This window comes from Paenarthrobacter nicotinovorans (assembly GCF_007670255.1).
Classification (GTDB): Bacteria; Actinomycetota; Actinomycetes; order Actinomycetales; family Micrococcaceae; genus Arthrobacter; species Arthrobacter nicotinovorans_B.
The window spans coordinates 1-53,347 of the sequence record NZ_SZVS01000017.1 but is presented as its reverse complement, the minus strand read 5'-3'; the positions used below and the strand labels follow the sequence as shown (position 1 = coordinate 53,347).

Below are 53,347 nucleotides of genomic sequence, written 5' to 3'. Positions count from 1 at the left end.
ATCCATCGGGCGGAACGGCCTGCACCCATCCTGCCAGCCAGTCCCAGACCAGCCACGATCAAGACTCACAGTTGGGTATGGGGGCTACTTTTGCGCCGGGAGCACCAGGCCGCCCGACTTGTCCGTGGACAAGGCGAGGGACGAGATGTACTGCGGTTCGCCGTCGGGCCCGTCCTGGGCCGAGCGCAGCATGTCGGGACGTTCGAACTCGATGCCCGTCACGTGGCACAGCAGCTTCGCGTCGCTGGGGTTTCCGTCGGCGTCGAACATCGGAAGGTCAATGCCATCGTCCGTGCGGCGCAGGTAGTAGCGGCCACGGGTAGCAACCGCCAGGATGGGCGGCAGCACCAGTGCCAGACCCACGGCGAAGATGGGCGAATACGGCTGGACCGAGGCACCGAACGCCCCGAAGAACACTGCGATGGAGACACCGGCCGAGACCAGCATCGACACGAAGCCCACGGGGTTCACGGCGTAGAGCATGCCGCGGCGGAACTCGGGAACCTTGGGCGAGATCTTCAGCAGGTATTTGTTGATCGCGATGTCCGAAGCCACAGTGACAACCCATGCCATGGCGCAGTTGGCGTAGAAGCCAAGGATGGTGTTGAGGAAGTCGAACATGTTCGACTCCATGAGGATCAGCGCGATCACCAGGTTGACCACCACGAACACCATCCGCCCCGGGTAGCTCTTGGTGATACGCGTAAAGGAGTTCGTCCAGGCCAGCGAACCGGAGTAGGCGTTGGTGACGTTGATCTTGATCTGCGAGATGACCACCAGCACCACGGCCAGGGTCATGGCCAGCCAGGCCGGCATCATCTCTTCATAGACGCCCAGGAACTGGTGGACGGGTTCATTGGCGTGGACTGCGGCTGCGGGATCGAGCTTGGCGATGAGGTAGATGGCGATGAACAGGCCAATGATCTGCTTGATGGCACCGAAGATGACCCAGCCCGGGCCGGCGAGGATCACAGCGCGCCACCAGGCGCCCTTGTTCTCAGCGGTCTTGGGCGGCATGAAGCGGAGGTAGTCGATCTGTTCGGCGATCTGGGCCATGAGGGAGAGGCAGACACCGGCCGCCAGCATCACCGAGGCCAGGTTCGGGCCACCGTCACCGGCAGCACCGGTGAACGCGAAGAACGCATCGATGCTTTCAGGGTGGGACAACAGCAGGTAGCCCACCGGAACAACCATCAGCAGCAGCCACAAAGGAGTGGTCCACACCTGCAGGGTGGCCAGGGTCTTCATGCCGTAGATCACCAGGGGAATGATGATGATGGTGGACACGGCGTACCCGATCCACTGCGGGATGCCCAGTCCCAGTTGCAGGCCCTGGGCCATGATGGAACCTTCAAGGGCGAAGAAGATGAACGTGAACGTGGCAAAGATGATGTTGGTGACCACCGAGCCGTAGTAGCCGAAGCCCGAGCCGCGGGTGATGAGGTCCAGGTCGATGTTGTAGCGGGCAGCGTAGTAGGCCAGCGGGAAACCGGTTGCGAAGATGATTACGGCGGCCACGATGATGCCGAAGATCGCATTCACCGTTCCATAGGAGATCCCGATGTTCGCACCGATGGAGAAGTCGGCCAGGTAGGCGATGCCACCCAGGGCACTCGTCGCCACCACGCCGGCACTCCACTTGCGGTAGGAACGCGGGGCGAACCGGAGCGTGTAGTCCTCCAGGCTCTCCTTCGCTGCACTCAATGCGTCGGCGTTGCCTTGCGGCGATGTGCCGGTGGCGCCGGTTCCGACGGCGGTGCTTGCCGCCGTCGTCGGCTCCAGTATTGCGGTACTCGTCTTGTCGTCGCTCATGCGTCGGTCGCTTTCGTCCGGGGAGTGTGCTTCGTCCACGACGCTAGTCACGCAGCGCGTCAATTCAGTCACGGCCATGTTTCGCAGCTGTAACTTCTGCATCACCCGTCCCGTGCCGTCGGCGCCAAAAAGCCGGATCACCCTTTGTACGCACCCCACAAAACGGCCGCTCACCTGCGCCGATACCGTCGAGGACATGACCCATACGCCCCGTGAACTTGCCCGCTACGCCATCCTCGAAACCGCCCGCGAACAGGTCTTGGAACGCGGTGAAGGCCTGACGGAAAGCCAGCTTGTAGAGATTCTGCAGCTGCCGGATGACGCCATCCCAGCAGCCCTCGATCTTGCCCACGAAGTCCGGTTGAAACATTGCGGCGAGGACGTTGAGGTGGAAGGCATCATCTCCATCAAGACCGGCGGCTGTCCCGAAGACTGCCACTTCTGCAGCCAATCCGGGCTGTTCGACTCCCCCGTCCGAGGCGTGTGGCTCGATATCCCGGAACTGGTCAAAGCAGCCAAGGAAACAGCGGCAACGGGTGCCACCGAATTCTGTATTGTCGCCGCCGTCCGTGGCCCGGACATCAAGCTGATGAACCAGATCAAGTTCGCGATCGAGCGCATCAACGAGGAAGTAGACATCAATATCGCCTGCTCCTTGGGCATGCTCACCCAGCGCCAGGTGGACCAGTTGGCGGAGTGGGGCGTCCACCGGTACAACCACAACCTGGAGACGGCCCGCAGCTACTTCCCTGAGGTGGTCACGACCCACAGTTACGAGGAACGGCTGGAAACCTGCGCCATGGTCAAGGCCGCCGGCATGGAACTGTGCTGTGGTGCCTTGATCGGCATGGGGGAATCCTTGGAACAGCGGGCCGAACTGGCTGCCCAACTAGCGGCCCTGGAGCCGCACGAAGTTCCCCTTAACTTCCTCAACCCCCGTCCGGGAACCCCCTTGGAGAACCAGGGGATCATGGACGGCAAGGACGCCCTTCGCGCCATCGCGGCGTTCCGACTGGCGATGCCACGGACCGTCCTGCGCTACGCCGGCGGCCGCGAGCTGACCCTCGGCGACCTGGGTACCCGCGAGGGCCTGCTCGGCGGAATCAACGCAGTGATCGTCGGCAATTACCTCACCACTTTGGGCCGCCCAGCAAACGCCGACCTCAACCTCCTGGTGGAGCTGAACATGCCCATCAAGGAACTCCAGAAGACGCTGTGAAAGCCGCCTATTGCGGCCACTGCGGAGGTGAGGGTCCGACGTCGGACGCTCATCAAAGCTGCCGCCAGCAGTTGGTGATGGAGCCGCCGCGCTATTGCCCGGCGTGTCGGAGGCGCATGAAGGTCCAAGTCACGCCGCTGGGGTGGACGGCCGAGTGTTCACGCCACTCCCTCACGAGTTTTTGTACAGATAATGCCCCTAAAAGCGCTCCATAAGGCCATTATCTGTACAAATCTCCCTGGGTAGGGTGGTCTTATGGGCGAGAGCCGGGATCTGCTGACGCCGGAACAGCGCAGCCGCAACATGGCCAGAATCCGGGGCAAGAACACCAAGCCGGAGCTGCTGGTCCGCAGGCTGCTGCACGCCAAGGGTTACAGGTACCGTCTGCACGGGCAGTCCGGCACGACGAAGCTCCCCGGCCGTCCCGATCTGGTGTTCGCCGGCCGTCGCAAGGTCATTTTCGTCAACGGCTGCTTCTGGCACTTCCATGACTGCAAGGTCGGCCGGCATGCTCCTGCAGCGAACGCGGCATTCTGGGAGGCCAAGCGCACCAGGACCCGGGAACGGGACGCTCAACAGCGGGCAGAACTTTGCGCTTCCGGCTGGGAGGTCCTGACGGTCTGGGAATGCGAAATGAAGGACGTGTCCATTCTCGAAAACCGGTTGACGGCTTTCCTCGAATCCCCGGCCAGTTACGGCTTGGAAGTAGTGGAGGGGGCCGACTCAACGGGGTGATCGGAGCCCGCACTGTGCGAGCCCTGTTCCCACAGCGAGTAGGCCGCCGTCCCGCCGATACCCAGCAGGACGGTCATGCAAAAGACGATGATCACCATCAGCCCAGGTGACGGGCGGGCACCACTGTCCATGCTGTTTCCCTCTCCTTGATTCGCGGCTGGAGAATCTCCAGATCCGGGATTTCTTCTGTTCCCAGCTACTTTCCGGTCCGGGAATCAAGACTGCCTCTGAGTCCGCTCAAGATTGCATCAAGCTTTGGATTAATGGCACTGAGGCAGTTCCACGGGTCCTACTGTTGAATCGTGAATCTATTGTTCCGAGGCGGGAGGGATTTGGTGTCTGAGTATGACGAGTGCACAGACGCCCTGGTGGATCTCACCGTCCTCGCTGGACTCCAGGCCGAGCTCGGCGGAGACCCGGCCATCATCGACGCCTTCGTCCGCAACTACATATCGTTGCTGCCTTGGCGGGTATCACGTCTGCATCGGGCCCTGGACAACATGGACATCGACGACGCAATGGATGCCGTCCTCAGCCTGAAAACGTCCAGCCACATGGTGGGCGCCGTCTGCATGGAACGTTTGGCGACGGAGCTGGAAATCAGCATCCGCCTGCTGCCGAACGCTGACCATCTGCTTGAGCTCAGGCCGCAGGTGGCCGAAATTGACCAGTGCGTTTTCGGGACGACCCGCGAGCTGGAATCCCCGATTTGGTAAATTTCTTCACCTTAATGAAGAAAACCATTGACTCGCTAAAGATCTTCACTATAGTTGTGTGAGTCAGCTCACCCAACGAAGGACGCGGCAATGACCACCGAGACTCCTGCCCCAGCGGCCACCAGCGAATTGCTGGCAACCGTCGGGAACAAGGTGCGCACCATGCGCAAGGCAAAGGGCCTGACCCTGGCCCAACTCTCGGACATCACCGGCCTGAGCCAAGCGATCGTCAGCCAGATCGAACGCGGCATGGCAAACCCTTCCTTCACCACGTTGGCGCAGCTGGCCCACGGTCTGGACACCCCCGTAGGGAGGTTCTTTATTGGCCAGGACGAGTCCAGGTCACCCGTGGTCAGAAGGTCCGAACGGCGTAACTTGAAAAACGTCACCCGGGAATCGGTGGGTGAGGCGGTCCACGAACTGCTCACCCCAAACCGGGACGGAAGCATCGAAGCGCAGTGGATCAGTACGCCCCCAGGGCACGACACCAGCGCGACCCCTTTTACCCACAGCGGTGAAGAGTTCTGCTACATCATCTCCGGCCGTAAGGACGTCTATTTGGACGGCGTCTGCTACAGCCTTGAAGAGGGCGACTCAATCACCTACTCCTCAGAGATCCCACACTGGTACAAGAACAGCTACGAAGAGGTATGCGTAGCCATCTGGGTCAACGCACCACACGCGTGGTAACGCAGCCGCCCTCAGGCGGCCTGGGCGTTTTCCCTTAACTGTCCGGACACGATCATCGTGGCCGCCGACACTCCTTGCCACTTTCGCATCCGACGCCTCCTTCAACGGGCGTTCCTGCGTCATACCCTTTCACGCCCTCCGGGGCGTAAGCGTAAGGAAAATCCCATGCTGGACATCCAAACGGACAATGCCGTCCCCTCATCAAAAGCCACCACGCCTGACCGCAGCAGGTTCAGCCCCGAAGTCCGCAAGGGCCTCCTGGGCCTGGGCCTCGGCAACGCCCTGGAATGGTACGACTGGATGGTCTTCGGCCTCCTGTCAGCCTTCATTGGGCCGAACTTCTTCCCCTACACCGACCCCCTGTCCGCGACGCTGAACGCCTTGGCTGTGTTCGCCGTCGGATTCGCTTTCCGCCCGCTCGGTGGCATCCTTCTTGGAACGCTGGCAGACCGCATTGGCCGGCGCCGGGTGATGCTACTGTCCATAATGCTGATGGCCGGAACCACCCTGGTCATTGCGATCACTCCGAGCTATGCCACCATCGGCCCCGCCGCCGGCATCATCCTGCTGGCCTGCCGTGTCCTCCAGGGGATCTCCACCGGTATCGAAGCTCCCCTCTCCACCTCCCACGCCGTTGAACTGGCGCCCGAAGGCCGCGAAGGCTACGTAGCGGGCATCATGTCCTTCTACGTCAACATCGGCATCCTCATGGCGTCCCTGGTCAGCTTCCTCTGCAGCCTGGTCATCGGCGGCGCCGCCATGGGCGAATGGGGCTGGCGCGTTCCTTTCATCATTGGCGCGCTGTTCGGCCTCGTGGTCCTCTACCTGCGGCGCTCCCTCCCGGAGACCCTCAAAGAAGAGGAAATGGCCACGAACACACCCCGCGCAGTGTGGAAGGGCGTCGGCAAGCACTGGCTCTCCGTCCTTGCGATCGTGTTCGTCGTGGGCGCGGCGCAAGCTTACAACTATGCGTGGAACGTAGGACTCCCCAGCGCAGCCCGGAGCGGGTTCAAGGAAGACCCCACCGCCGTCTTCGCCCTCACCACGGTCCTCGGCATCATCCTGGTAGTCGGCAGCTGGGTTATCGGCAAGCTCGCAGATGGCAAGGCAATGTCCCGGTGGTTCCTCGTGACCCGCATTCTTGCCATTCCGTCCGTCTTCCTCATGCTGCTCTACGTACAGCCCGGCATCGGCGGCTTCGCAGCGGTCCTCCTGGGCGGCTCGATCGTCCTGGTGCTCAACATGACCCTCTACAACGTAGTCAGCTCCTCCCTGATGCCAAAGAACATCCGTGGTACCGGCGTCGCCCTCGGTTACGGCATCGGCGTGGCTGTCTTTGGCGGCACCGCCTCCTACCTTCTGGTCTGGTTCCAATCCCTGAACCTCACCTGGATCTTCCCGGTCTACGTGGCCGTCCTGTCCATCCTCAGCATCGTTTTCTACCTCGCCGCACGACGCTCCAACGGCATCTTCGTCGGCAAGTAAGGACTTCACCATGAACTCGCTTGAACTCAGCACCACGACGGCGGACCTCACCGCCCCTGTTATCTCCCGTTCCGATGTGCTGGTGGTTGGCGGTGGCCCCGCAGGTGTGGCCGCTGCCGTCACCGCAGCCCGCTCCGGCGCGAAAGTCACGCTGCTGGAACGCTACTCGTCCCTGGGCGGCCTGGCCTCCGGCGGCATGGTCCTGGTGCTCGATGACATGATCAACGGCCAGGAAATCACCGTCACCGGCATTGTCTCCGAGTACGTCGAACGCCTCCAGAAGCTGGGCCTGGCCATCGTTCCGCCCGCCGATGACCGCAAGACCTCCGAGGAACTGTGGAACAAGTGGGGACGCTACGGCACCTTCGATTTCCACTCCCACACCAACCCCAAGCCCATCTGCTACGCCGCAGCGTTCGACCCCGATGGCTGGAAGCGTGTGTCCAACGACCTCGTCCGCGAGGCCGGGGTGGACCTCCGCCTGCACTCGTGGTTCTCACGTCCGATCGTGGACAACGGGGTAATCAAGGGCGTCATCTGCGAAACCAAGTCCGGCCCGCAGGCCTTCCTGGCCAACGTCGTCATCGACACCACCGGCGATATCGACGTCGCTTCGCGTGCCGGCGCCAGCTACGCAAAGGACAACTACCTCACCACCCTCGTCTTCCGCCTCGGCAACGTGGACACCAACGCAGCCGAAGCCTTCGAGCAGGCCAACCCCAAGGAAGCCCGAGCCATCAACCGTAAGATCAAGCGCATCCTCGGCGGCGCTTGGGAACTTTGGTGGCTCAAGACGCCCATTGAAGGCGTCGTGTGGTGCAACGCCCCGCACATGACCGGCTTCGACGGCGTGGACCCGGCAGACATGACCGCGGCCGAGTTCGCCGCCCGCGACCGGATCTCCGAGGCCGTGGATTACGTCCGGGCCAACCTCCCCGGCTTCGAAAACGCGTACATGCTGGATGTCGCCTCCCAGATGGGCGTCCGCCAGACCCGCCTCCTGCAGGGCGAGTACATCATGACCAAGGACGACGTCACCCAGCGCCGCCACTTTGCCGACACCGTGGCCCGCGGCCGCGACTACTACTACCCGTACCGCTCGCTGCTGCCCCAGGAAGTGGACCAGCTCCTGGTGGCCGGCCGCCACTACTCCGCCACCCCAGAAGCCCAGAAGATGTCGCGCGAAATTCCGCCCTGCATGGCCATGGGCCAAGCCGTCGGTGTGGCAGCGGCCCTCGCCGTCGAGAGCAACATCCTGGTCCGCGATGTCGCGGCAGCGGATATCCAGGCGGGCATGCGCCGGCAAGGTGCCGACCCGGGTGACATCCCGTCGTCGAACGCCACCATCGATGCGGATGCTGTGGTGCCGGCATGAGCCTCATGACTGCAGAAAATACGGAAAGCACGACGGCGGCCCGCGCCGCCGCGGCTCCGGAACCAACAGCCCTCCCGCTGGAGGGCATCAAGATCGTCGACTTCACCCAGGTGTTCATGGGTCCGTCCTGCACCCAACTCCTGGGCGACTACGGCGCGGACATCATCAAGGTGGAACGTCCTGGCGCCGGCGACATCTCCCGCAATTCCTTCCCGGACCAGGACGGCCAGGACAACCCGATCTTCCTCTCCATCAACCGCAACAAGCGCAGCGTCTCCGTTGACACCCGAACCGAGGAAGGCCGCGAAGTCCTCCACCGGCTCATGGCCGACGCCGACGTCGTGGTCAGCAACTTCCGCTCCGGCGTCATGGAACGCATGGGCTTCGGCTATGAGGAGCTGCGCGCAAAGAACCCTGGCATCATCTGGGCTTCCGGCACAGGCTTCGGCCCTGAAGGACCCTACTCCCACAAAGGCGGACAGGACGCAATCGCGCAGGCCTACTCCGGCGTGATGTGGCGGCGCGAGTCCGAGGACACCAAGCCTGCCATCTACCCCACCACCCTGTGCGACTACATCACCGGCATGCACCTCATGCAGGGCATCCTGCTGGCCCTGCGCACCCGCGAATCCTCCGGCCTCGGCCAGAAGGTGGAAGTGACCATGTACGACTCCATGCTGCACCTGCAGATGCAGGAGGCCTGCATGCAGCTTAACCGCGGCTACGAGGTCAACTGGGGAGCCATGCCCCTCAGCGGCGTCTTCGAAACGACCGACGGCGCCGTGTGCATGGTGGGCGGCTTCACGCCCGATCCCCTGGCCCGGATTTCCGATGCACTGGACCTCGATGAGGACCTCACCGAACGGCCGGGCTTCGCAACCCTGGAGCAGCAGTTCAAGAACAAGCCTGCCCTCCAGGCCATCTTCCGTGAACACTTTGCCACCAACACCACCGAATACTGGACGGCAAAACTGGAAGAACAAGGGGTGCTCAATGCTCCCGTCCACACCCTGGAGCAGGCCCTCGCAGACGCCCAGACTGAAGCCAACGGCATGATCGTCGAGGCCGAACATCCTTCCGTGGGCACCGTGAAGATGTTGAACGCACCCATCCGGCTCTCCGCCACTCCCCCGTCCATCCGTCGGGTGGCACCGCGCCTGGGAGAACACAACGTGGAGGTACTGCTGGAAAACGGCTTCGACAAGGAAACCATCGTACGCCTGCAGCAGCTGGGAGTCCTCCGATGAGCATCATCGTGGAAGAAAGGGTGGACGAGGTCGCCCTGGACATCACCGACGGCGTCGCAACGGTGACAATCGACCGCCAGCACGTCCTGAACGCCGTGGACGGCGCCACGCACGCACGGCTCAATGAGATCTGGGCACAGCTGGAGAGCGATTCGTCTGTGCGGGCCGTGGTGGTCACCGGTTCCGGTTCCCGTGCCTTCTGCGTCGGCGCCGACATGTCCGCCGACGCCGTGGACAAGACTGGACTGGAATACTGGGCGGGCCTGGACCCCAACGGCTTCGGCGGCCTCAGCCTCCGCACCACCCTGGATGTTCCGGTGATTGCCCGCGTCAACGGCTATGCCTTGGGCGGCGGTATGGAAATCGTCCTCGGCGCCGACATCGTGGTCGCCGCATCGACAGCGAAGTTTGGTTTGACCGAACCCCGTGTCGGGCGCTTGGCGCTCGACGGCGGCATCCACCAACTGGTGCGACGGATCCCGTACACGCAGGCCATGGGCATGTTATTGACCGGGCGAAAAGCCGATGCCGCGGAGATGCAGTCCATGGGCTTGGTCAACGAGGTGGTTCCCGCCGATGAACTCGATGCCGCGGTACAACGCTGGGTGGACAAGATCCTGGCCTGCGCCCCCACGTCCGTCCGGGCCGTCAAACAAATGGTCACGCAGACATCGCATTTGACGGCCAAGGAGGCGCGCGGTCTTCGCTTGCCCGCCCTCATGGCCGCGCTCGACAGCGAAGACTCCGCTGAAGGGGTCCGGGCGTTCCAGGAGAAGCGCCAACCCGTGTGGCCTGGCCGCTGACCCCGTCAGCCTCCGCCCTTTAGCAATTCCAGCACTTCAGCACTTCAGCACCGAAAGGAACCAACCATGCCGCAATCTTCTGCGCCCAAAAACGCTTCCCGGAACAGTTTGCCGGCCGGCGTCTGGGGCGTCGTGGCCACGCCGTTCCAAGGCAGCACCCTTGACGTGGACCTGGACAGCTTGGCCGAACTCGTTGAGCACTACCAAGCCATTGGAGCCACCGGCCTCACGGTGCTTGGCGTGTTCGGCGAAGCAGCCGCGCTCACTCCGCAGGAACGCCGGGACGTCCTGGAAACCGTGGTCGAGTCCACTGCCCTCCCCTTGGTAGTGGGTGCGACCGCGCTGGCCACACGGCCAGCCATCGAAGAGGTCATGGCAGCGCAGGCGGTTGCCGGACCACGCCTGGCGGCGGTCATGGTGCAGGCCAACTCCGCCCGGGCAGAAGCGGTGATCGCCCACCTTGACGCCATCCACCGGGCAACCGGCGCCAAGGTGGTCCTTCAGGATTACCCGCTGGCCAGCGGCGTCTCCATCTCCACGGCAGCCTTGGCTTCAGTGGTGAATGCCTGTGCATACGTCATAGCCGTCAAAGCCGAGGCCCCGCCCACCAGCGTCGCCATCGCGGAGTTGAGTGCCGCCGTCGGGGTTTCCATCTTCGGCGGGCTGGGCGGCCTGGGCCTCCTGGACGAACTCATGGCAGGCGCCTCCGGCGCAATGACCGGCTTCTCCTACCCCGAAGCCCTCATAGCGTGCGTCCGGGCGTGGCAGGACAGCGGATACGAAGCCGCCGAACGCGAACTTCAGCCCTACCTGCCGCTCATCAACTTCGAACAGCAAGCCAAGGTAGCCCTCGCCATCCGCAAGGAATGCCTCCGCGAGCGCGGACTCATCAAGGACTCCGGGGTCCGGGCACCGGCTGCACTGTTCCCCGAAGCCCTGCGGGGCTCAATGGCAGTCCACTTGAAGGAAGCGGCGTCTGCATTGGATGCCCGTGCAACGGCAGGGAGTTTCTGATGGACCTCGGAATTGCAGGAAAGACAGCACTCGTAGCCGCATCCACTGGCGGACTGGGACTGGCCGTGGCGCGGGCGCTCGCTGCCGAAGGCGTTCGGGTGGCGGTGGTCGGGCGACGCCGGGACCGTGCCAAGGAGATTGTTGCCGAACTTCAGGCAGCCTACGGGACGGGAACGTTGGGCATCGGATCGTTGGGAAGCAGCGGCTTTGACGCGGTCGCGATCGAAGCGGACCTCGGCACACCGGAGGGCATCGAATCCGCCGTGGACCAAACCGTAGCCAACCTCGGGCCGATCGACATCCTGGTCCTCAACGGGCCCGGACCCAAGCCGGGCGCGGCCGCAACCCTGACCTCGGAGGATATGGCCGCTGCGTTCGACCTCCTGGTCAAGCCACACCATGCCCTCGTTTCGCGGGTGCTGCCCGGCATGCGGGAACGCCGCTGGGGCCGCATCCTCGCGATCGGCTCCAGCGGAGTAACTGCTCCCCTGCCCAACCTGGCCGTTTCCAACACCGGACGCGCTGCCTTGGCCGGCTACCTCAAGACCCTCGCTGCCGAGGTCGCGTTGGACGAGGTCACCGTGAACCTGCTCCTACCTGGTCGTATTGCCACCGACCGCGTGACACAGCTGGACCAAGCCGCTGCCAAGCGCCGCGGCACCACCCTGGAGGACATCCAGCTCGAATCCCGCAAGACCATTCCCGCCCGCCGGTATGGAGAACCCGCCGAGTTCGGCGCCGCCGCCGCCTTTCTATGCAGCGCGCCGGCGTCGTACATCACCGGAGTCGCACTCAGGTGCGACGGCGGCCTGATCCGAAGCCTCTAACCCATTAAGGACCACCATGACTTCCACAGCTTTTGACACCACAGTCACCACCATCACCGCTCAGCACCTCATCAATGGCCAGTGGCTCGGATCAGCGGATACGGAACGGATGAACCCGGCACGGCCCGATGAACCCGCAGCCCTGTCCCCCAGCGGCACAACGGAGGACGTGGATGCCGCCATTACGGCCGCCGCCGCTGCACAACCACACTGGGCTGCGCTCCCTGCTCCGTCGCGCGGTGCCATCCTCATTGCCGCCGGCAACCTGTTGATCGAACGTCAGGCGTCCATCGCCGAGGACCTGGTCCGCGAAGAGGGCAAGACCCTGGCAGAAGCCAAGGGTGAAGTGAAGCGCGCCTCGGATGTCCTTCGATTCTTCGGGTCCCTCGGCTGGGCGGCAACGGGCGAAGTCCTGCCAAGCGGCCTCCCGGATACCACCATCACCACTCGCCGCGAACCCTTGGGCGTGGTCGGCCTCATCACCCCGTGGAACTTCCCTATCGCCATCCCCGCGTGGAAGACCGCACCGGCCCTGATCAGCGGAAACACTGTGGTCATCAAGCCGGCAGAGCTGACTCCGCTGTCCGCAACGCACCTGGCCCGTGCCCTGCAGGACGCCGGCCTGCCCGCCGGGGTGTTCAACGTGGTCCATGGCAAGGGCCGCGTTGTGGGTGACGCACTGTCCCGCGATGCACGCATCGCCGGGCTCTCCTTCACCGGCTCCACCAACGTGGGCCTGGGTTTGCAGGAGATCCTGAACGCCCGGCGGGCCCGGGTGCAGCTGGAAATGGGCGGCAAGAACGGCGTGCTGGTGCTGGACGACGCCGATCCCCGCAAGGCCGCGCAAGTAGTGGCCGCCGGAGCGTTCGGGCTGACTGGGCAGGCCTGCACGGCAACCTCCCGGGTGTACGTGACCCCGGGGATCCGTGCGGCGTTCCTTGACTCGTTGGTGGCCGAAGCGGCCGCATACAGCACCGGCGACGGGCTCACCGAAGGCACCCGGATGGGCGCCGTGGTGAGCAGGCAGCAATTCGAGCAGGACCAGGCAGCGGTGCGTACCGCCGTCGAACGCGGCGCCACCCTCCTGCACGGAAACTACGACGGCGACCCGACCGGCGCGTTGTTCTTCCCCGCGGCGGTTCTCACCGACCTGCCGTTCGACGACGCCGCGGTAACAGAGGAGATCTTCGGTCCCGTGGTGGCTGTGCTCGAGGTACGCGACTACGAAGCGGGCCTGGCCGCCATCAACGATTCCCGCTATGGACTGACAGCAGGCATCTGCACGGACTCACTTGCGCTGGCAACCGACTTCGCCGCACGCGCACAGGCCGGCGTAGTCAAGGTCAACCGGCCCACCGCAGGTTTGGATCTCAACGTACCGTTCGGCGGGGTCAAGGACTCCTCCACCAACACGTTCCGCGAACAGGGTCGGTCCGCCCTGGACTTCTTCACGTGGGGCAAGACCGTCTACACGGGTGTGTAGACAAGTATGAGTTACGTGATCGCGCAGCCCTGCGTGGATGTGAAAGACAAGGCGTGCATCAATGAATGCCCTGTCGATTGCATCTACGAGGGCGCGCGTTCCCTCTACATCCACCCGTCCGAATGCGTGGACTGCGGGGCGTGCGATCCCGTGTGCCCTGTGGAAGCCATCTACTTCTCAGATGACGTCCCCGACGAATGGTCAGACTACGTCCGGGCCAATGCGGAATTCTTCGACGACGGCCCCGGGCGCTCGCTGCCCGGGACGGACCACCCGGTCATCCAGGCGGAACCCACCCGGGTTTAGTTGCTCTGGATCGAGGGCGCGAGCCTGTAGCCAACACCGCGGACAGTTTCCAGCCAGCGCGGGTTTTGGATGCTGTCACCGAGCTTCTTGCGCAGGTTGCCCATGTGCACCTCAACCGCGCGTTCGTCCGCGTCGCTGACGTAACTGCCGACGTCGTACGGTTCATTGCGGAGGCGACGTGCAAGATCGGCCTTGGTCCGCACGATCCGGCCGGTTTCCAACAGCGCCAGCAGGAGGTCGAATTCCGTGCGGGTGAGCTTCAGCTCGGTCCCGTTCAGCGTCGCGGTACGTGAACCGGCTGAAACGGCCAGGCCGTTGTGCACGAGCTCGGGATCGGCTGCTTCCGGCGCGCTCTTGACGTCCGACGACGACCGTGGCCTCCGCATCATGGCCTCCACACGCGCGCGCAACTCGCGCGGCCTGAACGGCTTGGTGAGGTAATCGTCGCCACCGGCTTCCAAGCCCATGAGCGTATCGAGCTCCTCGGCACGGGCCGTGAGCATGATGATGTACGCGTCCGAGGACTTGCGGATCTGCCGTGCGACCTCGAAACCATCGATGTCGGGCAGGCCAAGGTCCAAGGTGATGACGTCGGGGTTGAGCTGGCGGGCATACGTCACGCCTGCTGAACCAGTGGACGCTGTGTGAACGTCAAACCCTGCCTGGGAAAGAACAACCCGCACCAATTCGCGAATATCCTGGTCATCTTCGATAACCAGCCCCACACGTACTTCACTCATCGCTGCCCCTCAGCCCCTTCGATAACCTCAGAAGTATATCCGTTATGGTTAGGCTGATCTCATGAACCGAATTTCTTCCGCACACGTGGTGGTTGTGCCATGACCCAACCCTCAGCGTGGGATATTGGTGAAAAGAAGAAATTGCTGGTTTTTCAGCGCTCGTTCCATGAACATACCCTGCGGATGCGGGTTGTCCTCAGCCAATTGCCGTTATCGGTGTGTGTCTGTATCTCGGCCATTCTGGTGTGGCTGTTTTTCCCCGCCACCCTTGAGAACCCGCTGTTCCTGGTCTTCCTGCTAAGCCAGGCCCTTCTTTTGGGCCTGTGCATTGCGATTCCCTGGCACAGGTTGCCCTTTGCCAGCTTCCTCACCATCCCGATCCTGGACATGGTGTCCATCGGCTTCGGCCGTGAGGGAGGGCAAGAAGCGCTCACGGGCCTCAGTGTGCTGGTGGTGTTGCCCGTCATCTGGCTGTGTGCTTCCGGGCTGTACCCGCGGCTGGCAATAGCACTGTCCTTTTTGGGTCCGCTCGGTATTGTCTGGATCCCGGTGTTCGTCCATGACCAGGTCAGCGAGCAGGCACTCACCAAACCATTGCTCTTCCCGATCCTGATCCTTGGCATCGGCGTCTCAGTGAGTGTCCTGACCCTGAGCATGGTCCGTCAGCAGCGGGCGCTCGAGCAAAAAGATGAGGCACTGAAGGAAGCCCTGGACATCAGCACCAAACAGGAACGTTTGCTGAACACGGTCATGGAAGCCCTGCCTCTAGGCGTGGTGGCCGTTGACGGCGACGGGCACGACATCCTCATGAACCGGCGCCAGCGCCACAGCCATGCTTTGGCCACCCCGGCGGACAATGCCGATCCCAACGAGTCCGAGCTGTTGGTCTTCGACACGGACAGGACGACGCCCCTCCCTCCGGATCGGCGGCCGGTACGGCGGGCTGTCCTGGGCGAACGCTTCACCGACCAATTGGTGTGGCTTGGTACTGGCCCCGAGCAGCGGGCCTTCACCACCAGCGCCCGCCCCATGCTCGACGACGACGGCAAGTTCGCCGGCTCCGTGGTTGTTTTCAGCGACGTCACCGACCTCGTAAACGCTTTGGCAGCCAAGGACGAGTTCGTCGCCAACGTCTCCCACGAGTTCCGCACCCCGCTGACATCCATCCTGGGCTACGTCGAGCTGATCCTGGACGACGCCAACACTTTGGACAGCCATTCGCGCAAGCAACTCGACATCGTCAAGCGCAATGCGGAGCGGCTGCTTACCCTGGTGTCCGACCTGTTGGCTGTGCGGTCAGGCCAAATCGTCATTCAACGGCACACGGCAGACGTAGCGGAGCTCGTTCGTGGCAGTGTCACCTCCGCCGAACCCCGAGCAGCAAAAGCCGGCATAAAGCTCTCGATGGACCTTCCCGAGGCCCTCGAAGCCCGCGTGGACTCTTCCCGCCTGGCCCAGGTGCTGGACAACCTGGTCTCCAATGCCATCAAATACTCCCCCGACGGCGGCGATGTTGAAGTCGCCGCCTGGGAGGATGACGACTTTATCTTCTGCCGGGTCAGCGACACTGGCATGGGCATGAGCGAAGAAGAACAGGCTGAGGCCTTCACCAAATTCTTCCGCGCCGGAAGTGTCCGTAAAAGCGCCATCCCCGGTGTCGGGCTGGGCCTGCCCATCAGCAAAGCCATCGTCGAAGCCCACGGCGGAACCATCACCCTGGAAAGCGTGCCCGGACAGGGAACCACCTTCACCGTGAAGATGCCCGCCTAGCCCTACCGTGTGGCGGGTGTACCGCCTACCAGCCCGGATTCGCGACGCCGACCAAAGAGGAAGTAGCTGACCGGGCCAAAGAAATTGATGAACGACGCCGCACGCCACAGCGCCTTCTTGCCCCGGATTTGTGAGTCGGGAGTCCGGCCGAGGCTGCGCTGGGCGGCAACCAGCAACGCCAGGTTCACTGCACCACTGAGCACCACGGATACGCGCTGCCCCTTGCTCATATCCCGCCACGACTTCTTGCCGGCCATAGTGCCTCCTATCGGCGAACGGTGTACTTCTCAGGCTAGTCCGACGCCGAGCGTCCCGCCACAGCCTGGCGTACTACTTCGCCCCACGACTGTTCCGCGAGGTCAGCCACGGCTGCCAGGATTTCCGATGGCGGGCGGGACAGGTCCAGTGGATACTCAACGATGTCGATGTCGGTGTTCAGGATGCGCCGCAGTTTCACTTCCCCGGCTCCGGCGTACACCAGCCAGGCCGTGGGAACCCGCAGGGCCGTGCAGTAGGCCAGCAACTGGTAGTGGTCCGCGCTGAGGGAGGCCCCGGCGTCGGACGCCGCTTTGTACTTGGAGTCGTACACCACCACGGGGCGGCCGCCCAGGAAATGCACGGCATCAGGCCTCACAGTCAACCGGTCGGAATCCCGGACGGCTTCGTTGAGGAGGGCGCCGTACTGGAGTCGCATCTCCCCCGGATAAGCGCTCATGGCGCTCCGGAGGGCGGTCCCCACGAACTCTTCGAACACCTGTGCCATGTCCACCACGAACGATGCCGTGCGCTGTTTGCCCTGGCCAGCCTCCGCGGAGCCGTTGCGGAGGATGACTTCGGCCAATCGAAGCGCTGCATGGAAACGAAGATTCATGCGGCTGGCCCGCCACGGCGGCAGCGGCGCACCGGGCTGGAGGCGGGTGACGGCGTCGAGCTTTCCCTTAAGCTGCCGCAGGCGGCTCAAGACGTCGGGCCGGACTCCCGGAACCTGTCCCATGCGTTCCAAGGCGGCTCGGAGGATGCGGTTTTCGGCGATGTCCTCGGTGAATTCGTCGTAGGAAACTTCCAGTGGCACCAGCATTCCAGGCCGCCGGGAGATCTGGTCCGAGATGCGGATCCGGCCCTTGACGGTCCGCAACGATTCCTCCACGTTGAGGTAGCCCTGCAGCACTCCCCGGCTCAGGGCTTTGTCCGCCAGCTGGGCCAGGGACTCGGCGAGCGCACTCCACAGGTCCGGGTGCTCCACGGCTTCCACGGAGTGGTCGCGGAAGCCTTGGTCGCCGGCGTAGCTGAGCAGGAACAGCAGGCGGTTCAGGCCCAGCCGGTCTTTGGGACGGACCTCCAACTGGATGGTGGCGGTCCGCACGGAGCCCACCTTGCCCGCGGGTTCAATGCGGTACAGGCCCATGCCCATCGGCGAGGCCTTGGCCAGCCCACTGGTGTTGATGAAGGCCGCGGACTCGGCATCGAGTTTTTCCACCACCCCGCCGGAGAGCTCGTCCATGACGATATGCCGGGGCCCGGTGGTGGGTTTCCTGGCACTGGCCGGTGCCCTTGCCGGCCTCGGGGGGATGGCGTTAGCGGTCGCCAAGACGTCCCAGCAACTGGTCAAGGCCGAAGCGTTCTTCCAACTGGGCGCGGTTCAGTTGCCCGTGGTAGTGCTCCTCCAGCAGTGGCATGAGCTCGTACTTCCAGATGCGGCGCAGGCCGGCGGGGTTCTGCGCGGCGTTCTTCATGAAGTACGACGGTCCGATCATGAGGTCGCGGTCCCAGTCGTCGATCGCGTCGTTGAGGGCATCCAGCAGGTCCGCGTTCAGCGTGTCCAAGCCGCGGGCTTCCAGGAAACGGCGCAGCGAGCCGCGGACCGGTTCAACCTTCGGGTGCAGTTCAATGAAAGCGAAGCGGCGTCGGATGGCCGCGTCCATCATGGCGATGGAGCGGTCAGCGGTGTTCATGGTGCCAATGATGTACAGGTTGTCCGGCAGGCTGAAGGGCTCATTCGGGCTGTACTGCAGGTAGATGCGGTCGTCCCGGTACTCCAGCAGGAAGTACAGCTCGCCGAAGACCTTGGCCAGGTTGGCACGGTTCATTTCGTCGATGATCAGGAAGTACGGTTTGTGGGCGTTCTCCGGCTTGGCGGCCTCCTCCGCGAGCCGCCTCAAGGGTCCGGCCACGAGCTTGAAGGAGACCTGGCCGTCGTCGGTCTTGTCGGGCCGGTACCCTTCAAAGAAGTCCTCGTACGCGTATGAAGGATGGAACTGCACCAGCTTCACGCGTTCGTCCGTATGGTCGCCGGCAAGCTCCGCAGCCAAGTGCTTGGCGAGGTAGGTCTTGCCGGTACCCGGAGGGCCATAAAGGACCAGCTGGCGGTTCTCTTCGAGCAGTTCCGCGATCTCCTGCAGCGGCTCCAGGTCCATGTGCAGCGAGGCCGCGAACTCTTCGGTCAGGGGACGGAACCCTTGCTGGACGACCTCGACGGCGACCGTCGGCGGGGCCTCGTCCTCACCGTCGGTTTCGGCCTCCACGGGGAGCAGTTCCTGGAGTGCCTGTATGACCCTGGTGACGTCCACGAGGATGCCGGGGGTGGACAGCTGCCGCTGCGCGTGGCGTGGCAGTTCCGGAATGGCGTAGCTGTCATCGAACCAGCGGACCTTGCGGCGGATGCGGCGGTTGTCCTCGTCGTGCTCGGGCTCGCCAAGGACCACTCCCACACGCACGCGGCCGGCGTGCTGGTACAAGGTCAGGTCGCCCGGCTTCATGACCGTGAGGAAGGCGAACACGGCCGTTTTCATGTCTTCGCGTTCGACATAGCCGAGGTGTTTGTAGTCCTCGTCCACTGCGTGCTGCACTACCCCGGCAGTGACTCCCGCGGTCAAAGTACGCAGGTGCTGGACATCCAGGGTGGCCTTTTCCTCGGCAACCCAGGAAGCGAGCAGTTCCGCGTTGTCGTGGTGGGTGCGCAGCAGCCATGACCGGCGCCCCGGATCCCCCACCTTGCGCCACTGGCTGACCAACTGGCGGGCGTACCAGTCGATACGCTGCCCGGCTTGCTCGTCCAAGTGCAGGCGGATGCGGTGGATGTCGGCGGTGATGTCCTCATCCGTGTCGCCCTTGGCACCGCCCACCAACGAGGCAAAGGCGTCCCGGATCTCCTGGCGTTCCACGTCGGCCACCACGGGCTCGAAGTAGCTGGGCCACACCAGGTACTCGATGCTGCGGCGCAGGGCAGGTTGGTCGTCCGGGGTGGCGGCTGCGAGTTCGTGGAATGCGTGCGGGTCGCTCAGTGCCCGGTTGATGGTCTCCGTGCTCTGGCTGTCCACGTGGGCGACGAAGCGGCACAGCCATTTCAGGTGGTCCCAGATGGTCCAGTTGAACTCGGCAGTGCGGTCACGGATCACGCCGTGGTCCGTCATGCCCTGGTACAGCTCTTCCGGAAGCTCGATGGGTGGCTCAACCCAGGACGCCGCCTCGGCCACGCGGGCGCGTTTGACCCTGAGCGATTTGACCTCGTGGGCCAGCGGCAACGACTGGAGGAACAACAATTCCACGGCCAACAGCTTGGCTTCCCGGGAGGCGCCTTCCAGGTTTTGCCGCAGGTTGGTCATCATGGGCGCCTTGGAATCCTCAACGCCGCGCTCGAGCCTTTCCAGCAGCTCGGCAGCAGCATCCGCAGTCCAGGTGAGTGTGCGGCCGTCCAGCGCCGAGGGTTTGCCGTGAAGCGCCGGACCGAGCACATACCACGCTGCGTCCTCGATCTCTTTGGAGACTCCGGGGGCGCGGTCAATGGCAGGTTTCAAGGAGGGAATCACCCTGCCAACTTACCTTGTTTGGTTTAACCAAGCATCTGGATATCCACAAGCTTTCCGTGCTAATGCATCCCGAATTGGTAGGCCGCAGGCACCGGCTCCTCCGGGCACACTTCCTCCCAGAGTGCCGCGATGGCATCCTCTCCCTCACGGAGATCCGGAACCTCGACGCCCTCACGCAGGATCGCTGCGGCCTCGGCTCCGTGCCCGCCCCTGGCGAGCGCCAGCGCCCTGAGGAACCGCAAGCGCCCGACGGCGGGTCCCCCGCTGGGTGCCGACTCCACCAGGTCCAGCGCCATGACGGGGTCGCCGTGCCGGATGCTCAGCGTCACCGCTTCCAGCAGTAAGGCGGTGGCAGTCGAATCGGTTTCAACGGCTGTCCGGAGTTCGGCGAGGCCTTCTTCGTCCTGCCCCGACGCCAGCAGGGCCAAGCCCAGTCCGCGGTGCGCCAAAGCCCGGGTCCGACGCCGGACACCCTTGGCTTCCAGGACCTCCCGGTAGCCTTCCTTCGCGCCGGCAAGGTCCTGCCTGGCATGGCGCATAGTGGCCAGCTGGAAAAGCCCCTCAGGGTTGTCCTGCATTGCGAGCAACTCTTCCCAGTCCACCCCGGCAACGTAACTGGGGGCGCCGTCGAACGCTTGTCCCTTCAGCAGCCCGAGCCACGGTTCCTGATCCCCTGTGATGCTTTCGTCCACGAACGGCGTCCCGCTCTCATCCACCCACTCCAAGCCCAGGCGCCGACGCCGCGCCCGCTCCACGACACCCCAGCCGCTTCCCACCAACAGCATTTTCGACGGCGGCACGTCTGCGTTGCTGATCGCTGCAGGGAGCATTGCCTCAAGTTCGGCGTGGGCAAGGAGGTCCTCCAGACGTTCTCCGGCGTGGGCGACGGCAGCATCCCAATCGGTGCCGTGCGAGGTCCCGGCATCCAGATGGCCGTTGCCATACGCCTCAACCCACGCCCACTCCGCCCCCGCCGGCATCACCAAGTGCTCGAACTGGGTCTGCGCCAGGCCGGCCTGGATCTCCGCATAGGGACCTGCTCCCGGGCTCAGCCATTCCTGCCAACGTTTGCCGCCTTGGCCTTGACCCCACACGAAGAGCTTCTTTCCCCGCAGGAGCCCCGTGGACAGCATCGCCAGCCCGTCGCCGTCGTCGTCCGCTGCCACCACCCAGCGACGCTCGGAGGGGTCGATGTCGAAGAAGAAATCCGCCGCATGCGGGTTGTTGACCAGCCAGGTGCCGTCATAGCCCTCGTGGGCGGTGGGACGGACGCGGGTGATGTCGGTGGCGTAGTCGCTGCCGAACGCTTCCTGGGCCGGGGCGATCACGCGGGTACGGTCAGTTTCCGGGATCGCGGCGTTGCTCCACCAATACATCGGCACATCGTGGTCGTTCGGGTTTCGGATCCGGACCGCGGCGAACACCACGGGAGAATCCGCCGGCAGCCAGATGTCCACCTGGAACACAACCTCCCGGAGCCGCTCGTACTCCCACATGCGCAGGACATGTTTGCCGTCCGGAGTGTGCACGATCGCCGTGTGCAGGGGGTCGCAACTGGTGGGCGAGTGCCCGCGGGTGCCGATGTTCCACTCCAAACCGCCGGCGAACCAGGCCTTTCGCAGTGCGATGTTGGCCAGCTGCGGGGCATCGTGGGTGTGCAGGAGCTGCTTGCCGGTCGCCTTGTCAAAGATCTCCCAGATACGGCCACCCAGCGACGGCAGGACCGTCACCTTGAGCTTGCTGTTTTCAAGCACGACGGCGGGCACCTCCCTGGGTGCGGCGTCGCGGCTGTAGCCGTCCTGCATGAGGTACGGGTACACGTTCGGCACGACTCCATAGCGGGTCGAGGCCTGGAGTGCCTCCGGCACGCCGTCTCCCACGGTGTAGGGCTGGTCGAGTTCGGCTGCGACAACGGGAAGCGGGTTCAGCGGACCGAGTTCGGCCATGGTCAGGGCGATGGTGGTGACGGTGAGGGTGGAGGTTGCGGTGCTTGGCACGTCAGAATCCGATCGTCAAGAGGACGCCGCGCTGCGGCTCGATGGTCATTGTTTCGGCGGGCCCATGGCTCGCTGCGGATTGGAAGCCACGGATCGCCGGGGCCTCGAGGGGCAGGGACGCGAGGTGGGCCGATCCGGCGTCGAAGTTCAAGCTCACGTGCACAGTCTCCTCGGCCCAGGAAGCCAACGCCACCACTGCCTTGTCCCCGGAAATCCACGTGGTGGCCAGGACATCGGGATGGTTGGTCCTCACCGGCGCCTGGGAATCCCAGAAGCCATGCATCTGCGCTTGCTCGAGCCCGTGCTCTGCCCAGAACTCCCACAAGGCACGGTTGTCCACGGCCGGCGCCCTGCCCGTCATGCCGAACACCATGCCGCGCCAGGGATTGCCGCCGCCTTCGAGCATTTCGCCCATGAGGCCGAACGGGATCCCGGACAGTTCCACCAGCCAATAGTCCGGGCCTGTGCCGTCGTAGTCGAAGTACTCCCCCAGCCACAGCCGGTCCACATAGGGCAACTGCTCCATGTACAGGTTGGCCGAAGAGGCGTAACCGTCGTGGGCCGTGAATTGGTTGGCGGAATGGAGGTCTATTTCCGGGCCCTCGGTCCCCCGGTCCAGGCAGGCTCTCTCCAGGACTTTGCGGACCCGGAGCATTGCGTGGCGGTCATAGGCGATGTCGTCCAGGTAGATGCCGTCAATGCCGTCTTCCCCCTTGGCAAGTTCGGCGAGGCTGCGCACGTAGAAGTTCTCCCAGCGGGACTGGCCCGTGGTGACCACGGCGATGTCGTCCACATTGGGGGCGAACCACGCCGAGACGTAGCCGCTGCCTGCGTGCTCCTGCAGCCACATATGGCCCTTGCCTGGGCCGTCGCTGAAAATCTCATGGTCCAGCTGCAGCAATGGAAGCAGTTCGGGGCTATGGAAGGTGAGTTCACGCACTGTGTTGTAGACCTTGGCTTTGAGCCCTTGCTCGTGGCATTTAGCGATGTACGCCCGGAGCGAGTCCTCCGTCAGCAGGGGGTCGTTGATGTACGGAGCGGGGGCCGTGGCGTGGTGGATGTTCACCACAGTGGCTCCGGCGGCTTTGATGTGCGCAGGCTCGGCAGGCTCATGGAAATATCGCTTGGACAGGTGCTTGCCGGGTTCGATCACCTTGAACGGCGTCAGCAGGAGCCTGAAATCGAAATGGAGCGGCTGGGCGGGCTGCAGGGTCCGGGCGCCACTGTAGGCGCGCACCGTCACCTTACCCTCGCCGGTCCGCAGGCCCACACCACCACGAACCACTCCTTCCCCTGCTTGGCGGTTGGCCCACGACACCGGCTCCACCAGCGGTTTTTCCTTATAGAAGTTGGTGTTGAGCGGGCGTTCGTAGTGCTCGTCCCGCAGTGCCAGCTGGACTCCGGCGTTCACCCCGCCCAGCCATAGTGCGTCCTGATTCCTGTCCGCAACGTCCCAGGTCCAGTCGATGCTTTCGGGTCGCCGGCCACCGGGGATGCCCAGGCCCATGGCGAACGGCACTGTTGCCTCATGAAACCCAAGCTGCAGGCCGACGTCGGGCACTTCCACAGGCGCGTCCGACGCCAGTTGCAGCGAGAACTGCACCGCGCCGTCGGCGTCGAGTACGCCGTTCACGTCCAGGGTCACGGCGGCGTCGTGGTCATCGTGGCCGGTCCAGCGGCAGTGCCAGCTGACTCTCGCCGGCCCCTCCACCGTGAAAGTGAGCGGCGAATGGTTCCAGCGGATACCGCCAACGTCGAACCGCATGGGAACGTCAAAAAGTTCGACGCCGGGGCCGGCCGTTGACGTAACCGCTCCAGTGAAAGTGGACGTCACCTGCGCTGGCAGGCCCGTCCCGGAAAGCTGCAGGGTCCTGCCCAGGATTCCCAGCGTCCTGTTGGGCTCATCCAGCGTGATGGCAGTGAAGGGCGCCACGAGGTCCGCGTCCTGGGCCATGGTGGAATCCAGCCAGGCCAGCCGCCGCAGGAAGCGCGGATCCCCGAAGCCCCCGGCGAGGATTTCCGGGTCGCTGTCCGCTGCCACGTCCAAGGTGACCTTGACCAGCTGCTGGTGCTCCGGGGTGGAGGGGCTTGCTGCGGTGATCGTGAGCACTGCCTCGAGCGTCGTACCTGCGGCGTCTGCAGGTACCGGAAGGACCACGTACAGGGCCTGCACTGTATCTGCCGCGACCCTCATCGGCCGGCCCTGTTTCCTTCCGGACCACGGCCGGCCATGGCGGTCCACGCCGTCGGTGGTGATGCAGTGCCCTTCCGTGCCCGACACCTCCACCCTGACGTCATCGATGTCTTCCTGCGCATAGAGACCGAGCTGGACGACGTAGTCCTCGCCCGCCTGGGCTGCCCCACGAAAGTCAGGTGACGGGCCGTTGATCACCCAGTGCGCTGGCAGTTCCGTACGCAGGGAAATCGGGTTCAAGCGATCTTCTGGAAACAGCAGGAAGGGCTCCCCGGCATGCTCCAGGTGCAGCTGCTCCAATTCCCCGGCACGGGCGGTGAAGTTCATGGGCGCGAAGGAGTCGCGGCGGCTCGCGGCCTCGTATCGAAGGACTGTGGCCCGGGGCAGTTCAGCGGTCCCACCTGGCGCCCACACCGAAAGTCCGACGGCGGCCGCCCAGGCTGGGTCCGCGGCCGGACGCCGCGGGAGGTACTCCGCCTGGGGATAGTGGGGCTTGCCCAGCATGGCGTAGGGCAGGTAGTAGACAAAGTAGATGCCGGGCCCGTCCAGGGCCTCGAACACCAAGGTTCCGGCCTCTCTCGTGGCCTCTTCAACCACCACGTTGCGAACCCTGGATCCGGTGGCTTCCGAGACAACGATGATCTCGACGGACGCGGGATCGGCGTCCTGCCGTCGCCACGGCAGGACTACGCGGTGGGCGGCAGTCTTGTGGAGGGTCCTGGTGGGCTGAACCTGGACCACGAACCGGTGGTTCCCATAAAGGAATTTGTCCCAGGCCCCCACAGCGCATTCCAGCTCCGGATGGCCCGAAGCAATGACGCTTGTTTCTGTGGTGGTCGGCGGGCTAACGAGGGCCGGTGAAACCGGCGAAGGCAGCGGCATCGCTGGGACTCCTGAAGGTTGCTTTGGGGCTTTCCACCGAGTTGGTGAATCCTTCAATCATTGGTGCAGGAGTGCCCTCTGTAAAGAGTCATTACGATGCGCACTCACTGCCAAATCCTGGCCCGGCGTCTGGACAACCAGGACACTTTCGGCTGCTTTCAGTTGCCGGCGTTGACTGCGTTGAGTTTCGCTTTGGCTTGGCGCACAATCTCCCGGTCGGTGACGGTGTAGGCCGTGGGATCGCTGCCGTCCTGGGAGCCCAGGGAAATCGTTCCTTGGCTGAGCGTCGAGACAGTCTTCTTGGCTGAAAGGTGGACTGCCGACAAGCCGGCGGAGCGCATGGCCGGGATGTCTTCCAAGGACAGTCCCCCACCGGCCATGATCTCCAAGGGACCTCCGGCGCGCTCAACCATCCTGGCAAGGGTGGCAACACCCGCCCCGGCCGTTGGTGCGTGACCGGAGGTAAGAACCCGGGTGAACCCCAGTTCCAGGAGCTGATCCAGCGCGGCCAGGGGGTCCCGGGACTGGTCGATGGCACGGTGGAAGGTCACTTGAGCCCGGGAGTCCGCCTCACGGGCCGCCTCCAGCAGTCTTCGGACCGTGCGAACGTCCACATCACCCGAAGGTGTCAACGCTCCCACCACAACGCCGTGCGCGCCCTGGGACAGCAGGTGCCGGACTTCATGGACCATGGTGTCCACATCCGATGCCGAGTACAGGAAGTCCCCCGGTCTGGAGCGAACCAGCGGATGGATTTCCAGCCGCCCGTCCACGTGCTCCAAACTCGCTTCCAGCAGTCCTTGGCTTGGCGTGACGCCGCCGAGCTCCAGGCTGCTGCAAAGCTCGATGCGGTCGGCACCTTCTGACGCCGCAACTCCGGCTCCGGCAGCGCTGACGACGGCAATTTCAAGTTTCATGCTGAAACTCTACGTGCCGGGAAGGTCAGGCCTTATACCTTTCCAGCTTTTCCTTTTGCCCGGGTGTGAGTCTTAGGACCCGTCCAGTCTCCTCGGCGACAAAGGCCAGATGGGTGCTGGCTTTGACGCACTCATCCCGGGTGACGGGATCCTTGATGACGTAGTGAAGATCGAAACTGGCACCCTTGATGGCACCGACCCAAATCTCCACGACGGCGGGAATGTTGCGGTATTCCAGCGTCCGCACGTAGCGGACCTTGTGCTCCACCACGAGGGTCATGATGCCCTCCTCAACGTCGTTGAAGAGGGCAGCCGGCGGCTCCACGCCGGGAAGGCCCGCGCCTCGGGGAGGTCCGAATGCGGCGATTCGCGCTTCCTCGAGCATGCGGACAATCTGGACATTGTTAATATGTCCGTAAGCGTCCATGTCTCCCCAGCGCATGGGCACGAGGACCTCAATGCGCCGGGGTTCCACGGACTCGGTCAATTCCGTACTCAGCTGTGCACCGCCGTCGAATCATCCACCGCAGACTCTTGCTCTCCAGCGAACTGGGACATATACAAGCCGTAGTAAGCACCTTCCAGGGCGAGCAGCTGGGTATGGTTGCCCTGCTCCACGATCTGGCCGTTCTCCATCACCAGAATGGTATCGGCATCGCGGATGGTGGAGAGGCGGTGGGCAATCACGAAGCTGGTCCGGTCGGTACGGAGCGCGGCCATGGCTTTCTGCAGCAGCAGTTCCGTTCGCGTATCCACCGAGCTGGTGGCTTCGTCCAGGATCAGCAATGAAGGGTCGGATACAAACGCGCGGGCGATGGTGATGAGCTGCTTCTCACCGGCGCTGACGTTGTTGCCTTCTTCATCGATGATCGTCTGGTAACCGTCCGGAAGGGCACGGACAAAGCGGTCCACATAGGTAGCTTTCGCTGCCTCCATGATCTGCTCTTCGGTAGCATCCAGCTTGCCGTACTTGATGTTGTCGTAGATGGTGCCGCCGAACAGCCATGCGTCCTGGAGCACCATTCCGACCTTTGACCGGAGTTCGGAACGGGTGAGGTCCTTGATGTCCACGCCGTCCAGGGTGATCCGGCCGGAGTTGAGTTCGTAGAAACGCATTACCAGGTTCACCAGGGTGGTCTTGCCGGCACCTGTCGGGCCAACGATTGCCACGGTGTGGCCTGGCTCGGCGCTGAATGACAGGTCCTCAATCAGAGGCTTGTCTTCCACGTAGCTGAACGAGACGTGCTCAAACTCCACATGGCCATCGGTCTTGGCCGGAAGGTGCCGCGTGCCGGTTTCCTCGATCTCTTCCTCGGCGTCCAGGAACTCGAACACCCGCTCCGCGGATGCGACGCCGGACTGCAGCATGTTGGCCATGCCGGCAATCTGGCCGAGGGGCTGGGTGAATTCGCGGGAGTACTGGATGAAGGCCGTGGCATCACCCAGGCTCATGGAACCGGAGGCAACGCGGAGTCCACCGACGACGGCGATGCCCACGTAGGACAGGTAGGAAACGAAGTTCATGGCCGGGAAGATGATGCCGGAGACAAACTGCGCACCAAAGGATGCTTTGTAGAGTTCCTCGTTCTTCTCATCAAAACGGGTCAGCATGTCGGCATCGCGGCCGAAGACCTTGACGAGGTCGTGGCCGGAGAACGATTCCTCGATCTGGCCGTTCAGGGCGCCCGTGTTCTTCCACTGTGCGGAGAACAGCTTCTGGCTGCGGGCTCCGATGGCACCGGCAATGACACCGGACAGCGGCAGCGCGATCAACGCGATGAGCGCCAACTCCCAGGACACGATGAACATCATGACGGTAATGCCCAGGACCGTGAGTACTGAACTGACCAGCTGCGAGAACGCCTGCTGCAAGCCCTGCTGGACGTTGTCGACGTCGTTGGTTACGCGGGACAGGATGTCGCCTCGCTGCCGGGTGTCGAAGTAGTTCAGCGGGAGCCGGTTGAGCTTGGCCTGGACGTCATCGCGAAGTTTCTTGATGACCCGCATGACGATCCTGTTGAGCAGCCAGCCCTGTGCCCACAGGAAGATGTTGGCCACGAAGTACATGAGGAGCACCACTGAGATCAGGAACGTCAGCTTGGAGAAGTTAATCCCGTTGGTGAGTTCCATCTTGGACACCATGTCGGCAAAGTTCCCCTGGCCTTGCTGGCGCATGAGCTCGACAAACTGCTCCTGGGAAACGCCCGGCGGAATCTGCTTGCCCATGACCCCGCCGAAGATGACGTCCATTGCGCTGCCCAAAACCTTGGGCGCGATCACGTTGAGGACCACGGAAACGATGACGAGCCCGATCACTATGAACACGCCAACCCGTTCAGGCTTCAGCAGGCCCATCAGCCGTTTGGCAGAAGGCCAGAATTCCTTGGCCTTCTTTGCGGGAACGTCCCCGAACATGCCGCCGTCGGCTTCGGAGGGAACGTACTCTTCCTCAACGAAGTCATCGTCATCCAACGCTTCGGTTGCGACCTCTGCCGCAGCTGTTGCCTTGGCGTCCTTCGCGGCTTGGGCCTTGGCAGCCCAGCCGCGCTTCTTTTGCTGGTCCTGCCCGCTCATGCCACTTCCTCCACGCTCAGCTGGGATTCGACGATTTCCTGGTAGGTGGGTGAGGTTTCCAGTAGTTCGTCGTGCGTTCCCCGGTCGACAATGCGGCCGTTGTCCAGTACCAGGATTTCGTCGGCGTCCGCAATGGTGGAGACGCGCTGGGCCACGATGATGACCGTGGCATCCTTGGTCTTGCCCTTCAAGGCCTTTCGAAGCCTGGCATCGGTAGCAACATCCAGCGCCGAAAAAGAATCGTCAAACAGATAAACGTTGGGCTTGGTCACGAGGGCCCTGGCGATGGACAGCCTCTGGCGTTGTCCACCGGAGACATTGGTACCGCCCTGCGCGATCCTTCGGTTCAGGCCGGAGGACTTCTCTTCCACAAAGCCCTTGGCCTGGGCGGTTTCCAGCGCGTCCCACAGTTCCTCGTCCGTGGCATCGGGCTTGCCGAAACGCAGGTTGTGCTCGATGGTCCCGGAGAACAGGTACGGCTTCTGGGGCACGGCGGAGACCCGGCTGGTGATTTCGGAGGCGTCCATTTCGGTAACAGGAACGCCGTCGAGCAGTACCTCACCGGAGGCGACGTCGTAAAGCCGCGGCAGCAGCGAGACCAGGGTTGTCTTTCCCGCACCGGTGGAGCCAATGATGGCGAGGGTCTTGCCCGGCTCGGCGGTGAAGGAGATGTTGCTCAATACAGGCGCCTCGGCCCCCGGGTACTTGAAAGTGACATCGCGGAACTCCACGTGTCCCCTCTTCTGTGCCGGCACCACGGGAGAAGACGGGTTGTGAATGGAGGGCTCGACCTCTAGGACTTCGCCAATGCGGTCTGCACAGACAGAGGCGCGGGGAATCATCATGGCCATGAACGTTCCCATCATGACGGCCATCAGGATCTGCAGGAGATACTGCAGGAAGGCCGTCAGGGAGCCGACCTGCATATCGCCCGAATCAACGCGCTGGCCGCCAAACCAGAGCACCGCCGCTGTGGACAGGTGCAGGATCATGCCGATGGCCGGGAACATCAGGACGAACAGATTGCCGATCTTCACCGACACGGCAGTGAGGTCTTGGTTTGCGTCACCGAATCGTTTGGCCTCGTGCGGTTCGCGAACGAAGGCGCGGACCACGCGGATACCGATGATCTGCTCGCGGAGTACGCCGTTGATGGCGTCGATCTTGGCTTGCATGGAACGGAACAGGGGCATCAGCCTGACCACGAGGTAGCCAACTACTGCCACGAGCACGGGAACGGAGACCCAGACGAGCCAGGACAGGCTAAGGTCCTCCCGGAGCGCCATGATGATGCCGCCAACACACATGATGGGTGTCGAAACCATGAAGTTAAGGCCCATCAGCACCAGCATCTGCACTTGCTGGACATCGTTGGTGCCGCGCGTAATCAGGGTGGGGGCGCCAAAACGGTTGACGTCTTGGGCCGAAAAACTGCTGACCTGGCGGAACACGCTGCGGCGGAGGTCGCGGCCAATGGCCATCGCGACGCGGGCGCCGAAGTACACGGCGATGATGGCTGTGAGCACCTGTCCCAGGGCAACTGCGAGCATGAGCGCACCGGTTCGCCAGATGAAGTCGGTGTCGCCGCGGGAAACTCCCTCATCAATGATTTTGGCGTTGAGGCTGGGAAGGTAGAGCGTGGCGATGGTGGACGCCAACTGAAAAATCAGCACGGCCACAATCTGCGGCAAATACGGCTTGGAGTAGCGCCGTATCAGGGTGACAAGCATGCCCACGGGTCCTTAGAAAGAGTGAGTTAATGTGACGTAAGAAAGTTTTGCAGCAGGGGCTGACAGTATTAGCCTCCCCACTCTACGAAATCCGTTGCCCCGGCGAAACAACTTCGGGAAAAGATCATCCCAGCGGATTAGTTGTCGTGTCGCGGCTGCTTCATTGGGGGCAAAACCCGTCCCGGGAACGGCAAAGCGCCGGCTGGATTCCCAGCCGGCGCCCTTCCTTACGGGTAGGTGGTTCTAGCCTGCGTGTTTGCCGTGTTCCTGGCGGGCTTCAGCCCCCTGCAGGAGAAGCAACGCCATCCGTTCCTGTTGCCTGCGTTCGCGCTTGAGTTCCTTGGGGATCGCAGCCAGCTCATCAGCCGTGGCCGCCTGCTGTTCCGCAATGCTCTGCTGCTCCCGCAAACGGGCCTGGAGTTCCACGTTGGCGCGGCTGAGCTGCAGCTGCTGTTCGGCCAGGACGTACTGGGTACGGGAGAGCTGCTCCTGTACTTCCTTCACGTCGGCGGTGGCGTTGGGCCGCTCCTGGGTCAGGATCCGGGCAAACTCGAGGTCCAGATCGGTTCCCGGGTCCTCCTGGCGAACGGCACGGTCCGTACCGGAAAGGGGACGTCCGGCACCCGGGCGGCTTGCGCCGTCGTCGTTCTTCACGGCGTCTGCGGAAACGGCGTCCATGGAGGACGTGTCCAGCGACATCCCGGCTTCACCGGATGCCGTTGCCACCAGTTCCTTCTCGGGAGCTGCGTCAACTGTGCGGCGCAGCGGACGCTCCTTGATGAACAGCACTGCCAGGAGGGCCACGACGCTGATGACGGCCGAGATCAGGAAGATCTGGGCAGTGGCATCACCGTAAGCCGCACGCATGATGTCGGCGATCGGTGCGGGCATGTCCGCCAGGTCCATGCTGGCGCCGGAGCTGCCGCCCTGGACAGGAATACCGGCCGCAGCCAGTCCCTCGACGGCCAGGTCCTTCACATGGTTGGACATGACGGCTCCAAGAACCGAGACGCCGATTGCGCCACCGACCGAGCGGAAGAACGCCACGGAAGCACTTGCGGTTCCAATGTCCTTGGCCTGCACGGTGTTCTGCACGGCCAGCACGAGGTTCTGCATCAGCATGCCAAGGCCCAGGCCGAACACGCCGGTGTAGATCGCCACGATCCACAGTTCGGTGGTGTGGTCCATGGTCCCGGCGAATGCCAGGCCGCCAATCAGGAGCACTGAACCTGCAATCAGGAACCTCTTCCACTTGCCGAAGCGGCTGATGAGGACACCGGAGGCCACGGAACCCACGAGGTTCCCGGCGATCATGGGGAGGGTCAGCAGGCCGGCCTCGGTAGGCGTGGCGCCGCGGGCCACCTGGAAGTACTGGCCCAGGAACGTGGACGAGCCGAACATCGCGATGCCCACGGCGACCGAAGCGATGATGGCCAACGCGGTGGTGCGCTCGGAGATGATCTTGAGCGGGATGATCGGCTGGGCAACCTTGGTCTCCACGAAAACCAGGAGGGCCAGGAGGGCAACGCCGCCACCGACCATGAGGGCGGACTGCCACGAAACCCAGTCGTAGTATTCCGGGTTGCCGGCGAAGGAGACCCAGATCAGGAGCAGGCTCACGCCCGAGGTCAGCAGGATGGAACCGAGCCAGTCGATCTTGGCCGGGCGCTTGATGTGCTGGATCTTCAGGGTGATCTGGAGCAGGATCAGGGCAACGACGGCAAGGGGCACGCAGACGAAGAACGTCCACCGCCAGCCGAGGGGGCTGTCCACGATGAAGCCACCGAGCAAAGGTCCACCGGCGGTGCCGACTGCCATGACGGCGCCCATGTAACCGGAGTACTTGCCACGGTCGCGCGGCGGGATCATGGAGCCGATGATTGCCTGGGCCAGCGCCGTGAGGCCACCCATGGCGATGCCCTGGATCACGCGTGCCGTCAGCAGCAGCGGGATGGTCTCGGACAGTCCGGCCATGACAGAGCCGGCGACGAAGATGATGATGCTCAGCTGAACCAGGAGCTTCTTGTCGAAGAGGTCAGCGAGCTTGCCCCAGATGGGGGTGGTGGCAGCGTTGGCCAACAGCGCGGCCGTGATGACCCAGGCGAAGTCGGTCTGGGTGCCCTTGAGTTCGGACATGATGGTGGGCAGCGCGTTGGCAACGATCGTGCTGCTCAGGATTGCCGTGAAGAAGGCCGCGAGGAGGCCGGTCAGGGCTTCCATGATCTGACGGTGGGTCATGGGCGCGGCCGCCTTGGCCGCGGCGTCCACCGCCTGTCCGGGGACTGCGTTCTGCGTTGCTGGTTTAGCCATTCCGGGCTCCTAAGCTGTTTTGGTCTGTTGTGTGGGAGCCGGCCGCCGTTGCCCGGATTGAGTCCTTCAGGGATTCAGTGAGTTTGTTGATGACCTGGGAGGCCTCGAGGGCGTCCGCCTCGCTCCAATCCGCCAGGTAATCCCGCAGTCTCACGCTGCGTTGTTCTTCGAATTCGCGCAGTTTCGCTGCGCCCCGCTCGGTCAGGGCCAGCAGTTGGGCCCTGCCGTCGGCCGGATCCGGCCGCCTGGCAACGAAGCCGAGCTCCTCGAGCTCCGCGACGTGGCGGCTGAGGACCGGCGCACTTACGCCAAGGCGCGCGGCCAGGTGCGTGGCCCGGGTCTCCCCCTCGCCAATGAACCGCATGACACCCTGTACCGCCATTCCGACGTCGGGAACGCGGGCCATGTGGGCGGTCACCACGCAGCGCAGAGTCCGCTGCAGGTCGAAAATCTGATGCACAAGATCGGTTGCTGTGGCAGAACCGACAGACATGTAAAACACCCCTTTTTGTTTGCCTAAAGCAACTATACCCCAGATTGATTGCTTTGGGAAACTAAAAGAGTACAGGCGGGGATCACTGCTCCTGCTGAGTCAGTTCCCGGGCTTCGGCAATGACTTCCTCCACGCGCCGCGGGCGGCTGACGCCGGGAGGGACCACCGCTACCAGTTCGTTCAGGGGCAAGGCGTCCTCGATCGGCACCAGCGCAACACGCGCCCCCGTGTACAACGACTCAATTCCGGGCCACACATTGGTTACTGAATAGGCACGCCCGCTCGCCACAATGCCCCGGATGGTTTGGGCAACGACACTGCGCCAACGCACCTTCGGTTCGATGCCCGCCGAATGGAACATCGCAATGACGCGCTCCGCGCTGGGCGGGACGTCGAACAGAACCACGTCCTCTTGCGCCAAATCGGCAAAGCGCAGGGACTTCCTTCCCGCGAGCGGGTGGTCCTCGGCGAGCATGAACTGTGGCCGGGATGCTGCCACCTTGAGGATTTCGACGCCGGGGATCGCCTGGAGTGAATAGATGAACGCCACGTCCAACTCCCCTTCCGCCACTGCGCGCTGGAGCTCCTCGGCATTCCCTTCCACGAAGTCGAGTTCAACCTCCGGCCACTTGGCGGCGAAGACCCGGATAAGTTCAGGGATCAGTCGCGGCGAGATCGCGATCATGCAGCCGATCACCACACGTCCACGCATGTCCTGGTGGGAACCGCGGAGGGCTCCTTGGAGATCAGCCGCCTCCCGGAGGATGCGCCGTGCCCGCACTCCGAGTTCGACCCCTGCCGGGGTTGGTTCAACGCGTTTGGCGCGGGTGCGGATCAACAGATCGAGGCCGAGGTTCTTCTCCAGTTGTGCGATGGCCATGGACGCAGCGGCCTGGGAGATATTGCTCTCGCTCGCGGCCTTGGTGAGTGATCCGTGGTCCAGGACCGCCACGAAATACTCCAGTTGCCGAAGCGTAAACTCACCCATCAGTTCTCCTTATGAACTTCTTTGAATTGATTGATTATACAAGTGACGTGTTCCAGACCACACTGGAGAAAAGCCACTCAACCAAGGAGAATCATGACGCCGTCGTCATCCCTGAAGCCGCACATCGTCACCCTCGGAACCGCTGGCGGACCGCGCTGGTGGGCGGCGGCCGACTCCGGCGAGCGGACCGGTATTGCCACCGCCGTGGTGGTGGGAGAGGCTTTCTACCTCGTCGATTTCGGCCAGGGCGCGGGACGGCGGCTCAGCCAGTCGGGCCTGGAGCTCAAGGACCTGAGGGCCCTGTTCATCACCCACCTGCATTCAGACCACGTGTACGACCTCGCCGGCTTGGGCATCTTCGGCCTCTACGCCTTGACCCACCGCACGGAGAACCCCGTGAAGATCATTGGACCGGGCAACCGCGGTGAGCTTCCCGCTGTGTCGCCGCGCGCCGTCGTCGCCCCTGAACCGCTGGCGCCGGAGAATCCGACGCCGGGCACCCGCCAGATGTTCGAACAACTCATGAAGGCCCACGCCACGGACCTCAACGACCGCATCCTGGACAGCCTCCGCCCGAGCCCCTTGGACATCTTCCATGCCGAAGACATCGAAGTTCCCGCCGAAAGCGGATACCACCCCAACAACAACCCGACGCCGGATATGGAACCGTTCGAGGTGTACCGGGACGAACTGGTCACTGTCACGGCGATCCTGGTGGAGCATCCGCCCGTAGCTCCCGCGTTCGCCTTCCGTTTCGACACCGCCGAGGGATCCGTCACGATCTCCGGCGACACGGCGTATACGCAAAACATGATCACGCTGGCCCAGGACACCGACCTGCTGCTGCATGAGGCCATTGATTTCGCCTGGGTTGAGTCGCTGTACGCGGACAAGACCGACGAATCCAGCCGGGCCTCCCGCGATCACCACTACAAGTCGCACACCAGCGTCCGCGACGCCGCGAAGCTCGCTGAGGTTGCCGGCGTCGGCCACCTGGCCCTGCACCACCTGGTCCCCGGTTCCGCCTCCGAATCCGTCTGGCAGGAAGCCGGCGAGCACTTCTCCGGGACGTTCACCATCCCCAATGACCTCGACACCATTCCGTTCGCCCGTCAGCGCTGACGAGCCAGAACCCCAACCTGAGGAAGAACATGAGTTCAGCACCAACAGCCCCGGACACAGGCGCTGCCACCAGCACGGAAACGTCCTTGAACACCAAGGACATGCGCCGCATCCTCGCCTCCAGCTTCATAGGCAGCGCCATTGAGTACTACGACTTTGTCCTCTACGCCACGGCAGCGTCCCTGGTGTTCAACAAGGTCTTCTTCGCCAACCTCGGCCCCGGCTTCGATTTGTTCGCATCCTTTGTCACCCTCGCCGTGGGATACATTGCCCGGCCCGTGGGCGGCCTCATCTTCGGCCATTTCGGCGACCGCCTGGGCCGCAAGCAAATGCTGGTTCTCTCCATGCTGATCATGGGCCTTGGCACCACGGCCATCGGCCTGCTCCCGACCACAGCCCAGATCGGCATGGCAGCTCCCCTGGCACTGGTGATCCTCCGCCTGGTGCAGGGCGTGGCTGTTGGTGGTGAGTGGGGTGGTGCTGCTCTCATGGCCATTGAGCACGCACCGAAGAAACACCGTGGGTTCGCGGCTGCCTTCGCGAACGCCGGCGGACCGGCCGGCGCTATCCTCGGGACGCTCGCGCTGTCCTTGTTCGCCGCGATCTCCGGCAAGGACTTCCTGGTGTGGGGTTGGCGTGTGCCCTTCCTGCTCAGCGCGTTGCTCATTGTGGTGGGCATGGTCATCCGTTTGAAGGTCGCTGAAACGCCTGCCTTCCAGCGCCTGGAAGCGGCCGGCGAAAAACGCCGGGTGCCGTTGCTCGATGTCCTGAAGAACAACCCCCGCGCGGTGGTCCTGGGGCTGCTGGCCACCACGTCGTTCTATGTTTGCCAGTCCATGACCACCGTCTGGGGCGTTTCCGTAGCTGTGGAGAGCGGCGCCGACAAGAACGGTGTGCTCAACATCAAGGCCGTCGCGGCGCTGCTGACGCTGGTGATCTGCTTCTACTCGGCCCGCCTCAGCGACCGGATCGGCCGCCGTCGGGTCCTCATCGGAGCCTCCGTCCTTGGCGCCGTGCTGGTCTACCCCATCCTGATGCTGATGAGCAACGGGGAGCTGTGGGGCTTCGCGGCAGCCATCATCCTGGGCAACGGCCTGGTGCAGGGCTTCCTCTATGGCCCGATTGCCGCCTACGTCGCCGAGCAATTCCCCACCCGCAACCGCTACACGGGCGCATCGCTGGCCTATCAAGGGGCTTCGATGATCGGCGCAGGCTTCACGCCGATGATCGTGGCCGGACTCAGCCTGGCAGCCGGTGGTGGCATCTGGCTGATTGCCCTCTTCTGGATCGCCGCGATGCTGGCGTCGGCCATCGCAGTCAAGGCAACCCCGGAAGGCACCAAGCGCGACCTCGACTGAACGCAGGAAGCCCCCGCACAAAACACTGTGCGGGGGCTTCCTTGTGTCCTAGTTGCCCAGGTGTGTGGGGCCGAACATCTTCAGCAGGGTTTCAACCACGACGACGTTGGGTCCGTCAGCTTCGAAGGACGCCTTGAGCGCGTCCCCCACGTCCTCCGGGGATACCCGGCGGGCCGGGACGCCGAAGGACTCGGCCAGTTTGACGAAGTCAGGGCGGGCGAGTTCGGTGGCCGTGGCCTGGCCGAAGGCACCAACCATGTATTCGCGCAGGATGCCGTAACCGCCGTCGTCCACGATCAGCCAGGTGACCGGAACGTTGTGCTGCTTGGCCGTGGCCAGTTCCGAGATGGAGTACATCGAGGAACCGTCACCGGAAACAGCCAGCACACGGCTCGGCTTCCCGGTTGTTTCCAGGCCTACGGCACCGCCGATTGCAGCCGGGAAACCGTAGCCCAGGCCGCCTGCGCCCTGGGCGGAGTGGAACTGGCCCTCGCGGGCGTCCCAGCAGGACCAACCCCAGTACGCGGAGATGGTCATGTCCCAGAACGTCTGCATGTCAGCCGGTACAGCCTCACGGATGTCCGACATGAACTTCAGTTCCTTGGCCAGGTCCTGTGATTCCAGGCGGGCCTTGACCTTGGCCAGGGAGTCTTTGACGACTTCCTCCGGGCTGCTGCCGTGCCAGTCGCGCTGGGTGGCGGTGGCAGCGCCGGCGGCACTGAGGGCTTCATCCAGCGCAGCCAAAGCCTGACCGGCGTCGGCACGGATGCCCAAGCCGGGACGGTTGGACTCCAGGACCCGGGGTTCGGCGTCGATCTGGATGATCCGGCCGCGGGGCTCGAACGTGAAGTAGTTCGAGGTCACCTCACCCAGGGACGAGCCGATCACGATCAGCACGTCCGCGTCCTCGAGGACGTCGGTCATGTACCGGTCCTCGATCCAGGACTGGAGGGACAGCTCGTGGTTCCACGGGAACGCGCCGTTGCCGCCGGGGGTGCAGATCACCGGGGCGCGCAGCTGCTCGGCAATGGAGAGCAGCGCCTTCTCTGCCCGGCCGCGGCGGGTACCGCCGCCGGCGATGATCGCCGGGCGTTCCGCCGTCGAAAGCCACTTCACTGCTTCACGGACCAGCTCGACGCGGGGCGGGTTGTCGAAGGCCTCGGCAAGGGCGTCCTCCACTGGTGGAACCATGATCGGGTCCAGCAGCACGTTCTGCGGGATTTCGATCCAGACCGGACCCTGCGGCGATGAAATCGCCTCGGTCCAGGCGTCCTGGATGGCCGAGGGGATGCCAGAAGCGTGCTGGATCAGGCGCTGGCTCTTGGTGACGTTCGCCGCCGAGGCCTTCTGGTCATCGAGCTGGTGCAACATGCCCTTGCGGCGCGCACCCAGACCATCCAACGGGATCTGGCTGGCCACCACCACCATCGGCACACCCGTGGCATAGGCCTCCTGCAGACCGGCCAGGGACGTCAGCGCGCCAGGACCGGTCGACAGGAACAACACCCCGACCTCGCCCGTCGCACGGGAGTACCCGTCCGCGGCGAACGCCGAGTTGTTCTCCACCCGGGAAGACACGAAGTGCAGATTGCCGCGGCCCATGGCGTCAAACAAGCCCAGCGCATGCTGGCCAGGGATACCGAAGACCGTCTTCGCGCCAAGCGCCTCAAGGGTCTCGACGACGAGGTCCCCACCATTGCGCTGGTTGGTGCCCTTGGTAGGGGCTGCTGTGCCGGGGTCGAAATCAATCATCGCTGCGTGGCCTTCGCCAGTTCCTCGATGCGGGCACCGAGGGCCTGCTGGGCATAGCCGTTCGGCGCGCCGTGGCGGTCACCTTCGACGGCGTTGTCCGCCATCAGGGTCACCAGTTCGTAGGCAACATGGCTTCCTGCCACGCCCGTGATTTCGGCGTGGTCATAGGCCGGGGCGACCTCCACGACGTCGGCGCCCACGAGGTTCATGCCGCGGAAGCCACGGATGATTTCCAGGAGCTCACGGCTGGTGATGCCGCCGGCTTCGGGAGTACCGGTGCCGGGTGCGTGCGCCGGATCCAGGACGTCGATGTCCACGGAGATGTACAGCGGGCGGTTGCCGATGCGGTCGCGGATCTTGGCTACGGTCTCGAGGACGCCCTGGTAGTAGACGTCAGCGGAAGTGACGATGCCGAAGCCGAAGCGGTGGTCGTCGTCGAGGTCCTTCTTGCCGTACAGCGGACCACGGGTACCGACGTGGCTGATTGCCTCGGTGTCCAGGATGCCTTCCTCGACGGCGCGGCGGAACGGAGTGCCGTGGGTGTATTCGGCACCGAAGTAGGTGTCCCAGGTGTCCAGGTGCGCGTCGAAGTGCAGCATGGCGATGGGCTCGCCGGCGCGCTCTGCGGCTGCGCGGAGCAGCGGGAGGGCGATGGTGTGGTCACCACCAAGGGTCACGAGCTTGCTGCCGTTGGCGGTCAGGTCCAGCGCGTTCTGCTGGATGGTCTCGATGGCCTCGTTGATGTTGAACGGGTTCACGGCCATGTCGCCGGCGTCGGCGACCTGGATGTTCTCGAACGGGCTGACGTCCCAGGCCGGGTTGTACGGACGGAGCAGGCGGCTCGCTTCACGCACGTGGTTGGCGCCGAAGCGGGCACCGGGGCGGTAGGAAACACCGGAGTCGAAAGGCACGCCGACGACGGTGACGTCGGCCTTGGATACCTGGTCCAGACGGGGAAGCCGGGCGTAGGTGGCGGCGCCGGCGTAGCGCGGAATGCGGGATGAATCGATGGGGCCGAGGTTGCCGTTGGCCTCAATACGGAGCTCTTCCAAAGTTGCGCCACTCCTTAGGTTGGTGGGTTTGAAACGGGGACTGTGACACCCATCATACACTCAAAGTTGCCTAATATGCATCACTTGTTTACATCTTCCCGGAGGCGTGAGATGCCGCTCACAGCGGGCGTAAAGATTCCATAAAAACCGGTGTTCCGGCGTCGGGCGCCACCATACGCTCCTTGCGGAAGCAGCACCGTGCTGCGCGAAAGGACACCGTGACCACCCTGTCGAGGCCTCCGGCCGATCCGGCCAACCGGCCCAAGAATTCCTTCAAGCTCAAGCCCTGGCTGCTGGAGGGAATGCCGGACACCTCAGGCAAGCGGCAAGGCCCCCACGGCCAGCCCTCGGAGTCGCACAAACCGCAGGCATGGTGGAAGGTCATGTGCCTCACGGGCCTGGACTACTTCTCCACGTTGGGCTACCAGCCCGCCATCGCGGCACTGGCGGCAGGGCTGCTCTCGCCCTTGGCCACGCTGCTCCTTGTCACGGCCACACTTGCCGGCGCGCTGCCCGTTTACCGCCGTGTGGCCAAGGAAAGCCCACGCGGTGAAGGTTCCATCTCCATGCTGGAGCGGCTGCTCCCCCGCTGGGGCGGCAAACTCTTTGTCCTCGCCCTGCTGGGCTTCGCGGCGACGGACTTCATGATCACCATCACGCTCTCAGCAGCCGACGCCACGGCCCACCTCATCGAGAACCCGTTTGCGCCTGAGTTCCTTGAAGGCCAGAACGTAGTCATCACCCTGGCCCTCATCGCGGGCCTTGGCATCGTCTTCCTCCGAGGCTTCAAAGAGGCGATCAACGTTGCGGTCGTCCTGGTGGGCGCCTTCCTTCTGTTGAATCTTGTGGTCATCGCCGTCTCCATCGGCCACGTCTTCACCGAGACCCGCGTCATCACGGACTGGTGGACCGCATTGACCACATCCCACGGCGATCCCATCATGATGCTCGCCCTGGCGCTGCTGGTGTTCCCCCGTTTGGCACTTGGGCTGTCCGGTTTCGAAACCGGCGTAGCTGTGATGCCCCAGATCAAGGGCCACCCCTCGGATACAGAGGCGAACCCGGCCGGGCGCATCAAGGGTGCGCACAAGCTCCTGACCACCGCCGCGATCATCATGAGCTCATTCCTCATCACCTCCAGCTTCACCACTGTCATGCTGATCCCGGCCGCCGAATTCGAGCCAGGCGGGAAGGCCGACGGCCGCGCACTGGCGTTCCTCGCCCACAGGTTCCTTGGTGACGGCTTCGGGACCATCTACGACATCAGCACCATCGCCATCCTATGGTTCGCCGGCGCCTCCGCCATGGCCGGGTTGCTGAACCTTGTCCCGAGGTACCTGCCCCGCTACGGAATGGCACCTGCCTGGTCACGGGCACTGCGCCCGCTGGTTCTCGTTTTCACGGTGATCGCCTTCATCGTGACCATCATTTTCCAGGCCGACGTCAACGCCCAAGGCGGCGCCTATGCCACCGGCGTCCTGGTCCTGATCACCTCGGCATCCATTGCCGTGACACTATCGGCGCGGCGGAAGAAGCAGCGCGCACAGGTGATCGGCTTCGGCATCATTTCCCTGGTATTCATCTACACCACAGTGGTCAACTCCATCGAGCGGCCCGACGGCCTCAAGATCGCCGCACTCTTCATCCTGGCGATCCTGGTGGTCAGCTTTATCTCCCGCATGCGACGGGCCTTCGAACTGCGGGCCACGCACATCAAGATGGACCAAAAGGCCCTGGAGTTCACGGCCAACAACTCCGATGGACCCGTCCGGATCATCGCCCACGAACCCAAGCGCTTCAGCGCCGACAGATACCGGGAGAAGTTGCAGCATGCCCAGCAGGCCAACCACCTCCCCTTGGACTGCGACGCCGTGTTCATCGAGATCATCGTGGACGACAGCTCGGACTTCGAACAAGAGCTCCAGGTGGTGGGCAAGGAACGGCACGGCTACAAGATCCTGGAAGTCCACAGCAACAATGTGCCCAACACGCTGGCCGCGGTGCTCCTGCACATCCGCGACGTCACCGGCTTCATGCCGCACATCTACTTCCGCTGGACCGAGGGCAACCCCATCTCCAACCTGAGCAGGTTCCTGTTCTTCGGCGAAGGTGAGATCGCCCCGGTGACCCGCGAGGTGCTCCGGGAAGCCGAGCCGGATATCACCCGGCGCCCCTGGGTCCACGTGGGCTAAGCGCTACCGGCTTGCTGCCGGTACCAGCACCCAGAGCACTTCAACGGTCTCGTCCGTGGGGTTGATCCAAGTGTGGGGTTCACGGCCGGGGAAGGAGAGTGTGTCTCCTTCCTCGAGGTCGTACTCCTCGTTGGTCAGGATCAGCTTGATGCGGCCCTTCACCACGTGGAGCACGTCAACATCGCAATCGACGGCGTAGAGCTCGTTCTCACCGCGACCCCGGGGCTCGATGGTGGCCTGCAGGATCTGCAGGCGCCGCTCGGAGCGGGCAGTCAGCAACCGTTCCACTATTCCCTGGCCGCCCAAGGAAATCCTGGGGCCGTCGTCGCGCCTGGTCAGATGGGTCTCCGGTGCCGCGAAAAGGTCACCAACAGAGACGGAAAGCACCTGGCAAAGGGTTACCAAGGAAGCTACCGACGGCGAAGTCAGGTCGCGCTCCACGCGACTCAGGAAGCCCTTGGTCAGACCGGTCGCGTCAGCCACCTGCTCAATGGTGAGTCGCTGCGCTTGCCGGGCCGCGCGGATTCTGGAACCGATCGCAACGGGAACATTGCTCGGTTCAACGGGTAGAGCCTTCATTCACGAACCTTTCAGGCCTGTCATGTGGCCCTGTCATTGGAGCAATAGTAGCCGGGAGGCACGTAAACAAGGCCACTGCCGACGTAACCAAGTCCAAAGGATCTTGACTGTTACTCCGATCACAACATATCCTCAGAGGCAACAAGTGTTGTCTGTGAGGCACACAACACCTCCCCAAGCTCCAAACACAATCTCCAATCGTCAGCACGGAGACTTCGACGCCCTGCAGGAGTATCGTCGAAAACCCCAACCTCCGTGCATCAGCTCCAAGGACCATTCATGGAATCTTCGGCTATTAACATCGCAATCGTGGTGGTGTACCTGCTCGCCATGCTGGCGTTCGGCTGGTGGGGCAAGTCCCGCACCAAGAACAACAGCGACTTCCTGGTGGCCGGCCGCCGCCTTGGCCCCTTCCTCTATACCGGCACGATGGCCGCTGTTGTCCTCGGTGGCGCATCCACCGTGGGCGGCGTGGGTCTCGGCTACAAGTTCGGCATCTCCGGCATGTGGCTCGTGGTCGCCATCGGCTCCGGCGTGCTGCTCCTGAGCCTCCTGTTCGCCGGCACCATTCAGCGATTGAAGATCTACACGGTCTCCCAGATGCTGAGCCTTCGTTACGGCAGCAAGGCCACCCAGACGTCCGGCATCGTGATGCTGGCCTACACGCTGATGCTGTGTGCCACGTCCACCGGCGCCTACGCCACCATCTTCGTTGTGCTCTTCGACTGGGAACGCTGGATGGCAATCGCCGTCGGCGGCGCAATCGTCCTGGTTTACTCCACCATCGGCGGCATGTGGTCCATCACCCTGGCTGACCAGGTGCAGTTCCTCATCAAGACCGTGGGCATCTTCTTCCTGATGCTCCCGTTCGCTTTGAACGCTGCCGGTGGCATGGACGGCATCCGTGCGCGCCTGGAGGACAGCTTCTTCCAGATCGACGGCATCGGCACCCAGACGATCATTACCTACTTCGTCGTCTACACACTCGGCCTGCTGATCGGCCAGGACATCTGGCAGCGCGTCTTCACCGCCAAGACCGCCAAGGTAGCCCGCTGGGGTGGCGCCACGGCCGGCGTCTACTGCATCCTCTACGGCATCGCCGGCGCATTGATCGGTCTGGCAGCCCGCGTTGCACTGCCCAACATCGACGTCGCCAACCTCGGCAAGGACGTGGTGTACGCCGAGGTCGCTACCCACATCCTTCCCGTCGGCATCGGCGGCCTTGTCATGGCAGCAGCAGTCGCAGCCATGATGTCCACGGCATCGGGCGCCCTGATCGCCGCCGCAACAGTGGCGCGCGCCGACGTCGTGCCTTTCGTTGCCAGCTGGTTCGGCAAGAACATCAACACCGATGACACCGAGAACCCCGAGCACGATGTCAAGGCAAACCGCTACTGGGTCCTGGGCCTCGGCGTCCTCGCCGTGCTTATCTCCATGGCCGCGCAGGACGTGGTTGTCGCCCTGACCATCGCCTACGACATCCTGGTGGGTGGCCTGCTGGTCGCCATCCTCGGTGGCCTGGTGTGGAAGCGCGGCACCGGTATCGCAGCTGCCTGGTCCATGGCGGTCGGTTCCGTGCTGACCCTGGCCCTGCTCATCATGTACGCGGTTGGTGTCATCCCCAGCGAAGACGGCGTTTACGCCAATGAGCCCATCTACTGGGGACTTGCTGCCTCGCTGGTGGTCTACGTCGTGGTCTCCCTGCTGACCCCGCCCACGGACGCAGCCGTCCGCGAGGCCTGGGACAAGCGCGTTGCCGGAGCCATCTCGGAGGAACTGCCGCCGGAAGTACACCCGGTAGGCAGCAACAGCTAAGCAAGCAATACACGACGGCGGTGCCGCCCCTTTGCGGGGCAGCACCGCCGTTTTGCGTTCCCGGCCCAAAGAGCGCAGAGCAGGCCTCACAACGCACGGACCCCCACGTTGGAAGGCCCACTCTGCGCGTCAAACCCCACCCAAAGAGCGCAGAGCGGGCCTCACAACCGGGGGAAGGTGCGGTAGGGTTGTCCCAGCTTCAAGAGATGTGGCGCCAAGCTCCGACTGGCCATGCACCAACCCCATGTTCACGGGTGGTTCGGATGAGGAAGCGGCCCGTCCCGGACCTGAGACAACCGAGCGGGCAAGAGCACTCTCCACAGGAGCAACCCCGTGCCGTACCACGAGCCGAGCCACACGCAGCCGAGCCACACGCAGCCAAGCCACCATGAGCCGGCCACAGCCCGTAGCACCCCCGCCGCAGCCAGCACGGCAACCGTCAAGGTGATCCCCGCCGTCGACCTTTACCGTGGCACGGTGACCATACTGGCCCGGAACCAGAACCTGTGTTTCCGGCATCCACAATCGCGGGAGATCGCCGCAGCGCTGGCGCAGGCGGTCCGGCCTTCCACGTGGTGTGAGGCTTCGGGGACGCTGACGGTCACGGTAGCCGCGTCGGGCAAACGGGAAGGCCGGCCACGCACCTTTATTCTCAGCAGGGAAAGCGCCTAGATTTCCTCGTCCTCCTCGCGGAAGTCCTCGGTCTCATCGATCGGCACCACCCGTTCGTCGTCTTCGGGGGCGTCCACTTCCTCGACCCAGGGCTCGTCCACTTCCTGGTCTTCGGCGTAGTCGTAAGCCGGGTCCGACTCGATGGTCGTGCGTTCGGGGTAGTTCGAGTGTGATTCGGTGGTGTCCATGCTGCTACCTCCGTCTCGTGGGCCCGCGGGAGCCCGGTGGCCAAATGCGGGTTGATGAAACCCGCCCCTGTCCTTCCATCTGAGCACCCGGGCAGGCATGGGTCAAGGCCCGCAAAACGGTACAGGCGACGCCCGAAATTACGGTGCACCGAACATTCCAGCTAAGGAATACCAGCCAAAAAACCCCGCCGATAAGCGGTAGTGTGGGGCGTGCAATGGGGCCGCAACTACCCCACCAAGCACAGGAGATAAAGTGCAGATGCACCAGGAATCCCAGAGTCCGTCGAGCCCCGCTCCGGATCCCACCCCCGAATCATCGGAATCCCAAGGCACCGCCACGCCCTCGGCGTCGGACATCCGGCGCTGGCGGCAATACCTGGCCGATGAACGGGCCGAAGCCGCCGTGTACCGCGAACTGGCCCAGCGCCGCGACGGCGAGGAACGCCAGATCCTGCTGGCCCTGGCCGAAGCAGAGGGCCGGCACGAGGCCCACTGGCTCAAACTCCTGGGCGACCAGGCCGGGATGCCCAAAGCAGCGTCGGCCCGCAGCCAATTCCTGGGCTTCCTGGCCCGGAACTTCGGTTCCGTCTTCGTCCTTGCCCTGGCACAGCGCGCGGAGGGCCGCTCTCCGTACGGCACCGAACCCGCGGCGACGCCCGCGATGGTTGCTGACGAGCAGATCCACGAGGAAGTCGTCCGCGGCTTGGCCACCCGGGGCCGCAACAGACTCTCGGGCACCTTCCGTGCAGCAGTCTTCGGCGCCAACGATGGCCTGGTGAGCAACCTCTCGCTGGTCATGGGCATGGCCGCCACGGGTGTACCGAGCTCAGTGGTGCTCATGAGCGGTGTGGCCGGACTCCTGGCAGGTGCACTGTCCATGGGCGCCGGCGAATACGTTTCCGTCCGCTCCCAACGCGAACTGCTCAACGCCACGCTCCCCACGCAGGCGACACTCACCGCGGCCCCGTCATTGGACATCGACCACAACGAACTGGTGCTCGTTTACCTGGCCCGTGGCATGACCCGGGAGGCAGCCGAGCACCGGGCCGCCGAGCGCATGGGACTGTTCAGCTGCGACTGTGATCCCAGCCTTTCCCTGCAGCCCGAAAAACCGGTCACCGACGAGCACGAATCCGTGGGTTCTGCCTGGGGCGCGGCGATGTCCAGCTTCTGCTTCTTCGCCTCGGGCGCCATCGTGCCCATCCTCCCGTTCATCTTCGGCATGACGGGCATGGCCGCCCTCCTGGTGGCCGGCATTCTGGTGGGAGTCGCACTGTTGGCGACCGGCGCCGTCGTCGGCTTGCTGTCCGGGACGTCGCCGCTCAGCCGTGGTCTGAGGCAACTGGCCATTGGGCTCGGAGCAGCAGCTGCCACCTACGGCCTCGGGTTGCTGTTCGGCGCAGCGATCGTTTGAGTTTGGACGGCTGCGCCGGCAGACCGTAATGTTGGTTCGTCCTCCGCGCTGCCCTGCGTGACCAAGGGCATGAGGAACGGAGAACCGTGGACGCGGAGCGGGAAACAACGCAGGTGCCGAGGCACCGGCACAAGGGGTCAGGTGGTCGTTTCCTCCGCGTCCTGCTCGTGGCCATCGTTGCCGCACTGGCAGCGGTCCTGGTCACGGGGTTCCTGCACGGCGACCCCCGCATCACGTCGCTGTTTCCGGGCGTCAACGTCCCGGGCAGCCCCCAGATCGGAAAGCCCCAGCCCACCGCGGCGCGCGTCCCCGACGCGCCACCGCCAGGACTCGAGGAAGCGGATGCCCCGCTGGCCTCGCCAACGGCGCCCGGCACCACGAACGATTCGTACAAGTTCCTGGCGACCAACGACGACGGCACTCCCGTTGGGTACTCCCCTTGCCGCCCGCTGCACTACGTGGTGAACAACGCCACCGCGCCGCAGGGAACCGACCAACTCCTGGCCACAGCGATTGCCAACATCTCGGCGGCCTCCGGCATCCAGTTCGTCAGTGATGGAACTACCGATGAACAACCCGCAGACAAGCGCGAGCCCTACCAGCCCAACCGCTACGGCGACCGGTGGGCTCCCCTGCTGATCTCCTGGACCACTCCCGAAGCAGCGCCTGCGCTGGAAGGCAAGGTCATCGGCACCGGCGGAAGCACAATGTATTCACTGGACAAGGGCCCCAAGAGTTACATCACAGGGAGCCTGGAACTCGACACCCCGCAGATCGCCGATCTGCTCTCGGAGCAGGGGGGCGCGGACTATGTCCTCGCCGTCATGCAGCATGAACTGGGACACGTCATGGGCCTGGATCACGTGGACGATCCAATCCAGCTCATGTATCCCGAGATAGGCGCACCCGATGGACTGGCCGCCGGTGACCTGAATGGTCTCCACCTCCTGGCCTCAGCTCCTTGCCGCAAGGATATCTAGCGGATCTCGTCACGTGATACCGGCGCCATGGACTCCGGACCCTGCTGGACCTATGCTGACGGATACGGCCGACGGCGACGCCCCACCGCTCGTCCGCGGCCTCCACGTCAGGGGGTTCCATGGAACCTTATGGGTCGTCCAAGTGGCCGGACCCGGATCCTCCCCGGCCCGGTTTCCTTCCGCCGTCGTCAGGTCCGCGCGAACCACCTGAGCCCCGGCCGCCCATCAAGCACAGCAGCGTCGCCGCCATTTTGTTCCTGCTGGGGATCCTGGGGCTCGTCTGCGCCGGCGCTTTTTTCGGCGGCGAACTGCAACAGTTCCTGTACGGATCATCGGATACGCAAAGCCAGCCGGCCCGCCCCGGACTGGCACCTTTCGGGCAACGGGATGATCCCTTGCCCGGCCGGGAAGAAGCGGATGCACCACTCGGGACGCCTCCGCCTGTGGTCCAAGCCAGCAGCTCGTACAAGTTCCTGGCCGTCAAAGAGGACGGAACACCGCTTGCCTATTCGCCCTGCAGGCCCATCCATTACGTGGTCAATTCGGACTTAGCTCCGGCTTCCTGGCAGGTCTTGGTCGAGAAGGCCGTCCAGCAAACCAGCAATGCCACCGGCTTGAAGTTCATCTACGACGGGCCCAGCTCCGAGATCCCCTCCCCTAACCGTTCCGGCTACCAACCCGCCAGGTACGGCGATCGTTGGGCGCCTGTACTCATCGCGTGGAGCACACCGGAACAGGTTCCGCGCCTGACCGGGCAAACCGTGGGCCTGGGCGGGAGTTCCTCCATCGGCCTGAGCAACGGATACAAGGCGTACGTGACCGGGACGGTGTCGTTGGATGCCCCGCAGTTCGCCGGCATTGTGGACACCCCGGACGGGGACGAAATCGGCGTCGCTGTCATCATGCATGAACTGGGCCATCTGGTGGGTCTGGACCACGTGGACGATCCCCGCCAGCTCATGTACGGCCAGGCATCCTGGGTCCGGCACTATGCCGCCGGTGACCTGACGGGCTTGGCCAAGCTCGGTGCCGGACCCTGCAGCAAGGACTTTTGAACGGGTGCGCGTACTGCCGCCGCTCACCCGAGTACCCGCTCACCCCGTCAGGACCGCGAGCGCCTCGTCCACGGTATCCACCAGGAAGATCCGCTCCGCCATGGGCTTGCCCGATGCGAGGCTTTGCAGCATCGGCCAGGCCGGGAAGGTCCCTTCCCAGTGTTCGCGCCCCACCAAAACCATGGGCGTGATGGTTTCGGGTGCTCCGTAGTAGTTCTCGCAAGCGTCCTGGAAAATTTCCTGTACCGTTCCTGCGGCCCCGGGCAGGAACACGATCCCGCCGTTGCAAAGTTCCAGGAGGATGGCCTCCCGGATGGCATTGGCAAAGTATTTGGCAATGTGGGTGGCGAACAGGTTGGGTGGCTCGTGCCCATAGAACCAGGTGGGGATGCCCAGCGTCGGGGTACCGTCGGGATAACGTTCGACGACGGCCGCCGCCTTCCGCGCCCAAGCCGTCACCGAGGGCCTGAACCCCGGCACCTCGGCGAGCGAACCGACGGCGGCTTCCAGTTCGGCGTCGGGCCGTCCGCTGAAGTACGCCCCCAGGTTGGCCGCTTCCATGGCACCCGGGCCTCCCCCGGTGGCGACGGCGAAGCCGGCCCGCGCGAGCAAACTTCCCAGGCGGGCGGCGTCGGCAAACTCTTTGGAACCGCGCTGGGCCGCATGGCCGCCCATGACTCCCACGATCCTGCTCCCGGCGAAAGCTCCTTGGTCAAGTGCCTCGTCCAAGGCATCGCCTATGGCGTGGTCGTGCAGGGCGGCGGCGAGGGTCGCGTCCAGGCTTTTACGCTGGCCGGGCAGGATGCTCCACTGGTAGACCTGCGCGTCGAGGGTGGCCTCGTACTCGGTTCTTGGAATGTCCGGATAGAGTTCCGCCGGGGTGTAGAGACTGCCACGGTACGGATCGAAAGGTATGCCGTGCAGCTTGGGGAAGATCAGCGCACCGCGGCTTCGCAGGCTGTCCTCTACTCCGGCGTCGAAGGTGCAGCCAAGGAAGATCGCCCCCTGGGGGTCCATGGCCTTGAGCTGGCGGGAGTACCCCCGAAGGTCCAGCGATTGCGCGTGCCAGCCGTGCATTGAGACGGCCCCGGCACCAAGCAAGCGATCGAAGTGAACCACGCTTTCGACGTCGAGTGTTCGAGGGCTGGGGTTCAACGCTGCGGTGCGGTTCATGGAATCAGCGTAATGGCCACGGGATCCGGTCCGCTGGGATTCGACGATGGTCCGAGCAAGACCCTAGCCATGGTGATGATCCAAGGAGTACAGTAACCATCACTGCTTCACTTCCATTTGGTGGAGGAAACGCAGTACCCAACTGAATGACGTCCGGTGGGCGTCGCAAATTTGCCGGCTGGGGGGCCCAACATCTGCTCGAGGAGCAATGGTTGTGGACCGTCCAAAATACGCTCGGCGTCGTCGTCAGTTTCCCCTGTTTCGTACCCGCAAAATCCTTGGCCTGCTGCTGGGCTCATCTGTTGCCTTCTCGGCACTGACCGTGGGAATCGCCGCCCCTGCTTCGGCAGCGGTTCCGCCTTGTCCGGGCACCGGAGGTGCCATGCAGGTTGTGGCCCACACCGATGATGACCTGATTTTCATCAGCCCGGATTTCATGCGGGACATCCAGGCCAAACGCTGTGTGCAGACCGTCTACACCACAGCCGGTGAGGCAGGCGAGGGCCCTGCCTACTGGAACAGCCTCGAAGCCGGAATCCGGGCAAGCTACTCCAAAATGGCCGGCGTCGCCGATGCTTGGACCACCTCCGACGCCGGCATACCCGGGCGTCCCCTTACGCTTCAAACATTAAACGCGGCGCCGAACATTTCGGTTGTTTTCATGCGGCTTCCGGACGGCTTCCCGGACGGGACGGGCAGCAACCGTTACAACGGCCAGAGCATCCTGAAGTTGTGGGATGGCAGGCTCAGCTCCATCCGCCCGGTTGACGGTGCGGCAGCCTTCACCAAGAGCCAATTCCAAACGACGTTGAACCAGCTTGTGGCCAATTACAGACCCACCACCTTCCGCACCCAGGATTGGACGGGCAGCTACCAGAACCCCTACGACCACAGCGACCACTGGGCCACGGCAAAGTTTGCCCAACTGGCCAGCAGGGCCTACACCGGTCCCCATACTGCGTCGGCCTATGACGCGTATGTGATCGACGAGTATGCCCAGAACGTCACCGGCGCAGATTTGACCAACAAGGTCAACACTTTCGTGCGGTTCGCCGACTTCGACAAGTACCTCTGCGGGAGCCCCTGTCCGGCACCTCCCTACAGTGACTGGCTCAAGCGGCAATACATCACTGCCATTGAGTGGACGGGCAACGCCGCCAAGTCAGCAGGCACCACTGTCAGCGCCTCCTCGCAGAGGGCCTCGGCTCAGAGCCCCGAAAAGGCTCGCGACGGGTACGCCTGGGGCACGCCCATGGATGCTGGCCGGGAGTGGGTGACCAACGGCGGAAAAGCCGGCAGCTGGATCCAATACAACTTCTCCCCCGCCAAGACCATCAACGCAGTGACGCTGTTTGACCGGCCGATCCTCAGCGACCAGGTAACCGGCGGAAACCTGGCCTTCTCCGATGGCAGCGTTGTGCCTGTGGGCGCCCTGCCCAACAACGGCTCGGGGCTGACTGTAAACTTCCCGGCCCGAACCGTCACCTCGGTCCGCTTCAACATCAGCTCAGTCAGTGCTTCAACCACCAGCGTGGGTCTGTCCGAGTTCGAGGCCCACATCACTGCCGATGTCATCGCGCCGGAAGTAACTGCGACACCCGCAGGCGGAACGTACGACATCGGGCAAAAGATCACACTGGCCGCGAATGAGCCGGCAACGATCTACTACACCGTTGACGGCACCACCCCCACCACGGCCAGCGCCAAATATGCCACTCCCATCACCGTGAATGGTCCGCTGACGCTGAAGTACTTCGCTGTGGATACTGCCAACAACACGTCGGCCGTTGTCACCCAGAACTACGCCACCGGCCCTGACGTCACCAAGCCAGTGGTGACGGCCAACCCGACAAGCGGTCCATACGCTCCTGGCACCACCATCACCCTGACATCCAATGAGGCAAACTCCGTCATCAAGTACACCAAGGACGGCAGTGATCCCCTGGCAGCAGGCGTGGTGTACTCCGCACCCATTGTGTTCCCGGGCCCGGATCCGATGACCCTCAAGTTCTTCGCCACGGATCCTGCTGGCAACGTATCGGACGTCGTCACGCAGACCTATACCGTCCCGCCGGACACCAGGGCGCCTGTGGTGACGGCCAGTCCGACCAGCCGGGCACTGGCCAGCGGGGCGACCATCACCCTCTCCGCCGATGAGCCGGGCGCCAGCATCTACTACACCACCGACGGCAGCACCCCGACTGCCACGGTATCTGCAACGAACATCTTGTACTCCACGCCGATTGTCATGGGGACGACGCAACTGAACCTGAAGTACATCGGAGTGGATACGGCAGGGAACGCCTCGCCCGTTGGAACCCAGACGTACACGGTTCCCGCAGCCGGTCCGCCGTCGTCCCATGACTTCAACGGTGACGGCAAAGCAGATGTCCTGTCCTCCGACAGCGCCGGCAACCTGTTCCTCTATCCGGGTAACGGCGCCGGCGGACTCGGCCCGCGGCAGACGGCGCTTCCGGCGCCGGCATGGTCAACCATCACCGACATCATCACCCCCGGTGACTTCAACAAGGACGGCAAGCCGGATCTGCTGGCCCGTGGCGGAGATGTGCTGTGGTTCTACCCGGGCGACGGCGCCGGCAGCTTCGGCGCACGGGTCCAGGTGAGCATCGGGTGGACCACCATGAGCCAGCTGTTCTCCCCCGGCGACTTCAGCGGCGACGGCATACCGGATGTCATCGCCCGGAGGAGCAGCGGGGATCTGCGACTCTACGAGGGCACAGGGAGCGGCGGTCTTCGTACACCAACCACCATAGGAACCGGCTGGAATGTTATGAATGCAATTCTGAGCACGGGGGACTTTAATGGAGATGGTACGACGGATGTGCTGGCCAGGCGCGCGGATACAGGCGCCCTCTGGCTCTACCCGGGCGACGGAACCCGCGGATGGCTCCCCTGGAAGCAGATCTCCGCAGGTTGGGACAACCGAACATTGATCGCAGGACCCCGGGACCTCGACGGCGATGGCAAGAACGACGTGATCGGCCGGATCGGCGACACCCTGTGGCTCTACCCAGGCAGCGGCAGCGGGACCCTGAGCAACGTCCCACCCACCAGCCTGGGTACCGGTTGGCAAGCCATGACGATAATCGGCTAGCCAACCCCAAAAACCTGGCGCGGGTCGGAGTTTTCCCCCAGACTCTTCGGCCCGCGTCAGCTATGTCCTCCTTTTTTCGCGCTCTTGGTGGGGGCACGCGGGGTTGCGCGGGGGCACGTGGTGTTGCGCGGGCGCACGTGGTGTGTCGCGACGGGTACCGGAAGCGCGTGCGACGGCGGTACTCGACACTGCGCGCTTGGCTCACGCCGGCGCGGGGCTGGGTTGGGGCCGAGTGCTGGGTTGGTATCTCGGGTGGCGGTTCAAGGGTGCCGGAGCAGGCCGCGGCCCCTGCGGCGCTTCACGTTGTCCACATAGGGTGGTTTGTCCACATACGGGGGTTGTGGGCTTATGGGGTTTCTGCCGGGGTGACAGTCTTGATTCATGGATGGAACGGGACGGCTTGTTGCACCCGGGACGGTGTTTCCCGGTCGCGGAGAAGCGCCCTTGGTGGGCCTTGATGAAGCTATGAGGGCCTCCCCTGTGCTCGGCCCGCCCACCGCTGGCTCCGCCGGATCCCTATCCGCGGATCATCCAGACGGTGCCCGCATTCTGCCCCGGCTTGATGACGCGGATGCGAGCAGCGTGGCCCCCGGTGGGTCTGCCCCAGAGGTGGGCGCTTTCCTTGATGATGCGGTGGAGGCGGTGGCCGGTTTGCGGGGTGCTGCTGTGGCGGATGCCCGGTTGTTCGGATTCGTGGAGGCGGCGGATTTCGCGGGCAGGGTCGAGGAGATCTCACGGGTCCTTGAGTACGTTCAGGTGATTGCGGC

General features: G+C 63.9%; 42 protein-coding genes, 1 pseudogene and 1 riboswitch. Of the genes and pseudogenes, 24 read left to right on the top strand and 19 right to left on the bottom strand.

Features of this window, described 5'->3' with window-relative positions; translation table 11 throughout:
• Window positions 1-84: 84 nt before the first annotated feature.
• Window positions 85-1,812 carry a purine-cytosine permease family protein gene (locus tag FDP28_RS19615; RefSeq protein WP_144663283.1) on the bottom strand — a complete coding sequence of 576 codons (1,728 nt, stop codon included), beginning with the start codon at window positions 1,810-1,812 and terminating at the stop codon, window positions 85-87.
• A gap of 196 nt (window positions 1,813-2,008) precedes the next feature.
• Between FDP28_RS19615 and bioB the strand changes: the two genes are divergently transcribed.
• The 13 genes from bioB to fdxA all read left to right on the top strand — a co-directional run bounded on the left by bioB (window position 2,009) and on the right by fdxA (window position 13,712).
• The gene (gene bioB / locus FDP28_RS19610; RefSeq protein ID WP_144663278.1) at window positions 2,009-3,031 is read left to right on the top strand and encodes a biotin synthase BioB; all 1,023 of its coding nucleotides are present in this window, start codon (window positions 2,009-2,011) and stop codon (window positions 3,029-3,031) included.
• Complete coding sequence (gene bsaP / locus FDP28_RS21030) at window positions 3,028-3,246, top strand: biotin synthase auxiliary protein BsaP (RefSeq protein WP_144663277.1); 219 nt, start codon at window positions 3,028-3,030, stop codon at window positions 3,244-3,246. Before bioB ends, bsaP begins: the two co-directional genes overlap by 4 nt.
• A 40-nt stretch (window positions 3,247-3,286) precedes the next feature.
• On the top strand, window positions 3,287-3,766 hold the full coding sequence (locus FDP28_RS19600; RefSeq protein ID WP_144663276.1) for a very short patch repair endonuclease: 480 nt from the start codon (window positions 3,287-3,289) through the stop codon (window positions 3,764-3,766).
• 335 nt (window positions 3,767-4,101) lie between these two features.
• Window positions 4,102-4,482 carry an Hpt domain-containing protein gene (locus FDP28_RS19595; RefSeq protein ID WP_144663275.1) on the top strand — a complete coding sequence of 127 codons (381 nt, stop codon included), beginning with the start codon at window positions 4,102-4,104 and terminating at the stop codon, window positions 4,480-4,482.
• A 90-nt stretch (window positions 4,483-4,572) separates the two neighbouring features.
• Window positions 4,573-5,172: a helix-turn-helix domain-containing protein gene (locus FDP28_RS19590; RefSeq protein WP_144663274.1), complete on the top strand. Its 600-nt coding sequence runs from the start codon at window positions 4,573-4,575 to the stop codon at window positions 5,170-5,172.
• Window positions 5,173-5,337: 165 nt separating this feature from the next.
• Window positions 5,338-6,657: an MFS transporter gene (locus tag FDP28_RS19585; RefSeq protein WP_144663273.1), complete on the top strand. Its 1,320-nt coding sequence runs from the start codon at window positions 5,338-5,340 to the stop codon at window positions 6,655-6,657.
• A gap of 10 nt (window positions 6,658-6,667) precedes the next feature.
• Window positions 6,668-8,032, top strand: coding sequence for an FAD-dependent oxidoreductase (locus FDP28_RS19580; RefSeq protein WP_144663272.1), 1,365 nt, complete (start codon window positions 6,668-6,670; stop codon window positions 8,030-8,032).
• Window positions 8,033-8,037: 5 nt separating this feature from the next.
• Window positions 8,038-9,279, top strand: a complete 1,242-nt coding sequence (locus FDP28_RS19575; RefSeq protein WP_397321071.1) for a CaiB/BaiF CoA transferase family protein — start codon at window positions 8,038-8,040, stop codon at window positions 9,277-9,279.
• On the top strand, window positions 9,276-10,082 hold the full coding sequence (locus FDP28_RS19570; RefSeq protein WP_144663270.1) for an enoyl-CoA hydratase-related protein: 807 nt from the start codon (window positions 9,276-9,278) through the stop codon (window positions 10,080-10,082). The genes FDP28_RS19575 and FDP28_RS19570 overlap by 4 nt, the downstream gene beginning before the upstream one ends.
• 66 nt (window positions 10,083-10,148) lie before the next feature.
• On the top strand, window positions 10,149-11,096 hold the full coding sequence (locus FDP28_RS19565; protein ID WP_144663269.1) for a dihydrodipicolinate synthase family protein: 948 nt from the start codon (window positions 10,149-10,151) through the stop codon (window positions 11,094-11,096).
• Complete coding sequence (locus tag FDP28_RS19560) at window positions 11,096-11,923, top strand: SDR family oxidoreductase (protein WP_144663268.1); 828 nt, start codon at window positions 11,096-11,098, stop codon at window positions 11,921-11,923. Before FDP28_RS19565 ends, FDP28_RS19560 begins: the two co-directional genes overlap by 1 nt.
• A gap of 16 nt (window positions 11,924-11,939) precedes the next feature.
• Window positions 11,940-13,406 carry an aldehyde dehydrogenase family protein gene (locus FDP28_RS19555; RefSeq protein WP_144663267.1) on the top strand — a complete coding sequence of 489 codons (1,467 nt, stop codon included), beginning with the start codon at window positions 11,940-11,942 and terminating at the stop codon, window positions 13,404-13,406.
• Between the two features lie 6 nt (window positions 13,407-13,412).
• Entirely contained in the window at window positions 13,413-13,712 is a 300-nt protein-coding gene (fdxA, locus tag FDP28_RS19550) for a ferredoxin (RefSeq protein WP_144663266.1), read from the top strand.
• Here fdxA and FDP28_RS19545 read toward each other — a convergent pair.
• Window positions 13,709-14,452, bottom strand: a complete 744-nt coding sequence (locus FDP28_RS19545; RefSeq protein WP_144663265.1) for a response regulator transcription factor — start codon at window positions 14,450-14,452, stop codon at window positions 13,709-13,711. The genes fdxA and FDP28_RS19545 overlap by 4 nt on opposite strands.
• Window positions 14,453-14,551: 99 nt before the next feature.
• Between FDP28_RS19545 and FDP28_RS19540 the strand changes: the two genes are divergently transcribed.
• Window positions 14,552-16,222, top strand: coding sequence for a sensor histidine kinase (locus tag FDP28_RS19540; protein WP_144663264.1), 1,671 nt, complete (start codon window positions 14,552-14,554; stop codon window positions 16,220-16,222).
• 2 nt (window positions 16,223-16,224) lie between these two features.
• On the opposite strand, the gene FDP28_RS19535 is transcribed toward FDP28_RS19540, so the two are convergent.
• From FDP28_RS19535 to FDP28_RS19480, 12 genes are all read right to left on the bottom strand, one after another.
• Window positions 16,225-16,479 (bottom strand): PLDc N-terminal domain-containing protein, encoded by a 255-nt coding sequence (locus FDP28_RS19535; RefSeq protein ID WP_144663263.1) that lies wholly within the window; start codon window positions 16,477-16,479, stop codon window positions 16,225-16,227.
• Window positions 16,480-16,514: 35 nt separating this feature from the next.
• On the bottom strand, window positions 16,515-17,723 hold the full coding sequence (locus FDP28_RS19530) for a 5-methylcytosine restriction system specificity protein McrC (protein ID WP_144663262.1): 1,209 nt from the start codon (window positions 17,721-17,723) through the stop codon (window positions 16,515-16,517).
• A 73-nt stretch (window positions 17,724-17,796) separates the two neighbouring features.
• Window positions 17,797-20,028: an McrB family protein gene (locus FDP28_RS19525; protein ID WP_144663261.1), complete on the bottom strand. Its 2,232-nt coding sequence runs from the start codon at window positions 20,026-20,028 to the stop codon at window positions 17,797-17,799.
• Window positions 20,029-20,087: 59 nt separating this feature from the next.
• Window positions 20,088-22,025 carry a DUF5107 domain-containing protein gene (locus FDP28_RS19520; protein ID WP_260842548.1) on the bottom strand — a complete coding sequence of 646 codons (1,938 nt, stop codon included), beginning with the start codon at window positions 22,023-22,025 and terminating at the stop codon, window positions 20,088-20,090.
• Window position 22,026: 1 nt separating this feature from the next.
• Complete coding sequence (locus FDP28_RS19515) at window positions 22,027-25,101, bottom strand: glycoside hydrolase domain-containing protein (protein ID WP_144663260.1); 3,075 nt, start codon at window positions 25,099-25,101, stop codon at window positions 22,027-22,029.
• Window positions 25,102-25,259: 158 nt separating this feature from the next.
• Window positions 25,260-26,018: a copper homeostasis protein CutC gene (locus tag FDP28_RS19510; RefSeq protein WP_144663259.1), complete on the bottom strand. Its 759-nt coding sequence runs from the start codon at window positions 26,016-26,018 to the stop codon at window positions 25,260-25,262.
• 25 nt (window positions 26,019-26,043) lie between these two features.
• Window positions 26,044-26,460: an acyl-CoA thioesterase gene (locus tag FDP28_RS19505; protein ID WP_144663281.1), complete on the bottom strand. Its 417-nt coding sequence runs from the start codon at window positions 26,458-26,460 to the stop codon at window positions 26,044-26,046.
• A 53-nt stretch (window positions 26,461-26,513) separates the two neighbouring features.
• The gene (locus FDP28_RS19500) at window positions 26,514-28,592 is read right to left on the bottom strand and encodes an ABC transporter ATP-binding protein (RefSeq protein WP_144663258.1); all 2,079 of its coding nucleotides are present in this window, start codon (window positions 28,590-28,592) and stop codon (window positions 26,514-26,516) included.
• Window positions 28,589-30,322, bottom strand: coding sequence for an ABC transporter ATP-binding protein (locus FDP28_RS19495; RefSeq protein ID WP_144663257.1), 1,734 nt, complete (start codon window positions 30,320-30,322; stop codon window positions 28,589-28,591). Before FDP28_RS19495 ends, FDP28_RS19500 begins: the two co-directional genes overlap by 4 nt.
• A 243-nt stretch (window positions 30,323-30,565) precedes the next feature.
• Window positions 30,566-32,632, bottom strand: a complete 2,067-nt coding sequence (locus FDP28_RS19490) for an MDR family MFS transporter (RefSeq protein WP_144663256.1) — start codon at window positions 32,630-32,632, stop codon at window positions 30,566-30,568.
• Window positions 32,625-33,125: a MarR family winged helix-turn-helix transcriptional regulator gene (locus tag FDP28_RS19485; RefSeq protein WP_144663255.1), complete on the bottom strand. Its 501-nt coding sequence runs from the start codon at window positions 33,123-33,125 to the stop codon at window positions 32,625-32,627. Before FDP28_RS19485 ends, FDP28_RS19490 begins: the two co-directional genes overlap by 8 nt.
• A gap of 82 nt (window positions 33,126-33,207) precedes the next feature.
• Window positions 33,208-34,113, bottom strand: coding sequence for a LysR family transcriptional regulator (locus tag FDP28_RS19480; RefSeq protein ID WP_144663254.1), 906 nt, complete (start codon window positions 34,111-34,113; stop codon window positions 33,208-33,210).
• A gap of 93 nt (window positions 34,114-34,206) precedes the next feature.
• Here FDP28_RS19480 and FDP28_RS19475 point away from each other — a divergent pair, with 93 nt between their 5' ends.
• Both FDP28_RS19475 and FDP28_RS19470 read left to right on the top strand, forming a co-directional pair.
• A complete protein-coding gene (locus FDP28_RS19475) occupies window positions 34,207-35,235 on the top strand; it encodes an MBL fold metallo-hydrolase (protein WP_144663253.1) in 1,029 nt (342 codons plus the stop codon).
• 29 nt (window positions 35,236-35,264) lie between these two features.
• Window positions 35,265-36,593 (top strand): MFS transporter, encoded by a 1,329-nt coding sequence (locus FDP28_RS19470; protein WP_144663252.1) that lies wholly within the window; start codon window positions 35,265-35,267, stop codon window positions 36,591-36,593.
• A gap of 48 nt (window positions 36,594-36,641) precedes the next feature.
• Here FDP28_RS19470 and FDP28_RS19465 read toward each other — a convergent pair whose 3' ends face one another.
• Both FDP28_RS19465 and speB read right to left on the bottom strand, forming a co-directional pair.
• Window positions 36,642-38,345, bottom strand: coding sequence for a thiamine pyrophosphate-binding protein (locus tag FDP28_RS19465; protein ID WP_144663251.1), 1,704 nt, complete (start codon window positions 38,343-38,345; stop codon window positions 36,642-36,644).
• Window positions 38,342-39,397: an agmatinase gene (gene speB / locus FDP28_RS19460; RefSeq protein ID WP_144663250.1), complete on the bottom strand. Its 1,056-nt coding sequence runs from the start codon at window positions 39,395-39,397 to the stop codon at window positions 38,342-38,344. Before speB ends, FDP28_RS19465 begins: the two co-directional genes overlap by 4 nt.
• A 218-nt stretch (window positions 39,398-39,615) precedes the next feature.
• On the opposite strand from speB, the gene FDP28_RS19455 reads away from it, so the two are divergent.
• Window positions 39,616-41,589 (top strand): APC family permease, encoded by a 1,974-nt coding sequence (locus FDP28_RS19455; RefSeq protein WP_144663249.1) that lies wholly within the window; start codon window positions 39,616-39,618, stop codon window positions 41,587-41,589.
• 3 nt (window positions 41,590-41,592) lie between these two features.
• Here FDP28_RS19455 and FDP28_RS19450 read toward each other — a convergent pair whose 3' ends face one another.
• A complete protein-coding gene (locus FDP28_RS19450) occupies window positions 41,593-42,168 on the bottom strand; it encodes a helix-turn-helix domain-containing protein (RefSeq protein WP_018777077.1) in 576 nt (191 codons plus the stop codon).
• A 279-nt stretch (window positions 42,169-42,447) separates the two neighbouring features.
• Here FDP28_RS19450 and FDP28_RS19445 point away from each other — a divergent pair, with 279 nt between their 5' ends.
• Complete coding sequence (locus tag FDP28_RS19445) at window positions 42,448-43,983, top strand: sodium:solute symporter family protein (protein WP_186313726.1); 1,536 nt, start codon at window positions 42,448-42,450, stop codon at window positions 43,981-43,983.
• Between the two features lie 197 nt (window positions 43,984-44,180).
• Window positions 44,181-44,300, top strand: a riboswitch (SAM riboswitch).
• 16 nt (window positions 44,301-44,316) lie between these two features.
• Entirely contained in the window at window positions 44,317-44,655 is a 339-nt protein-coding gene (locus FDP28_RS19440; RefSeq protein ID WP_186313725.1) for a hypothetical protein, read from the top strand.
• On the opposite strand, the gene FDP28_RS19435 is transcribed toward FDP28_RS19440, so the two are convergent.
• Window positions 44,652-44,843, bottom strand: a complete 192-nt coding sequence (locus FDP28_RS19435) for a hypothetical protein (protein ID WP_144663247.1) — start codon at window positions 44,841-44,843, stop codon at window positions 44,652-44,654. The two genes, FDP28_RS19440 and FDP28_RS19435, sit on opposite strands and share 4 nt — an antisense overlap.
• Window positions 44,844-45,102: 259 nt before the next feature.
• Here FDP28_RS19435 and FDP28_RS19430 point away from each other — a divergent pair, with 259 nt between their 5' ends.
• The 3 genes from FDP28_RS19430 (at window position 45,103) to FDP28_RS19420 (ending at window position 48,292) form a co-directional block, all read left to right on the top strand.
• Window positions 45,103-46,257 carry a VIT1/CCC1 transporter family protein gene (locus tag FDP28_RS19430; protein WP_144663280.1) on the top strand — a complete coding sequence of 385 codons (1,155 nt, stop codon included), beginning with the start codon at window positions 45,103-45,105 and terminating at the stop codon, window positions 46,255-46,257.
• An 86-nt stretch (window positions 46,258-46,343) separates the two neighbouring features.
• The gene (locus tag FDP28_RS19425; RefSeq protein WP_144663246.1) at window positions 46,344-47,237 is read left to right on the top strand and encodes a matrixin family metalloprotease; all 894 of its coding nucleotides are present in this window, start codon (window positions 46,344-46,346) and stop codon (window positions 47,235-47,237) included.
• 119 nt (window positions 47,238-47,356) lie between these two features.
• Window positions 47,357-48,292 carry a matrixin family metalloprotease gene (locus FDP28_RS19420; protein ID WP_144663245.1) on the top strand — a complete coding sequence of 312 codons (936 nt, stop codon included), beginning with the start codon at window positions 47,357-47,359 and terminating at the stop codon, window positions 48,290-48,292.
• A 39-nt stretch (window positions 48,293-48,331) separates the two neighbouring features.
• On the opposite strand, the gene FDP28_RS19415 is transcribed toward FDP28_RS19420, so the two are convergent.
• The gene (locus FDP28_RS19415; RefSeq protein WP_186313724.1) at window positions 48,332-49,465 is read right to left on the bottom strand and encodes an LOG family protein; all 1,134 of its coding nucleotides are present in this window, start codon (window positions 49,463-49,465) and stop codon (window positions 48,332-48,334) included.
• A gap of 208 nt (window positions 49,466-49,673) precedes the next feature.
• Between FDP28_RS19415 and FDP28_RS19410 the strand changes: the two genes are divergently transcribed.
• Entirely contained in the window at window positions 49,674-52,580 is a 2,907-nt protein-coding gene (locus FDP28_RS19410; RefSeq protein WP_144663244.1) for a chitobiase/beta-hexosaminidase C-terminal domain-containing protein, read from the top strand.
• Window positions 52,581-52,961: 381 nt separating this feature from the next.
• A pseudogene (locus FDP28_RS19405) lies at window positions 52,962-53,347 on the top strand (hypothetical protein); the annotation flags it as partial.

Bases quoted from the DNA above. Each gene is read 5' to 3' on its own strand.
- FDP28_RS19575 (WP_397321071.1), top strand. From the start codon at position 8,038: ATGACTGCAGAAAATACGGAAAGCACGACGGCGGCCCGCGCCGCCGCG.
- FDP28_RS19590 (WP_144663274.1), top strand. From the start codon at position 4,573: ATGACCACCGAGACTCCTGCCCCAGCGGCCACCAGCGAATTGCTGGCA.
- FDP28_RS19490 (WP_144663256.1), bottom strand. From the start codon at position 32,632: ATGGCTAAACCAGCAACGCAGAACGCAGTCCCCGGACAGGCGGTGGAC.
- FDP28_RS19445 (WP_186313726.1), top strand. From the start codon at position 42,448: ATGGAATCTTCGGCTATTAACATCGCAATCGTGGTGGTGTACCTGCTC.
- FDP28_RS19465 (WP_144663251.1), bottom strand. From the start codon at position 38,345: ATGATTGATTTCGACCCCGGCACAGCAGCCCCTACCAAGGGCACCAAC.
- FDP28_RS19515 (WP_144663260.1), bottom strand. From the start codon at position 25,101: ATGCCGCTGCCTTCGCCGGTTTCACCGGCCCTCGTTAGCCCGCCGACC.
- FDP28_RS19420 (WP_144663245.1), top strand. From the start codon at position 47,357: ATGGAACCTTATGGGTCGTCCAAGTGGCCGGACCCGGATCCTCCCCGG.
- FDP28_RS19415 (WP_186313724.1), bottom strand. From the start codon at position 49,465: ATGAACCGCACCGCAGCGTTGAACCCCAGCCCTCGAACACTCGACGTC.
- FDP28_RS19430 (WP_144663280.1), top strand. From the start codon at position 45,103: ATGCACCAGGAATCCCAGAGTCCGTCGAGCCCCGCTCCGGATCCCACC.
- FDP28_RS19600 (WP_144663276.1), top strand. From the start codon at position 3,287: ATGGGCGAGAGCCGGGATCTGCTGACGCCGGAACAGCGCAGCCGCAAC.
- FDP28_RS19530 (WP_144663262.1), bottom strand. From the start codon at position 17,723: ATGGACGAGCTCTCCGGCGGGGTGGTGGAAAAACTCGATGCCGAGTCC.
- FDP28_RS19580 (WP_144663272.1), top strand. From the start codon at position 6,668: ATGAACTCGCTTGAACTCAGCACCACGACGGCGGACCTCACCGCCCCT.
- FDP28_RS19500 (WP_144663258.1), bottom strand. From the start codon at position 28,592: ATGAGCGGGCAGGACCAGCAAAAGAAGCGCGGCTGGGCTGCCAAGGCC.
- FDP28_RS19555 (WP_144663267.1), top strand. From the start codon at position 11,940: ATGACTTCCACAGCTTTTGACACCACAGTCACCACCATCACCGCTCAG.
- FDP28_RS19485 (WP_144663255.1), bottom strand. From the start codon at position 33,125: ATGTCTGTCGGTTCTGCCACAGCAACCGATCTTGTGCATCAGATTTTC.
- bioB (WP_144663278.1), top strand. From the start codon at position 2,009: ATGACCCATACGCCCCGTGAACTTGCCCGCTACGCCATCCTCGAAACC.
- FDP28_RS19470 (WP_144663252.1), top strand. From the start codon at position 35,265: ATGAGTTCAGCACCAACAGCCCCGGACACAGGCGCTGCCACCAGCACG.
- FDP28_RS19410 (WP_144663244.1), top strand. From the start codon at position 49,674: ATGGTTGTGGACCGTCCAAAATACGCTCGGCGTCGTCGTCAGTTTCCC.
- FDP28_RS19565 (WP_144663269.1), top strand. From the start codon at position 10,149: ATGCCGCAATCTTCTGCGCCCAAAAACGCTTCCCGGAACAGTTTGCCG.
- fdxA (WP_144663266.1), top strand. From the start codon at position 13,413: ATGAGTTACGTGATCGCGCAGCCCTGCGTGGATGTGAAAGACAAGGCG.
- FDP28_RS19495 (WP_144663257.1), bottom strand. From the start codon at position 30,322: ATGCTTGTCACCCTGATACGGCGCTACTCCAAGCCGTATTTGCCGCAG.
- FDP28_RS19480 (WP_144663254.1), bottom strand. From the start codon at position 34,113: ATGGGTGAGTTTACGCTTCGGCAACTGGAGTATTTCGTGGCGGTCCTG.
- FDP28_RS19510 (WP_144663259.1), bottom strand. From the start codon at position 26,018: ATGAAACTTGAAATTGCCGTCGTCAGCGCTGCCGGAGCCGGAGTTGCG.
- FDP28_RS19540 (WP_144663264.1), top strand. From the start codon at position 14,552: ATGACCCAACCCTCAGCGTGGGATATTGGTGAAAAGAAGAAATTGCTG.
- FDP28_RS19505 (WP_144663281.1), bottom strand. From the start codon at position 26,460: ATGCGCTGGGGAGACATGGACGCTTACGGACATATTAACAATGTCCAG.
- FDP28_RS19585 (WP_144663273.1), top strand. From the start codon at position 5,338: ATGCTGGACATCCAAACGGACAATGCCGTCCCCTCATCAAAAGCCACC.
- FDP28_RS19450 (WP_018777077.1), bottom strand. From the start codon at position 42,168: ATGAAGGCTCTACCCGTTGAACCGAGCAATGTTCCCGTTGCGATCGGT.
- FDP28_RS19535 (WP_144663263.1), bottom strand. From the start codon at position 16,479: ATGGCCGGCAAGAAGTCGTGGCGGGATATGAGCAAGGGGCAGCGCGTA.
- FDP28_RS19435 (WP_144663247.1), bottom strand. From the start codon at position 44,843: ATGGACACCACCGAATCACACTCGAACTACCCCGAACGCACGACCATC.
- FDP28_RS19475 (WP_144663253.1), top strand. From the start codon at position 34,207: ATGACGCCGTCGTCATCCCTGAAGCCGCACATCGTCACCCTCGGAACC.
- FDP28_RS19545 (WP_144663265.1), bottom strand. From the start codon at position 14,452: ATGAGTGAAGTACGTGTGGGGCTGGTTATCGAAGATGACCAGGATATT.
- FDP28_RS19570 (WP_144663270.1), top strand. From the start codon at position 9,276: ATGAGCATCATCGTGGAAGAAAGGGTGGACGAGGTCGCCCTGGACATC.
- FDP28_RS19615 (WP_144663283.1), bottom strand. From the start codon at position 1,812: ATGAGCGACGACAAGACGAGTACCGCAATACTGGAGCCGACGACGGCG.
- FDP28_RS19560 (WP_144663268.1), top strand. From the start codon at position 11,096: ATGGACCTCGGAATTGCAGGAAAGACAGCACTCGTAGCCGCATCCACT.